General features: G+C 71.8%; 44 protein-coding genes and 2 pseudogenes (1 of these 46 running past the window's edge). 30 read left to right on the forward strand and 16 right to left on the reverse strand.

The window, feature by feature from the left end; genetic code table 11:
• The 5 genes in view from ACF088_RS25635 to ACF088_RS25655 are tightly spaced (at most 50 nt apart) and all read left to right on the forward strand, a layout consistent with a single transcriptional unit that may run on beyond the window.
• A protein-coding gene (locus ACF088_RS25635) for an aminotransferase class I/II-fold pyridoxal phosphate-dependent enzyme (protein ID WP_392378134.1) crosses the window boundary here: on the forward strand, nt 1-559 show its 3' end. 560 nt of this gene lie to the left of the window's left edge; the window shows 559 of its 1,119 coding nt (coding positions 561-1,119); its start codon lies beyond the left edge, outside the window; it ends in the stop codon at nt 557-559.
• 5 nt (nt 560-564) lie between these two features.
• Complete coding sequence (locus ACF088_RS25640) at nt 565-1,260, forward strand: hypothetical protein (protein WP_392378135.1); 696 nt, start codon at nt 565-567, stop codon at nt 1,258-1,260.
• 2 nt (nt 1,261-1,262) lie between these two features.
• Nucleotides 1,263-2,411, forward strand: coding sequence for an acyl-CoA dehydrogenase family protein (locus ACF088_RS25645; protein WP_392378136.1), 1,149 nt, complete (start codon nt 1,263-1,265; stop codon nt 2,409-2,411).
• A gap of 50 nt (nt 2,412-2,461) precedes the next feature.
• Nucleotides 2,462-2,902 (forward strand): type II toxin-antitoxin system RatA family toxin, encoded by a 441-nt coding sequence (locus ACF088_RS25650; protein ID WP_392378137.1) that lies wholly within the window; start codon nt 2,462-2,464, stop codon nt 2,900-2,902.
• The gene (locus tag ACF088_RS25655; RefSeq protein WP_392378138.1) at nt 2,899-3,915 is read left to right on the forward strand and encodes an NAD-dependent epimerase/dehydratase family protein; all 1,017 of its coding nucleotides are present in this window, start codon (nt 2,899-2,901) and stop codon (nt 3,913-3,915) included. Before ACF088_RS25650 ends, ACF088_RS25655 begins: the two co-directional genes overlap by 4 nt.
• Here the strand turns inward: ACF088_RS25655 and ACF088_RS25660 are convergent.
• Nucleotides 3,827-4,219 (reverse strand): annotated as a pseudogene (locus tag ACF088_RS25660) (hypothetical protein); the annotation flags it as partial. The gene ACF088_RS25655 and the pseudogene ACF088_RS25660 overlap by 89 nt on opposite strands.
• Nucleotides 4,220-4,278: 59 nt before the next feature.
• On the opposite strand from ACF088_RS25660, the gene ACF088_RS25665 reads away from it, so the two are divergent.
• Nucleotides 4,279-5,019, forward strand: a complete 741-nt coding sequence (locus ACF088_RS25665) for a VOC family protein (protein WP_392378139.1) — start codon at nt 4,279-4,281, stop codon at nt 5,017-5,019.
• Nucleotides 5,020-5,395: 376 nt separating this feature from the next.
• On the opposite strand, the gene ACF088_RS25670 is transcribed toward ACF088_RS25665, so the two are convergent.
• The 4 genes and pseudogenes from ACF088_RS25670 to ACF088_RS25685 all read right to left on the reverse strand — a co-directional run bounded on the left by ACF088_RS25670 (nt 5,396) and on the right by ACF088_RS25685 (nt 8,181).
• A complete protein-coding gene (locus tag ACF088_RS25670) occupies nt 5,396-5,947 on the reverse strand; it encodes an NUDIX hydrolase (protein ID WP_392378140.1) in 552 nt (183 codons plus the stop codon).
• Nucleotides 5,944-7,048, reverse strand: a pseudogene (locus ACF088_RS25675) (NAD(P)-binding domain-containing protein). Before ACF088_RS25675 ends, ACF088_RS25670 begins: the two are co-directional and overlap by 4 nt.
• 294 nt (nt 7,049-7,342) lie before the next feature.
• Nucleotides 7,343-7,753, reverse strand: coding sequence for an ATP-binding protein (locus tag ACF088_RS25680; protein WP_392378141.1), 411 nt, complete (start codon nt 7,751-7,753; stop codon nt 7,343-7,345).
• 8 nt (nt 7,754-7,761) lie between these two features.
• Nucleotides 7,762-8,181, reverse strand: a complete 420-nt coding sequence (locus ACF088_RS25685) for a hypothetical protein (protein WP_392378142.1) — start codon at nt 8,179-8,181, stop codon at nt 7,762-7,764.
• Nucleotides 8,182-8,341: 160 nt separating this feature from the next.
• On the opposite strand from ACF088_RS25685, the gene ACF088_RS25690 reads away from it, so the two are divergent.
• The 5 genes from ACF088_RS25690 (at nt 8,342) to ACF088_RS25710 (ending at nt 13,904) form a co-directional block, all read left to right on the forward strand.
• The gene (locus tag ACF088_RS25690; protein ID WP_392378143.1) at nt 8,342-9,442 is read left to right on the forward strand and encodes a helix-turn-helix domain-containing protein; all 1,101 of its coding nucleotides are present in this window, start codon (nt 8,342-8,344) and stop codon (nt 9,440-9,442) included.
• 14 nt (nt 9,443-9,456) lie between these two features.
• The gene (locus ACF088_RS25695) at nt 9,457-10,122 is read left to right on the forward strand and encodes a YdcF family protein (protein WP_392378144.1); all 666 of its coding nucleotides are present in this window, start codon (nt 9,457-9,459) and stop codon (nt 10,120-10,122) included.
• A gap of 95 nt (nt 10,123-10,217) precedes the next feature.
• Nucleotides 10,218-10,499 (forward strand): hypothetical protein, encoded by a 282-nt coding sequence (locus ACF088_RS25700; protein WP_392378193.1) that lies wholly within the window; start codon nt 10,218-10,220, stop codon nt 10,497-10,499.
• Nucleotides 10,500-10,903: 404 nt separating this feature from the next.
• Entirely contained in the window at nt 10,904-11,752 is an 849-nt protein-coding gene (locus ACF088_RS25705) for an oxygenase MpaB family protein (RefSeq protein WP_392378194.1), read from the forward strand.
• A gap of 25 nt (nt 11,753-11,777) precedes the next feature.
• Nucleotides 11,778-13,904: a tetratricopeptide repeat protein gene (locus ACF088_RS25710; RefSeq protein WP_392378145.1), complete on the forward strand. Its 2,127-nt coding sequence runs from the start codon at nt 11,778-11,780 to the stop codon at nt 13,902-13,904.
• A 146-nt stretch (nt 13,905-14,050) separates the two neighbouring features.
• On the opposite strand, the gene ACF088_RS25715 is transcribed toward ACF088_RS25710, so the two are convergent.
• Nucleotides 14,051-15,358: a glycoside hydrolase family 27 protein gene (locus ACF088_RS25715; RefSeq protein WP_392378146.1), complete on the reverse strand. Its 1,308-nt coding sequence runs from the start codon at nt 15,356-15,358 to the stop codon at nt 14,051-14,053.
• Between the two features lie 179 nt (nt 15,359-15,537).
• On the opposite strand from ACF088_RS25715, the gene ACF088_RS25720 reads away from it, so the two are divergent.
• On the forward strand, nt 15,538-17,109 hold the full coding sequence (locus ACF088_RS25720; protein ID WP_392378147.1) for a phytoene desaturase family protein: 1,572 nt from the start codon (nt 15,538-15,540) through the stop codon (nt 17,107-17,109).
• A gap of 64 nt (nt 17,110-17,173) precedes the next feature.
• On the opposite strand, the gene ACF088_RS25725 is transcribed toward ACF088_RS25720, so the two are convergent.
• Nucleotides 17,174-17,314 (reverse strand): hypothetical protein, encoded by a 141-nt coding sequence (locus ACF088_RS25725; RefSeq protein ID WP_392378148.1) that lies wholly within the window; start codon nt 17,312-17,314, stop codon nt 17,174-17,176.
• 5 nt (nt 17,315-17,319) lie between these two features.
• Nucleotides 17,320-18,174, reverse strand: coding sequence for an oxidoreductase (locus tag ACF088_RS25730; protein ID WP_392378150.1), 855 nt, complete (start codon nt 18,172-18,174; stop codon nt 17,320-17,322).
• Between the two features lie 123 nt (nt 18,175-18,297).
• Here ACF088_RS25730 and ACF088_RS25735 point away from each other — a divergent pair, with 123 nt between their 5' ends.
• The 6 genes from ACF088_RS25735 to ACF088_RS25760 all read left to right on the forward strand — a co-directional run bounded on the left by ACF088_RS25735 (nt 18,298) and on the right by ACF088_RS25760 (nt 25,860).
• Nucleotides 18,298-19,125, forward strand: coding sequence for a helix-turn-helix domain-containing protein (locus tag ACF088_RS25735; protein WP_392378152.1), 828 nt, complete (start codon nt 18,298-18,300; stop codon nt 19,123-19,125).
• A 277-nt stretch (nt 19,126-19,402) separates the two neighbouring features.
• Nucleotides 19,403-20,506, forward strand: a complete 1,104-nt coding sequence (locus tag ACF088_RS25740; RefSeq protein ID WP_392378153.1) for an NAD(P)H-dependent flavin oxidoreductase — start codon at nt 19,403-19,405, stop codon at nt 20,504-20,506.
• A 19-nt stretch (nt 20,507-20,525) separates the two neighbouring features.
• Nucleotides 20,526-22,085, forward strand: a complete 1,560-nt coding sequence (locus ACF088_RS25745; RefSeq protein ID WP_392378154.1) for an acyl-CoA synthetase — start codon at nt 20,526-20,528, stop codon at nt 22,083-22,085.
• A 126-nt stretch (nt 22,086-22,211) separates the two neighbouring features.
• Nucleotides 22,212-23,864 carry a fatty acyl-CoA synthetase gene (locus ACF088_RS25750; protein ID WP_392378155.1) on the forward strand — a complete coding sequence of 551 codons (1,653 nt, stop codon included), beginning with the start codon at nt 22,212-22,214 and terminating at the stop codon, nt 23,862-23,864.
• A gap of 142 nt (nt 23,865-24,006) precedes the next feature.
• Entirely contained in the window at nt 24,007-24,807 is an 801-nt protein-coding gene (locus ACF088_RS25755; RefSeq protein WP_392378156.1) for a VOC family protein, read from the forward strand.
• A 156-nt stretch (nt 24,808-24,963) separates the two neighbouring features.
• Nucleotides 24,964-25,860: an alpha/beta fold hydrolase gene (locus tag ACF088_RS25760; RefSeq protein WP_392378157.1), complete on the forward strand. Its 897-nt coding sequence runs from the start codon at nt 24,964-24,966 to the stop codon at nt 25,858-25,860.
• Nucleotides 25,861-25,941: 81 nt separating this feature from the next.
• Here ACF088_RS25760 and paaK read toward each other — a convergent pair whose 3' ends face one another.
• Nucleotides 25,942-27,270 carry a phenylacetate--CoA ligase PaaK gene (gene paaK / locus ACF088_RS25765; RefSeq protein ID WP_392378195.1) on the reverse strand — a complete coding sequence of 443 codons (1,329 nt, stop codon included), beginning with the start codon at nt 27,268-27,270 and terminating at the stop codon, nt 25,942-25,944.
• 121 nt (nt 27,271-27,391) lie between these two features.
• Here paaK and ACF088_RS25770 point away from each other — a divergent pair, with 121 nt between their 5' ends.
• Nucleotides 27,392-28,090 (forward strand): alpha/beta fold hydrolase, encoded by a 699-nt coding sequence (locus tag ACF088_RS25770; protein WP_392378158.1) that lies wholly within the window; start codon nt 27,392-27,394, stop codon nt 28,088-28,090.
• Nucleotides 28,091-28,338: 248 nt separating this feature from the next.
• A complete protein-coding gene (locus ACF088_RS25775) occupies nt 28,339-28,959 on the forward strand; it encodes a chorismate mutase (protein WP_392378159.1) in 621 nt (206 codons plus the stop codon).
• A gap of 111 nt (nt 28,960-29,070) precedes the next feature.
• On the opposite strand, the gene ACF088_RS25780 is transcribed toward ACF088_RS25775, so the two are convergent.
• Entirely contained in the window at nt 29,071-30,699 is a 1,629-nt protein-coding gene (locus ACF088_RS25780; RefSeq protein WP_392378160.1) for an acyl-CoA synthetase, read from the reverse strand.
• Nucleotides 30,700-30,864: 165 nt separating this feature from the next.
• Here ACF088_RS25780 and ACF088_RS25785 point away from each other — a divergent pair, with 165 nt between their 5' ends.
• The 5 genes from ACF088_RS25785 to ACF088_RS25805 all read left to right on the forward strand — a co-directional run bounded on the left by ACF088_RS25785 (nt 30,865) and on the right by ACF088_RS25805 (nt 35,267).
• On the forward strand, nt 30,865-31,665 hold the full coding sequence (locus tag ACF088_RS25785) for a crotonase/enoyl-CoA hydratase family protein (protein ID WP_392378162.1): 801 nt from the start codon (nt 30,865-30,867) through the stop codon (nt 31,663-31,665).
• Nucleotides 31,666-31,680: 15 nt separating this feature from the next.
• Entirely contained in the window at nt 31,681-32,664 is a 984-nt protein-coding gene (locus tag ACF088_RS25790; protein ID WP_392378163.1) for a Zn-ribbon domain-containing OB-fold protein, read from the forward strand.
• Nucleotides 32,664-33,716 carry a thiolase domain-containing protein gene (locus ACF088_RS25795; RefSeq protein ID WP_392378164.1) on the forward strand — a complete coding sequence of 351 codons (1,053 nt, stop codon included), beginning with the start codon at nt 32,664-32,666 and terminating at the stop codon, nt 33,714-33,716. Before ACF088_RS25790 ends, ACF088_RS25795 begins: the two co-directional genes overlap by 1 nt.
• Nucleotides 33,713-34,879 (forward strand): thiolase domain-containing protein, encoded by a 1,167-nt coding sequence (locus tag ACF088_RS25800; RefSeq protein WP_392378165.1) that lies wholly within the window; start codon nt 33,713-33,715, stop codon nt 34,877-34,879. The genes ACF088_RS25795 and ACF088_RS25800 overlap by 4 nt, the downstream gene beginning before the upstream one ends.
• 148 nt (nt 34,880-35,027) lie before the next feature.
• Nucleotides 35,028-35,267, forward strand: coding sequence for a DUF397 domain-containing protein (locus ACF088_RS25805; protein ID WP_392378167.1), 240 nt, complete (start codon nt 35,028-35,030; stop codon nt 35,265-35,267).
• 84 nt (nt 35,268-35,351) lie between these two features.
• Here the strand turns inward: ACF088_RS25805 and ACF088_RS25810 are convergent, their stop codons facing one another.
• Genes ACF088_RS25810 through ACF088_RS25820 form a run of 3 tightly spaced genes read right to left on the reverse strand, consistent with a single transcriptional unit; the run spans nt 35,352 to nt 37,548 of the window.
• The gene (locus ACF088_RS25810) at nt 35,352-36,038 is read right to left on the reverse strand and encodes a leucine-rich repeat domain-containing protein (RefSeq protein WP_392378196.1); all 687 of its coding nucleotides are present in this window, start codon (nt 36,036-36,038) and stop codon (nt 35,352-35,354) included.
• Nucleotides 35,966-36,898, reverse strand: a complete 933-nt coding sequence (locus ACF088_RS25815) for a maleylpyruvate isomerase family mycothiol-dependent enzyme (protein ID WP_392378168.1) — start codon at nt 36,896-36,898, stop codon at nt 35,966-35,968. Before ACF088_RS25815 ends, ACF088_RS25810 begins: the two co-directional genes overlap by 73 nt.
• Nucleotides 36,895-37,548 carry a pyridoxal 5'-phosphate synthase gene (locus tag ACF088_RS25820; RefSeq protein ID WP_392378169.1) on the reverse strand — a complete coding sequence of 218 codons (654 nt, stop codon included), beginning with the start codon at nt 37,546-37,548 and terminating at the stop codon, nt 36,895-36,897. Before ACF088_RS25820 ends, ACF088_RS25815 begins: the two co-directional genes overlap by 4 nt.
• Nucleotides 37,549-37,597: 49 nt before the next feature.
• On the opposite strand from ACF088_RS25820, the gene ACF088_RS25825 reads away from it, so the two are divergent.
• The 3 genes from ACF088_RS25825 (at nt 37,598) to ACF088_RS25835 (ending at nt 39,209) form a co-directional block, all read left to right on the forward strand.
• Entirely contained in the window at nt 37,598-38,206 is a 609-nt protein-coding gene (locus tag ACF088_RS25825; protein ID WP_392378170.1) for a CGNR zinc finger domain-containing protein, read from the forward strand.
• A 9-nt stretch (nt 38,207-38,215) separates the two neighbouring features.
• The gene (locus ACF088_RS25830) at nt 38,216-38,611 is read left to right on the forward strand and encodes an ACT domain-containing protein (protein ID WP_392378171.1); all 396 of its coding nucleotides are present in this window, start codon (nt 38,216-38,218) and stop codon (nt 38,609-38,611) included.
• 97 nt (nt 38,612-38,708) lie between these two features.
• The gene (locus tag ACF088_RS25835) at nt 38,709-39,209 is read left to right on the forward strand and encodes a hypothetical protein (RefSeq protein WP_392378172.1); all 501 of its coding nucleotides are present in this window, start codon (nt 38,709-38,711) and stop codon (nt 39,207-39,209) included.
• Between the two features lie 99 nt (nt 39,210-39,308).
• Here ACF088_RS25835 and ACF088_RS25840 read toward each other — a convergent pair whose 3' ends face one another.
• Nucleotides 39,309-41,315 carry an N-acetylmuramoyl-L-alanine amidase gene (locus ACF088_RS25840; protein WP_392378173.1) on the reverse strand — a complete coding sequence of 669 codons (2,007 nt, stop codon included), beginning with the start codon at nt 41,313-41,315 and terminating at the stop codon, nt 39,309-39,311.
• 385 nt (nt 41,316-41,700) lie between these two features.
• Nucleotides 41,701-42,834, reverse strand: a complete 1,134-nt coding sequence (locus ACF088_RS25845) for an aminoglycoside phosphotransferase family protein (RefSeq protein ID WP_392378174.1) — start codon at nt 42,832-42,834, stop codon at nt 41,701-41,703.
• A gap of 285 nt (nt 42,835-43,119) precedes the next feature.
• Here ACF088_RS25845 and ACF088_RS25850 point away from each other — a divergent pair, with 285 nt between their 5' ends.
• Nucleotides 43,120-44,649 (forward strand): hypothetical protein, encoded by a 1,530-nt coding sequence (locus tag ACF088_RS25850; RefSeq protein WP_392378175.1) that lies wholly within the window; start codon nt 43,120-43,122, stop codon nt 44,647-44,649.
• 211 nt (nt 44,650-44,860) lie between these two features.
• Here ACF088_RS25850 and ACF088_RS25855 read toward each other — a convergent pair whose 3' ends face one another.
• Nucleotides 44,861-46,336, reverse strand: coding sequence for a PP2C family protein-serine/threonine phosphatase (locus tag ACF088_RS25855; RefSeq protein ID WP_392378176.1), 1,476 nt, complete (start codon nt 46,334-46,336; stop codon nt 44,861-44,863).
• Between the two features lie 311 nt (nt 46,337-46,647).
• Between ACF088_RS25855 and ACF088_RS25860 the strand changes: the two genes are divergently transcribed.
• Nucleotides 46,648-48,063: a HEAT repeat domain-containing protein gene (locus tag ACF088_RS25860; RefSeq protein WP_392378177.1), complete on the forward strand. Its 1,416-nt coding sequence runs from the start codon at nt 46,648-46,650 to the stop codon at nt 48,061-48,063.
• Nucleotides 48,064-48,192 lie beyond the last annotated feature (129 nt).

Genomic DNA, 48,192 nt, shown 5'->3' on the forward strand with positions numbered 1-48,192 from the left:
CGCCCGGCGGGCCGGGCATCTGCTCGTCGTCGACGAGTGCTACGGCGCCTTCACCGGCATCACCCACGTCCCGCTGGTCGCCTCGTCGCCGCACCTGCTGGTCCTCCGCTCGTACTCCAAGACCTTCGGACTCGCCGGGGCGCGTATCGCCTCGGTCTTCGGATCGCCCGCGCTGGTGTCCTACCTGTCCCGGTTCCGGCCGGACAGCACCGTCTCGTCCACCGCACTGGCGCTGCTGCACACCCTCCTCCAGGACGTGGACCGGTTCGCCGAGGTGTGGCGCGACGTGCGGGCCATCCGCTCCGACTTCGTCCGGGAGGTCCTCGCCGCACACCCCGGGTGGAACGCACTCGACCCGGGCGGCAACTTCGTGACGTTCCGGACCGGTGACCGCGCCCTTCCCCTGCGGATGGCACGCCACCTGGACAGCCACGATGTGCGCATCCGCGCGCTCGACGACGTGCCCGGACTGGAGGGGTGCCTGCGGATCTCCCTTGCTGACGCGCCCACGATGCGGAAGGTGGTCGCGCTGATGAACGACCCGGTGGCCCCGCGATGACCCCCATGGCTGCGTGCAGGATCGTGGTGCTGGGCAGCCCCGGCAGCGGCAAGTCGACCTTCAGCCACGCCCTCGCGGCCGGCACCGGCCTGCCCCTGATACACCTCGACGACCTGTACTGGCGACCGGGCTGGAGCAGGCCCCCGGCGCCGGAGTGGGAGCGGACGGTCGCGCAACTCGCCGCAGGACCGTGCTGGATCATCGACGGCAACTTCGCCGGCACCGTCCGGCAGCGCGTCGAGCGGGCGGACGCCGTGGTCCTCCTCGACCGGCATCCGTGGTGGTGCGCGGCCGCTCTGGTACGCCGCTCCCTGCGACTGCGCAGGGACGCGCTGCGGGGGCGGCAGCCGCGGGACTACCTGCCCGCCGGACTGGCGGCGGACGACCCACCGGTGCGCAGCCTCACCTCCCTCGTCCGCAAGGCCGCCGGATTCCGTGGCCGCGAACTGCGGGCGATGCGCTCCGCGCTGGCGGCCTGCGCCGCACCGGTTCTGCGCTGCCGCAGCCGCCGCTCGGCGGAGCGGCTGCTGCGGCACCTGTCGGCGCGGGTCCGCCCGCTGCCGCCCGCTCGCCCCGGGACCGAACCGGCGCCCGTGTGCACCTGCGCACAGCGGCGCCACCACGGCGGTCCGTACCCCCATCCGTCCCCTTCCTTTTCCTTGTCACGCCATGCCTGCCCGGTCCGGGAGAGGAGCACCTGAGCATGGACAACCGCGCAGAACAGGAGCCGCCGCCCCACAGAGCGCTGCTCGACTCCGGCTGGCACACCGACTGGGCTCCGGGCAGCGGGCCGGACGGCGCCCCGGGCCCGGACCGGATTCGGCAGGTGGCCGCGAGCGGCTTCGCCGCACTGGCGATCCCCCGGGACTTCGGCGGAGCCGGTGCCGGGCTGGTCGAAGTGGCCTCCGCACAGCGAGCCCTGGGCGCCGTCGACCCGTCCGCCGCCATCGCCCTGAACATGCACTCGTTCACCGTGGGGCTGATGGCCGACTACTGGCAGCGCCACCGGGACACCACCTGGATGCTGCTGGAGGGCATCGCCGGGTCGCACGCCCTCGTCGCGTCCGCCTTCGCGGAGCCGGGCGGCAGCCCCAATTTCATGAGCAGCCGGTCGCCGGCGGTCGAGACCGGCAAGGGCTACCGGGTCTCCGGGGTCAAGTACCCCTGCTCACTGGCCTCCACGGCCACGCTGGTGTGCCTGACCGCCCGCGTCGAGGCCACGGACGAGACCATCCTCGCCCTGTGCCCTGCCGCCTCTCCGGGCGTCACGGTGGAGGGCGACTGGCCGTCCATGGGCATGACCGGATCGGACACGGCCAAGCTGGTGTTCCGGGACGTCGATATCGACGACCGTCTTGTCTTCCACCGGGGCCCGGCCGACGTCATCGACGACACAGTGATCTCCGGAATGGTCTGGTTCTCGGTGCTGCTGAGCGCCACCTACCACGGAGTCCTCAGCGCCCTGCTCGACCTGGCCTACCGGCAGGTGACCGGTTCCGGCCGGTACGGGACGCGCGTTTCCCTGCTGGGCCGCGCGACCAGGGAGGTACTGACGCTCGGTGGTGCCTGCCGCCAGCTCGGCCGGGACTTCGAGGACGGCGGGCTCTCCGGTCGCACGGCGCTCGCGGCGGCCCTCGCGCTGCGCGCCACGCTCAGCGACGTACGGGACCGGGTCGTGTCGGCCGTCACACCCGTGGTCGGGAGCCGCCTGTACACCCGCGACCAGCCCGCCGCGAAGCTCCTGGTCGACTCCCTGGCCGCACACCACCATCCGCCGAGCCTGCTCGTCTGCGACCAGGTCGTCGGAGACCACTGCACCGGGCGTGAGATCAGCTTCGATCCGGCCGGTTGAGCCGGCCCGCACACCCCGGAGAACCGTCCCGCGAGGAGAGAGAGCCGGCAATGCCCCATGTCGAAGTGAATCTGCGCATCCAGGCATCGTCCGAGGAGACGTGGCGAGCCGTCACACGGCTGGAGGACTATGCCGCGTACATGGAGAACGTCGAGTCGGTGACCGTACGTGGTGCGTCGCACGGCAAGCGCGTCAGCGAATGGTCCGTGCTCCTCAAAGGGTCGGTGCTGGAGTGGGTCGAGGAGGACCAGCTCGACGAGACGACACGCACCATGACGTTCCACCAGGTATCGGGGGATCTGGACCAGTTCACCGGCTACTGGCGGGTGGATCCGCAGGACGTCGACGCGTCCCTCGTCACGTTCTCCGTGGACTTCGAGATCGGCATCCCGCTGCTGGCCGACATGCTGAACCCGGTCGCCACCAAGGCACTGAGGGAGAACTCCGAGCAGATGCTCCGGGCGATCGAGAGGCGGCTCGTCGTCTCGTGACCGCCCCCGCACGCATTCTCGTCACGGGTGCCACCGGAGCGGTCGGCGGCGCCGTACTGCGCCGGCTGACCGCGGCGGGGCACGACGTGTACGGGGTTAGCAGTCACGGCGGCCGCTCCCCGCGCCAGTTCGCCTGGCGCATCGGCACCGAGGAGCCCCCCGGCGCGCTGCGCGGCCCCTGGCGCGCGGTGGTCCACTGCGCTGCCGACACCCGCTGGAACCTCTCCACCGAGGAGTCGGAGCAGGCGAACGTGGCTCCGTTGCGTGCCCTGCTGAAATGGATGGACGAGGACACCCGCCTCATCCATCTGTCGTCCTCCTACGCGACCGGACTGACCGGCAGCGTGCAGCCCACGTCATCCGGCGCGTACCGGAACACGTACGAATGGTCCAAAGCCGCGGCCGAGCGGTTGATCGCCGCCGAGTGCCCGACGGCGGACATCGTGCGCTTCCCCATCGTGATGGGTGCCCGCGAGGACGGCTTCCTGGACCGCTACAGCGGCTTCTTCTGGCTGCCGTCCTCGCTGTGCACCGGAGCCGTCCCCGCACTGGTCGGTGACGAGGACGCGTACCTCGACATCGTCAGCACCGACGACATCGCCGGGCACATCCGGGAACTGGTCGGGGGAGACCGGCCTGCCGGAGCCAGGGTTTCGGTACTGGGCCGCGGCGACCGCGCACCGCGCGTGGCGGAGGCGTTCGACACCATCCTGACCGCACTCAACAGCTGGCGCACGGAGCACGGTGTGCCGGCGCTGGAGCAACTGCGCTACGTGTCGGCGGACCAGTGGAACCGCTTCTATCTGCCTTTCGCACGGGAGTACTTGGACCGGGCGCAGCTGATGCGCGTCACGGCATTCCAGGCGTACCAGAGCTACCTGTCGATCACCGATCCCTTCGAGGTGACGCACCGGACGGAGCCCATCACGTCCACGCTGTACCGTTCCATGCGCCGCTGGGCCGAGACCCATGCGGCGACCGCTCGCCGCGTCCCGAGGCCCTGGCGTCCGTGAGCCGGCTTGTGGGCGCGGTGCGCTGTGTGGTGGCGAGCGCCTGGCCCGCGGCGGCGGCCGGGGTGGTGTCGTCCCTCTCGGTGCCGGCCCGGGCGACGTGCCCGTCGGGGGGGATCAGGGCGGCCCGCACCTCGGCCCGGACTGCCGGGGACTGGCGGAGGGTGCCGGTATGCACGGCGAGTCCCGGCCGCCGAAGGCCGGAGAGCGCGCCGTCGGCGGACAGGGCGAGCAGGACGTAGGTGTCGGTGCGCAGCAGGGCGAACAGACCGCTCTCGGAGCCGGTGAAAGCCAGGTCCGGGGCGCGGTGGCCGGAACGCCTGCTGAATCACGCCTGCCCTATGGGGCTCACCTAAGGTATGCGGCATGACGCTGCAGCTTGTTCAGGTGAACTTCAAGGCCCGGGACGACTCGGCGCTCGGCCGGTTCTGGGCGGAGGCGCTCGGCTGGGGTGTTTCCAGCGAAGGGCCCGGCGTCACCAACCTGGAGCCCGTGGGCTTCGACTGGCCCGACCCGTCCGCCGTCTGCATCGATCTCGTCCGCGTCCCGGACCCGGAGACGGTGAAGTGCCGCGTGCACATCGAGCTCGCCACCACCTCCGACGCCCATCAGGCGGAGTTGGTCGCACGTCTGGCGGAGCTCGGGGCGACGCCCGCCGATGTGGGCCAGGGCGCCGACGCGCCGTGGACGGTGATGGCCGACCCGGAAGGCAACGTGTTCAGCGTCGTGGAGCCCCGGGAGCTCTACCGGGACACCGGGCCGATAGCCGCCGTGGTCGTCGACTGCGCCGACCCCCGGGCCATGGTCCGGTTCTGGGGCGAGGCGATCGACTGGACCATCCACGAGCTGACCGACGACCGCGCCCTGCTGCGCTCCGTCAAGGGTGTCGGGCCGTACCTGGAGTTCCGCCGCACGCCCGACGACGAGGTCGTATGGACCCGCATCCATCTCGACCTGATGTCCGACCCCGTCGAGGATCAGGCGAGGGAGGTCGCCCGGCTCGAAGGCCTCGGCGCGGTACGGGCCGACGTGGGTCAGGGTGACGTCTCCTGGGTCGTCCTGGCCGACCCGGCGGGCAACGAGTTCTGCGTCCTCGGCCGGGGCTGACACGGAACTCCGCCCGCACCCTCATGGCAGTGCGGCAGTGCGGCAGTGCGGCAGTGCGGCAGTGCGCGGCGCCGAGGGGGCCGCTCTGCCCGGCCGCCAACTCACGACAGCCTGACCCACGCATACGGCAGGAGAGCCCCAATTGCTCCGGGTGGCCCTGAGTCGGCGAGTGGCGGAAGGGTTCGCCGACGTGTACCGATGTGCCAAGAAGGCCCTGTTCCCAGGCCGGCGTCATGGTGAGGCTTGTTGGCAAGACCCCAGGTCAGCCTTGGCTTGAAGTGACATAGATCGACAGTGGTCACAACTGACGATCACAGCAGCTTGCCTTCGCGCGTCGGCCGGGCAAGTGCCCGGCCGACGCGCCGCTTTGGGGGCGTCAGCGAAGAGCCTGGGTGATCCGCTGGCGGAGGCGTTCGTCGCTGATGCTGTTGGCTCCGAGCCAGGCGGCGTCCATGACCTCTTCAGTTTGAAGGGCCCCGACCTCAGCGTCGGTGTGGAAGAGGAACCGGAAGTCGATGTGCCTGTGCTCGGGCTCGCCCCTGGCGTCGTTCGCAGGGATGGGGTGGGTGTCGATATGGAGGGGGCTGTCGCTCGCGGGAGTGACCGTGTCGGCGGAGATGCCGGTTTCCTCGGCCAGCTCGCGCAATGCTGCTTCGAGCAGGGATTGGTCCAGACTCTCCAAATGGCCCCCGGGCAAGAGCCATTTGCCGGTGGCGAGGTGGTGGATGTGCAGGATGCGCCCGTCAGGACGGGCGAGGATCGCACCGGCGGTGGCGTGGCCGCTGAACTCGCTGCGGGAGGCGAGGTCGGCTCCGGTATCCAGGAGGCAGAGCGCGGGGGCGAGGTCGGGCTTTTCCTCGGGGTGTTCGTCGAGGTAGGCGGTCAGGGTGGTGCGGATATGGGCTTCTGTGATGGGCAAGTCGATCACCTGTTGAAGTAGGAGAGCCAGGTCGCCGCGATGGCGGCTCGGTCGTCCGCGTTGGCCTCGTGCATGCCGGGGGAGAGGTCGGTGCGGGTGAGCAACCTGATCCCGGCGAGGATCTCGGCCTGGATCAGGAAGATGAACGGTCCAACGCTGGCACCGTGCAGAAAGTTGACGGCGTTGCCGCCGTTCGCCAGATAGAAGTAATGGCCGGTGGTCTGGTAGCGGGTGACGTGGTCGCCGACCATGGTCCGGGTGTAGACGTCCGGCAGGTTGCTGAGCTCCAGTTCGTCCTCGCTTGACGTGACGGTGGCGACGTAGGCGCCGTTGCGCAGGTGCCCGAAGTCCTCGCCGTGCAGGGAGATCGCGCCCGTCGCGCAGAGCACCAGCCCGGCACCCCGCAGCGCGTCCTCCCGGTCGCGGGCGACGGTGAACCCCTGGGACAGAGCCTGGGTGCGGCGGACCGGATCGATGTCATGGACGGTGACCTGGACTCCCTTGGCGTGCAGGAGGCGGGCGATGGAGCTGCCGAGTTTGCCGAAGCCGATCACCAGGGCGGGGCGGCCGTGGGGGATGTCGCCTCGGCCGCGCATCACGGCTTCTGTGGAGAAGACCACGGACTGGCCGACCAGGAAGTCCTCGGGGTCCTTGAGCGGGGAGCGGGCCACCGAGATGATCGGGCAGGGCAGCTTGTCGAGGTCGTCGTAGCGGCGGTGGCCGTTCTCGGTGTCCTCGATCACTCCGAGGATCTGGCCGGAGAAGCGGCTGTGCAGCTCAGCGAGGGCCGGGGCGAAGTAACCGCCGACATCCAACAGCACGACTGGTTCGCCCGCGGCGCGGGATTCGAAGTAGTCCAGCGCGGCATCGGGATCGGCGAACAGCTCACGGGAGAGCGTGTCGACCGGGATGGTCTGCTCGACCTCGCGCTGGGCGGCGGGAGTGACGGACTTCGGCTTGGGCAGGACGGCCCGCAGTCGGCTCATCCCGGCGACCGCGCTCGGCCAGTAGATGGGTCACCAGGAACGAGGTGACCTGGTCGGTGGGGGCGAACTGGGCAGCGATTTTGGCGAAGTAGGCGTCCAGTCGAGCGCGTTCGAAGGTTTCCATGGCCGTTCCCTCTCGTCGGGAGTCAGAGCAGTGCATGGGGCTGGAGTTCAGGTGGGGCGGACGAGGCCGAACAGGAGGCGTCCTGTTCGGCCAGGCCACCCAGGGCCGCAGAGACCTGCAGCATGCGGCCCTCAATGGCAGCCGCGGTGTCGTGTTCGGTGTGGCCGGCGGGTGGGCGAAGAAGAGATGCGCGAGATCCGTGTCGGCCGGGTCGACGCCGAGCCAGGTCCAAGCGCCCAGGAGGGCCGGCAGGCCGGGCCCGGGTCCCTGCAGCGGCCGACGGGGCGCAGGCGGTCAGCACGGGGCCTCCTGAATGGTTGGGGCGGTTTTGAAGCGCGACCAGACGACCTTGCCCGCTACTCCGCGATCTTCGATGCCCCAGTCATCGGAGAGCATGTTGACGATGTGCAGGCCACGGCCGGAGACGTCATCGTTGGTGGGGCGACGGAGCCGGGGCCGGTGGGGGCCGGCGTCGTGGACCTCGATGCGGACGATGGTGTCCTCGGCCCTCATCGTGACGTGGAATCCCTGGCCGCAGGGTGTGCCGTGCGTGAGGGCGTTGGTAGCCAGCTCGGAGACGCAGAGGCGGATGTCATCGGCCCGTCCCTCCAGGTCCCAGACGGCAAGGGTGCACAGGACGAAATCACGGACCTGACCCACGGATTCGGGGGCAGGGGCAAAGAATCGTTTGATGGCATCGGGCATGGTGAGCCTCAAGTCTCGGCGTCCAGGGCAGGGGCAGAGCCGGGGGTGCGGCGGCGAGCGCGATCGGGTGGCCGGCGGGTCGTCCTGCTGCCGCGGACGAGCATCAGCCGTACTCCGGAGCCGGTGATCTTCCGCCGCCGCTCGGCGGCTATCGGCTTGGGCCCCAGATGGGAGGCGGCAGGCAGGACCACGCCGTAGACATCCGGCAGGTCGAGCACGTCCAGCAGGCCGGTGAATGCCGCGTCGGGGGCACTGGTGATCCTTCCTCGCTCGATGAAGATGGCGCCCAGCACCAGCTCGTGGCTGCGGCAGTACTCCGCCAGGGCGCCGGTCAGTGCCGTCTGCCGGGCGGCAGCTTTCCTGGGGAGCCGGAGGAAGCCGTAGACGATCGGGCCGTTCACCGGGCGATGCTCCGTGAGGGGATCCATTTGCGTGTCCTTCCAGAGGATCAAAAGGGCGGGAGACGTGGCACTCCGAGAGTGGCCTTGCTCCAACCTCCAGGAAATGAACCGCTGTTGTACTTCCGTTGCACTTGCGTGCCCCACCTGTCTGCATCGTGCTTCGATGCTGTGCGGAAGGGGGCGACACGTGGCGACCGTGCACCACTGGAGTGGCCTGGAGGCCCATGCCCTGCGGCTCGCGCTGCGGATGAGTGTCAGGGTCTTCGCCCAGCACCTCGGTGTCGCTCAGCGCACTGTCGCCAAGTGGGACAAGCTCCTTGATTCCACCGAGCCGAGACCCGACACCCAGGCGATCTTGGACACCGCTCTTGCCCGTGCCGATGCCGCGGTGCATCTGCGGTTTGAGACACTGCTGTCCGAGGCGGGCCGCCCCGCGGCCGGGCCGGGACGGCGGGTGACTGCGTCCGGCCCACGAGCCTGGGAATACGAATCATGGACCGACGACCTCGACCGGGTTGTGGTCGCGCTGTCCCGGCAGAGCTTCGCTTTCGCCGACACCCTGTTGGGCCGCTGGCTGGGTCGCTTCGAACCGCCCGAGCTGGATGACAAGGGCCTGTACCTGTTCGCCCGCTCAACAGCCCTGCTCGGCGATCTGCAGCGCGACCAGGGCGCTGTCCTGGGGCCCCTGTCAGCCCATCACTCTTATGTGGGCGCCCGCTCGGCATTCACCCAGCTCGACATCCCCCGCCGCATCGCCCAGCTCGACCTCTCACTCGCCGTGATCGCCGAGATGTCCGGCAAGCTGGAGACCGCCGCCCGCCACTACGAATCCCTGGCAGTGGATGACCGGCTCTCCCGCCGCGACCGGGCCAGGGCCCGATTGTGGGTGGGGACCGCGCTGAGCAAGGACGGCAACCACGACTATGCCGCCCGCGTCATGCTCGCTGCGACCCGTGACTTCGAAGACCTGGCCGAGCCCGACGACTGGTCCGTAGCCCACCAGAAACTCGCCCTCGCCCACCGCGGCGCCGGCGACCTCACCAAAGCCCTGCAGTTCATCGACATCGCCCGCAGCACCGCCACGACCGACTCACCGATGCAGCGTGTGCGTCTGGACACCGCCCACGGTCACATCCTGCTCTCCGACCCGGCCACCCGGGATGATGGACTGCAGGTTCTCGACGAGGCCGCGAAGATGGCCGCCCAATACGGCATGAGCCACCAACTTCGCAGCATCGAGGGCATCCGGACCACGATCCAGGGGACAGGTCGTCCCCGGCCACGGTGAACAGGGAGAAGCGAGTGACGGACAACCAGCGGGCCATCACCGAGGACCAGTGGCGCAACGCGAAGCTGATCTGGGACTACCACCAGATGCATCAGCAGCTGAAGCCGTGCGATGTGGCGATCGGGCTGGGCAGCCACGACCTACGGGTCGCCGCCTTCACCGCCGACCTCTATCTCCGAAGGCTCGTCCCGACCATCGTGTTCACCGGCGGCAACAGCCCCAACACCGCCGCCCGCTTCCCGCGAGGGGAAGCAGTCCACTTCCGTGAGCAGGCCATCGACCTCGGCGTCCCCGCCGAAGCGGTCCTCATCGAGCCGAACGCCGCCAACACCGGGCAGAACATCGCCTTCACCCGCGAGGTTCTGGCAGCGGCCGGCATCAATCCGCAGTCGGTACTGCTAACCGCCATGCCCTATATGGAGCGACGCGCCTATGCCACCTGCCGCAAGGTCTGGCCCGAGGCGGAGGTGATCTGCGCGTCCGAACCTCTGGAGTTCGACGACTACCTCAAGGCGATCGGCGACGAAGCCTTTGTCACCCACATGCTCGTGGGCGACATGCAGCGGGTCATCGAGTACCCCCGGCTCGGCTTCGCCATCGAGCAAGACGTCCCGGAGGATGTGCATGCCGCCTACGAATCACTCATCCACGACGGCTTCACCAGCCGCCTCCTCACCTGAACTGCCGCCGCCGGCGGGCTGTGCGCGATCCACCAGCCTAATCTCTTGCCCGGCTGACCACCCTGGCCAAGTTATCCGTGGCGGACTACTGGATCGTGCTGGACGAAGTCCAGTTCAGTCGTCGCGACTACCAGCACCAAGCCCGCCTGGCGAGCCTGGCCGACCCGCAGCGGCGCCAATGGCGCACCGTCCCCACCACCTGCCCCACGGCCCGTCAAACGACCCTCCGGAATGCTCTGATCGTTGAACCTGCTGGGCTGGACCGGCCGTGCCCTCCGCAGCAGCAACCTTCACGCCAGGCCGGGCCGCTCACAACGCCTCGCCGACCTCACCGGCGCCAGATCGTCTCTGCGGAACCGGCGGCATGCGCCTTCTGAACGCCGACCGCTTCACCGCCTGCGGCCTGAGCGTCATCCCCCTCATCACCCCCACCGCGGTGCGGGCGATGACGCAGCTCGGGCCCCAGTCTTTGGCTTAAACCCTGCGAGCCGTCGCCGCCAGCCGGTCAGAGCCCCAGCCTGCCCCGTGGCCGAACCGTGCCTGTCGTACCGGGCCCGCCCGTCGGGCGCATGATGCAGCTGGGCCGTGGCAGGACCGACAATGGGGACACGTCGACGACAGTGCGTGCCGGAGCGTGCCGGGACCTGAGGAACCCGGCATCGGTGCAGCTCATCGAGGTGTTCCGGTGGCGGCCACGGTCAGGCGTCGCATCCGGCAGCGGGAGGTGTGGTGAGTGGCAGGCGACCCGGGGCTCTTCGGGCCCCGCTCCGTGACCTGGCAGATGCACAGCGATCCGATGATGTGGATCGCGGGCGTCCGTGCGCTGTACCTCCAGGCGCTGCACCCTCGTGCGGTACGCGGTGTCCTCCAGAACTCGGACTTCAGAAGCGACGCCTGGGGCCGGCTGATGCGGACCGCCCGTTTCGTCGGCACCCTCACCTACGACACCACCGACGCCGCCGAAGGGGCCGGTGCCACGGTCCGCCGCATCCACCGGCGGCTGTCCGCCACCGATCCCGCCACCGGTGAGCGCTACGGCGTCGACGAGCCGGAGCTGCTGCTGTGGGTGCACTGCGCGGCGGTGGATTCCTACCTGCACGTACTGCGCCGCTCCGGCTACCCCCTCGGCGACGCCCACGCCGACGCCTACCTCCACGAGCAGCGCGAAAGCGCCCGGCTCGTCGGCCTCGACCCGGCCGGTGTCCCCGGCAGCCGGGCCGCGCTCGCCGCCTACTTCGCCCGCGTACGGCCCGAGCTGGCGCAGACCCCCGAAGCCCGCGAGGTGGACGCGTTTCTGCGCAGGCCACCGACCCCGGCTCCCCTCGTGCCGGCCCGCGCGCTGCTCTGGCAGCGGGTGGCGCAGCTCGCCTACGGCGCGCTCCCGGCGTATGCCCACGAGCTCTACGGGCGCCCCGTACCCCCGTCCGCAACCGTCACCCGGCGGCTCCGCGCCACCGGCCGCCTCCTTCGCGCCATTCCGCCCACCGTCCGCTGGCAGCTCCCGCCTCGGTACATCCTGCGCGCCGTCGCACGACTCGGTCCCGGCACCCGCCCAGCGCCCTACAAGCTCCGCCCTTCCGCCGCCATACTGGACGGGCAGGAGGACACGCAGGGGGAACTGCGCGGCTGACCACGGGGGACGGGGGCGGCGATACATGGGTGCGGACGAGAGACTGATCCAACGGCGGTACCGGCTGCTCGACACCATCGGGCGCGGCGGTATGGGGGAGGTGTGGCGGGCCCGCGACGAGTCGCTGGGCCGGCAGGTCGCGGTCAAATGCCTCAAGCCCACGGGGCCACGGCACGAACCGTCGTTCCTGCAGGTGCTGCGCGAACGTTTCCGCCGAGAGGCCCGGGTCGCTGCGGCCCTCCAGCACCGCGGCATCACCGTCGTCCATGACTTCGGCGAGGACGAGGGCACCCTCTTCATCGTCATGGAGCTGCTCAGCGGCCGTAACCTCAGCCAGCTGCTGGACGACAACCGCCGCCAGCCGCTGCCCGTAGCGGACGTCGTGGAGATCGCCGAGCAGGTCACCGCCGCGCTCGCCTACACCCACGAACAAGCCGTTGTGCACCGTGATCTGAAACCGGCGAACATCGTCCGGACCGCCGACGGCACGGTCAAGATCTGCGACTTCGGCATCGCCCGGCTCGGCCACGACATCGGCTTCACCGCCCGCCTCACCGGCACCGGCATCGCCATGGGCAGTCCGCACTACATGTCGCCCGAACAGATCGGCGCCCACGGCGTCGACCACCGCAGCGATCTCTACTCCCTCGGCTGTGTGCTGTACGAGATCGCCACCGGCGTGCCGCCCTTCGACCTCGGTGATGCCTGGGCGGTGCTCGTCGGACACCGTGACCAGGCGCCGAAGCCGCCCCGTACGCTGCGCCCCGACCTTCCCGAGGCCTACGAGCGCATCATCCTCGAACTGCTCGCCAAGGACCCCGACGACCGGCCCAGGGACGCCGACGCACTGGGCAAACGCCTCGCCGATGCCCGCCATCCGCACCCCGGCCGGGGCACCGCGGCGGGTTCGGACGAGCCGGCCGGGCCGACGGTCCCCGCCCGGCGGCTGCCCTCCTGGACCCGTGGCATGACCCTCGGCTCCTCGGCGGCGCCCGGCCGGTGGGCGCACGGGTACCCGGCGGACCGGGCCGCCACGGTCCTGACCGACACCTGGACCGGCGCGAGGGACCCGCAGTGCGGCGATGTGTCCCCGGCCGCCGGTATCGCCAGCCCGGCACCGCCCGACGACCGCCGCGCCACCCTCGCCGCACTGGCCGGGCGGCACACCGCCGCGCTGAACCTCGGCCGGCTGGGCCGCTGGGAGGAGGCCGGCGAGGCACACCGTGCGCTCGCCGCGGAACGCGAGCGGCTCCTCGGCCCCGACCACCCCGACACGCTCACCAGCTCTCTGGAGGCCGGTCACGCCCTGAGCCGTCTCGGCCGGAGCTTCGAGGCGCACCAGATCTACGCCGAGGTGCTGGCGGGCCGGGAACGCGCGCTGGGCCCCGACCACCCCGACTCGCTGAGCTGCCGCCACCACGTCGCGCTGAACCTCGGCCGGCTGGGGCGGCTGGAGGACTGCCGCGCGATGGCCCGGGAGGTGGCCGGGGCCCGTGCCCGGGTGCTCGGTGCAGACCACGCCGACACCCTCGCCACCTGCTGCGAACTCGCCCATGTCCTGGGCAGGCTGGGCCGGTGGGCGGAGGCGCTGCACACCTACCAGGACGTCGCGGCGGCGCGCACCGCCTCGCTCGGCCCCGACCACCCCGATACCCTCGCCGCCCGCTACGAGGTCGGCATCGGCCTCGGCCGGCTCGGCCGCAGCGGCGAAGCCCTGGCGCTCTACCGGGATCTGGCCGCTGCCCTGACCCGTGCCCAGGGCGCGGACGATCCCGAGACGTTGCGTGCCCGGCACGGCCTGGGCGTCAGCCTCGGACGGCAGAACCGCTGGCAGGAGGCGCTCGTGGAGGGGCGTGAGGTGGCCGCGGCACGTGCGCGGGTGCTCGGCCCCCACCACCCCGACACCCTGGTCAGCCGCCGGGAGACGGCCGTGGCGCTCGGCTGGCTCGGCCGCTGGGACGAGGCGCTGGACCTCTACCGGGAGGTCGCGGACGCCCGCGAACGGGTCCTGGGCGCCGACCATCTCGACGCGCTGGCCAGCTACGGCGACTTGGCCCAGTGCCTGGAGCAACTGGGCCGTACGGACGAGGCGGCCGCCCTCCACCGCCGGGTCGCGGCTCTGCGCCGGGAGCGCGCCGTACGCCGGCGGTAGGGGACGGCCCGCGGGCCACCGGATGATGCGCCGGGGGCCCGCGGTGACCCGGTGGCCCGCGGTGGCCGGGTCGGCCCGCGGTGACCGGGTCAGTCCGCGGTGACCGGGTCAGTCCGCGGTGACCGGGGCAGTCCGGAGTGACCCGGTCAGTCCGGAGTGACGCGGTAGAGCACCGTGCTGTGGGGCGGCACCTCGCGCGCCACGATCGTGTCGTCGCTGTGCGTACGGCGGCCGCTGACCAGATCGTGCAGCCGGTAGGAGCCCGCCTCCGGCAGTCCGGCCGCGTCGGCCGTGACCGACAGCGTGCGCGGCGCGTCGCCCGAGTTGAACAGGGCGACCGCCCGGTCACCGTTCTTCAGCGGCTTGGCCAGCACCGCGGAGCCGTCGTCCTGCTGTACGACGGTCCCCTGGACACCGAGCGCATCCTGGTCGACGGCGATGACCTTCTTGTTCCCGAGCACCTTGCGTGCCGCCGGGGAGAGATTGCCCAGATCCGTGCTGGAGATCAGGGGGGCGGCCATCATCGCCCACAGCGACATCTGGCTCTGCATCTCCTGCTGCGTCACACCCGTGTCACCGGCCAGCAGGAAGTCCGGGTCGTTCCAGCGGCCCGGACGCTGGAGTCCGGCCAGCCGCGCGTTGTAGCGGAAGTTGTAGAGGATGGAGGACCACTTCGCGGCCGGTGTGTTCTTCTGCAGCGCCACGTCCCGCCCGCCCCGCCACAGGTTTCCGAGCGCGGCCGACCAGCCGATGACCCGGTGCCAGACGTTGTCACCGTCGTACTGGAAGTAGGCCGGCGCCGACACCGAGAAGGTCATCGGGCGGCCGGTGGCCCGCAGCGCCCGGCTCATCTGCCCGTAGAGGTCCCGGTAGGTCTCCTCTTTGGTGTGCCCCGGGGCGACGGGCACATTGCAGCCGTCCGCCTTGACGTAGTCCACCTTCCAGCGGGCGAACAACTCCGCATCTTCCTGGAAATGGCCGAGACTGCCCGGATATTTCTCACAGGTGAGGGTGCCGACGTCCTCATAGATCCCGAACTTCAGTCCCAGCTCGTGCAGCTTGCGCCCGAGGTAGGCCATCCCGTGCGGGAACTTCGCCCGGTCCGCGGTCAGTTCCCCCTCGGGGCCGCGCTGTCTGCTCATCCAGCAGTCGTCGACGGTGACGGTGCGGTAGCCGCGCCGGGCCAGCCCCGAACGGACCAGCGCCCGCGCATTGTCGAGGATCACCTTCTCGTTGATGTCGCACATGTAGTACGACCAGTCGTTCCAGCCCATCGGGGGTCTCGGTGCCAGGTTCGGATACCTTTCCGCGAGGTGCCGGGCGCCGGACGCACGCGCCGGACCGGGGACTGCGGAGGCGGGAGCGGGGGCCGCGAGCAGCCCGGCCGAACAGGCGGCGACGGCGGTCAGTCCGGCGAAGGTGCGGCCGAGGCGGGGTACCGGCGAGTGGGACACGGGTCACCTCACGGGGGGACGGGACGGTCTGCGGAGAGCGCGACGGGGGTGGTGCCGGGGCGGAGCACGGCCGGACGCTAGGAGCAGCCCCCTGCCCGGTCAAGAAGCCGCACCGCCCCGGGTGAAGGTTTCAGCCGCCTGCACCTGGCGACCACGATCACCGCGTGCTACCAAGGGGCATGCCGGAACGGACTTCGTATGACGCGGTCATCGTCGGCGGCGGGCACAACGGACTGGTGGCCGCCGCCTATCTCGCACGCGCCGGGCGCAGCGTGCTGGTGCTGGAGCGGCTGGACCACACCGGTGGTGCCGCCGTGTCGACCCGGGCGTTCGCCGGGGTCGACGCCCGGCTGTCCCGTTACTCCTACCTCGTCAGCCTGCTGCCACCGAAGATCGTGCGAGACCTCGGTCTGCGCTTCGCGGTCCGCAAACGCACCATCTCCTCCTACACCCCCGCCGTGCGCGACGGCCGGCCCACCGGTCTCCTGGTCGGCGGCGGCGAGGACCGGACCCGTACCGCCTTCGCCGAACTCACCGGCTCCGACCGGGAGTTCACCGCATGGCAGCGCTTCTACGGAGCCACCGCGCGGCTGGCCGAGCGCGTCTTCCCCACCCTGACCGAACCCCTGCCCACCCGTGCGGCGCTGCGCGCCACGGTCGACGACGACGCCACCTGGCACGCCCTGTTCGAACGCCCCCTGGGCGAGGCGGTCGAGGAGACCTTCACCGACGACCTGGTCCGCGGTGTGGTCCTCACCGACGCCCTCATCGGCACCTTCGCCACCGCCCATGACCCGTCGCTGCGTCAGAACCGCTGCTTCCTCTACCACGTCATCGGCGGCGGCACCGGCGACTGGGACGTCCCGATCGGCGGGATGGGCGCCCTCACCGACGCACTGGCCGACGCCGCCCGGCGGGCCGGCGCGGAGATCGTCACCGACTGCGCGGTGACCGGTATCGCGACGGACGGCCGTACCGCGGAGGTGACCTGCGACCAGGGCGCCATCGGCGCCCGGCGGGTCCTCGTCAACGCCGCCCCGCGCGAGCTGGCCCGCCTGCTGGGCGAGGCCCCGCCGCCACCTGCCGAGGGCGCCCAGCTCAAGGTCAATATGCTGCTCACCCGGCTGCCACGGCTGCGCGACACCGGCGTGGACCCACGGGAGGCATTCTCCGGCACCTTCCATATCGCCGAGGGCTACCGCCAGCTGGAGAGCGCCTACCAACAGGCCGCGTCCGGCGCCCTGCCCGCCTCCCCGCCCTCCGAGATCTACTGCCACTCCCTCACCGACCCCTCCATCCTCGGGGCCGACCTGGTCCGGCAGGGCTACCAGACCCTCACCCTGTTCGGCCTGCACGCCCCCGCGAGCCTGTTCACCGCCGACAACGACACCACCCGCGACCGCCTCCTGGCGGCCACCCTCGCCGAACTGGAGCGCCACCTCGCCGAACCGCTCGCCGACTGCCTGGCCCACGACGCCGACGGCCGTCCCTGCATCGAGGCCCGGTCGCCCCTCGACCTGGACCGTGAACTCGGCCTGCCGGGCGGCAATATCTTCCACCGCGACCTGGCCTTCCCCTACGCGGATCCCTCGGACGAAGCTCTCGGTGACGCCCGGTCCGCCCCGGCCCGCTGGGGCGTGGCGACCACCCACCCCAACGTCCTCCTGTGCGGAGCGGGCGCGGTACGCGGCGGGGGCGTGAGCGGCATCCCGGGACACAACGCGGCGATGGCGGTGCTGGAGGAGGGGTGACGGGCGGCGGGCGGGCGGCCGCCGCCCGGGGAGGCCGCCCCTCTTCCCTGCCAAGTTGGTGTGTTCAGATCTGAAGGAACGGGCCTTCGGGGAGGCTTTCGGCGCTGCGCGCGATCAGCCCGACCGGATGTCCCTCGCGGCCGCACCGGCGGGCCGCCGCGGTACCCGGACCGGGTCCGGCGCCGACCACCACGAACGCGCCCATGCCGCTCACCTTTCCTCCAGGTCCACGCTCACGGTCACTGCCTCGTTGGCATCGGTCTCGGCACGCGTCCGTTCCAGGCGGGCGCGGATTCCGGCGAGCGCGTCGGAGCCCAGGAGCAGCCGCAGCGGAGGTACCTCCGTGTCCATGGTCGCGGCGATGGCCGCCGCAGCCCGGACCGGGTCGCCGGGCTGGCGGCCGGACACGGCCAGTGTGGCCTCACGGCGCTTGCCGGCGGTCTGCTCGTAGTCGTCCAGGCGGATCGGAGACTGTCGCATCGAGGCCCCGGCCCACTCGGTGCGCAGACCGCCGGGCTCCACGATCGTCACCGCGATGCCGAGCGGGGCGAGTTCCGCGGCAAGCGACTCCGACAGCCCCTCCAGGGCGAACTTCGTGGCGTGGTAGTAGCCGGTCGCGGCAAAGGCGGCCAGGCCACCGAAGGAGGAGACGTTGACGATGCGCCCCGTGCGGCGGGCCCGCATGCCGGGCAGCACGGCCTTGAGGACCGTCACCACACCGTGCACATTGGTGTCGTACAAGGCGCGAACAGCGGCCTCTTCGCCCTCTTCGATCGCCGCCAGGTAGCCGTACCCGGCGTTGTTGACGAGTACGTCGATCCGCCCGAACTTCCGCTCGCACTCCTGGACGGCTGCGGTCACCGACGCGGGGTCGGTCACCTCCAGCTCCAGAGCCAGGGCTCGGTCGCCGTACTCGGCGGCGAGGCCGGTCACAGCGGCGCGGGTGCGGGCGGTGACGGCGACCCGGTCGCCTCGCTCCAAGGCGTGCTCGGCCACGGCGCGGCCCAGGCCGCTGGAGCATCCGGTGATCAGCCAAACCGGCGATGCATTCGTTTCGTTCGACATGCCTCCATGGCAACAGCAGGCCGACGGACGTGCCACACCCCCTTGAGGCAGTCTCTGAAAGGGTCAGCTTCGCGTGCGGGACGGAAGCAGTCGCGCAAGTGGGCGGCGGTAAAGTCGAGTTGCATGACACATGACGACGAAGGGCTCGGTCCCTTTCTGCGCAGTCGCCGGGAGAAGATCGACGCTGCCTCCGCCGGTGTCGTCGACAACACGAGACGGCGGGTCAAAGGGCTGCGCCGTGAGGAACTGGCCCTGCTCGCCGGGCTCAGCCCGTCCTACTACGCCCGGATCGAGCAGGGCCGCGACCGGCATCCCTCCCGCGAGATCCTTGAAGCTCTCGCCCGTGTGCTGCGTCTGGACGACACCGAGCGGGCCTACTTGTGGTGCCTGGCGATGCCGCCGCTGGCACCGGCGGACAACGACACCGCACCGGCGGACAACGACACCGCACCGGCCCCTCCTGTGCGGCCCGGGGTACGGCACCTGCTGGAGCGATGGGCCGACCTGCCCGCGTTCGTCGTCGGCCCCGGGCGCGACGTACTGGCCGGGACCGCGCTCGCCGCCCGGGTGAACCCCGCCTGGAGCACGGGCCACAACCTGATCGAGTTCACGTTTCTCGATCCGCGTGCGCGGACGGTCTATCCCGACTGGGAAGCGATCAGCCTGCAGGCCGTCGCAGGTCTGCGCGCCACCGCCGCCACGCGCCGCGCGGAACTCGACGGCTTCGTGGCGCACATGCGCGAGCGCAGCGAGACGTTCCGTGCTCTGTGGGACTCGCACGACATCTACGAGCGCGTGATGGGCGAGAAACGGCTGCATGTCGACGGCGTCGGCACCCTCCGCCTCAGCTTCGAGACCTTCGGGCTCGCCGGCCCCGAGGGCCACGTCCTGTACGTGTACTTCCCCCGGCCTGGTAGCACAGCGGACGAAGTGCTGCGCGGCCTTGCCTGACAGACCGGCCGTACGGCCGATTGCGGCCACGGTCCAACGGCCGGACCTACGCGACCGGGCCTCGCGAGGGTCGGGGATCTCGCCGGCGTCTTGCCGGGCCAGGAGACGTCGTTCGGACTCGGTGCGGTCAGGGAAGGAACCCAGGAGGCTGGAGGCTGCCGTCCGGGAGGCCGCTCGCCGGGGAGACCGCCCGCCAGGGATACCGGCATCGCCAAGTTTCTGACGCTTCATCAGAAACTCTCTTCCCTCGTACGGCCCGCTGCGGCATCCTTCGCCCATGCAGACGGAGCTGAGCAACACGCTGGGAGTCGAGCACGCCGTCTTCGGGTTCACACCCTTCCCCGCGGTCGCCGCGGCGATCACCCGGGCCGGCGGGTTCGGGGTGCTCGGCGCGGTCCGCTACACCGCGCCGGACGACCTGGCCCGCGACCTGGACTGGATGCAGGACCACACCGGAGGCCTGCCGTACGGGCTCGATGTGGTGATGCCCGCCAAGAAGGTGGAAGGCGTCTCCGAGGCCGAGGTCGAGGCGATGATCCCGGAGGAGCACCGCCGCTTCGTCACCGAGCTCCTCGCCAAGCACGAGGTGCCGCAGCTCGCGAAGGGAGAGGCGTCCGGCTGGCGGATCACCGGATGGATGGAACAGGTCGCCCGCACCCAGCTCGATGTGGCCTTCGACTATCCGGTCAAGCTGCTGGCCAGCGCCCTTGGTTCGCCGCCGCCCGACATCATCCGGCGCGCCCACGACCACGGCATCCTCGTCGCCGCGCTGGCCGGCAGCCCGCGGCACGCACGGCACCACAAGGCTGCCGGTATCGACATCGTCGTCGCCCAGGGATACGAGGCGGGCGGACACACCGGCGAGATCGCCACCATGGTGCTCACCCCCGAGGTGGTGGCGGCCGTCGACCCGCTGCCGGTGCTCGCCGCCGGCGGTATCGGGACCGGTGAGCAGATCGCCGCCGGGCTCGCCCTCGGTGCCCAGGGCGTCTGGCTGGGCTCGCTCTGGCTGACCACCGAGGAGGCGGATCTGCACTCCCGGCGGCTGACCGCGAAACTGCTCGCCGCGGGCCCGGGCGACACCGTCCGCTCCCGCGCCCTGACCGGCAAACCCGCCCGTCAGCTGCGCACCGAATGGACCGACGCCTGGGACGAACCGGGTGGCCCCGGCCCCCTCCCGATGCCGCTGCAGGGGCTGCTGGTCGCCGAGGCCAACTCCCGTATCCAGCGGTACGAGGTCGAGCCGCTGCTCGGCACCCCGGTCGGCCAGATCGTCGGCCGGATGAACAGCGAACGCAGCGTGCAGGCCGTCTTCGACGACCTCACCCGCGGCTTCGAGCGGGCCATCGACCGCATCAACCGCATCGCCGGACGCGCCTGATCCCGAGGAGGACAGCGGAATGACCCATGACTCCCCACCGCCCAACGGCTTCTGGGCGCAGGCCACCGCCGACCCGGACCGTACGGTCCTGATCGCCCCGGACGGCGAGGAGTGGACCGCCGGACGGCTGCACGCCGCAAGCAACCAACTCGTCCACGGCCTGCGCGCGGCGGGTCTGCGGCGCGGCGACGCCTTCGCCGTGGTCCTCCCCAACGGCGTCGAGTTCTTCACCGCCTACCTCGCCGCGTCCCAGGCCGGTTTCTATCTCGTCCCCGTCAACCACCACCTGGTCGGCCCGGAGATCGCCTGGATCGTCGCCGACTCCGGGGCGAAGGTGCTGATCGCGCACGAGCGGTTCGCCGAGGCGGCCCGGCACGCGGCGGACGAGGCGAAGCTGCCGGCGTCCCGTTGCCATGCCGTCGGTCGGGTCGACGGTTTCCGGTCGTACGCCCGACTCCTCGACGGACAGCCGGAGTCCGCGCCCGGCGACCGCACGCTGGGCTGGGTGATGAACTACACCTCGGGCACCACCGGACGCCCGCGCGGTATCCGCCGCCCGCTGCCCGGTACCGCGCCCGAGTCCGCCCACCTCGGTGGATTCCTCGCCATCTTCGGCATCACGCCGTTCGACGACCATGTCCATCTGGTCTGCTCGCCGCTCTACCACACCGCCGTACTGCAATTCGCCGGCGCCTCGCTGCACATCGGCCACCGCCTCGTCCTGATGGACAAGTGGACTCCGCAGGACATGCTGGGCCTGATCGAGGCGCACCGCTGCACCCACACCCATATGGTGCCCACCCAGTTCCACCGGCTGCTCGCGCTGCCGGAGGAGACCCGCGCGGCATACGACGTGAGCTCGATGCGGCATGCCCTCCACGGCGCCGCACCCTGCCCCGACCACGTCAAACGCGCGATGATCGACTGGTGGGGGGACTGCGTCGAGGAGTATTACGCGGCGAGTGAGGGCGGTGGCGCCTTCGCGACCGCCGAGGACTGGCTCAAGAAGCCCGGGACGGTCGGCAAGGCCTGGCCGATCAGCGAGCTGGCCGTCTTCGACGACGACGGGAACCGGCTGCCCGCGGGCGAACTCGGCACCGTCTACATGAAGATGAGCACCGGCGGCTTCCAGTACCACAAGGACGAGGGGAAGACGAAGAAGAACCGGATCGGAGACTTCTTCACCGTCGGGGACCTCGGATACCTGGACGCGGACGGATACCTCTTCCTCCGCGACCGCAAGATCGACATGATCATCTCGGGCGGGGTGAACATCTACCCCGCCGAGATCGAATCCGTCCTGCTCGGCCACCCCGCGGTCGCCGACGCGGCCGCCTTCGGCATCCCGCACGACGACTGGGGAGAGGAGGTCAAGGCCGTCATCGAACCCGCCGAGGGCCACGTGCCGGGGCCCGCACTGGCCGCAGACATCATGGCCCACTGCGCACGGCAACTGGCGGGCTACAAACGGCCCAAGTCGGTCGACTTCCTCGCCGCCATGCCACGCGACCCCAACGGCAAGCTCTACAAGCGCCGGCTGCGTGACCCGTACTGGGAGGGGCGGGAACGCTCCGTGTAGCCGGTGCCCTGCCGGCCGTTGTCCCGGAGCCCCACGCCCCGGCGCCGCGACGGGCGGGCGGCTGCCGGCTCCGCACCGCCGGTCGGGTGGCTTGACCGGCGGTGCGGGGCGGTCGAGGATCGCGCCATGACGCAAGCGCGGAGCAATACGGTCGACGGAGTCCTGCGGCGCAGCGCCCGCCGAGTGCCCGGGCGGACTGCGGTGCGGTACGCGGACCGGGCCTGGACCTATCGCGAGCTGGACGACGCGGTGACCGCCGCGGCCCGGGTACTGCGGGCGGCCGGACTGCGGCCCGGCGACCGGGTCGCCTCCTACGGGCACAACTCGGATGCGTACCTGATCGGATTTCTGGCCTGCGCCCGCGCCGGGCTGGTGCATGTGCCGGTCAACCACGGCCTCACCGGCGAGGATCTGCGCTACGTCCTGGAGCAATCGGGCAGCGCGCTGGTGCTCACCGACGCCGCGCTCGCGCACCGGCTGCCGGATTCCGTACGCACCATGCCGCTGTACGGGGCGCCCGACGGTCTGCTGGAGCGGCTCGCGTCCCCAGACGTGCCGGACGTGGACGCCGCCGAGCCGGACGCGGACGCCGTGGAGCCGGACGCGGACGCCGCCGAGCCGGTGGCCGAGGTGTCCGACGAGGATCTGGTCCAGCTTCTCTACACCTCGGGGACCACCGCCCTGCCCAAGGGCGCGATGATGACGCACCGTGCGCTGGTGCACGAGTACACCAGCGCCGTCGTCGCCCTCGACCTGAAGGAGACGGACCGGCCGCTGCACTCGCTCCCGCTTTACCACTCCGCGCAGCTGCACGTCTTCCTGCTGCCCTACCTGGCGGTGGGCGCGGAGAACACCATCCTGGACGGGCCCGATCCGGAACGGATCTTCGACCTGGTGGAGCGGGGCCTGGCCGACAGCCTGTTCGCGCCGCCGACCGTGTGGATCGCGCTGTCCAACCACCCCGACTTCACCGCCCGGGAGCTGAGCGGGCTGCGCAAGGCCTACTACGGTGCCTCGATCATGCCGGTGCCGGTCCTGGAGCGGCTCCGCGCCCGGCTGCCCGGACTCGCCTTCTACAACTGCTTCGGGCAGAGCGAGATCGGGCCACTGGCCACCGTGCTCGGTCCCGGCGAACACGAGGGCCGGATGGATTCCTGCGGGCGCCCGGTGCTGTTCGTCGAGGCGCGGGTGGTGGACGAGGAGGGCCGGGAGGTGCCGGACGGCACCCGGGGCGAGGTCGTCTACCGCTCCCCGCAACTGTGCACCGGCTACTGGGACAAGCCGGAGGAGACCGCCGAGGCGTTCCGGAACGGCTGGTTCCACTCCGGCGACCTCGCCGTTCGTGACGCGGAGGGCTATTTCACGGTGGTCGACCGGGTCAAGGACGTCATCAACTCCGGTGGCGTACTGGTCGCCTCGCGCCAGGTGGAGGATGTGCTCTACGAGCATCCGCAGGTGGCCGAGGTCGCGGTCATCGGACTGCCGGACGAGCGCTGGATCGAGGCGGTGACCGCGGTGGTCGTGCTGCGTACGAACGGCACGGATGGCACGGACGGCACGGACGGCACGGACGACGCGGGCGGTATGGGAGGTACAGGCGGAGCCAAGGGCGAGCCGGTCGGCGCCGGAGTGGGGGAGCAGGAGCTGATCGCGGCGGCCCGCGCCCGCCTTGCGCCGTTCAAGGCACCCAAACGGGTGATGTTCGTGGACGCGCTGCCGCGCAACGCCAGCGGCAAGGTCCTCAAGCGGGAGCTGCGCGCACGGTTCGGCGCGCCCTGATCCCCCGGCCCGGCACGGGGCGCGGAAGGCGTGGAAGGGCGGTTGTCAGTGCCCCCTGCCATCCTGAGAAACGGCGGGAAACAGCCGTGAACGCCACGATCCGTGCGACGGAGATGCGACGAAGACCGACGGAGGACCACCCATGCTGACGACCCACTACGTCCCGGGCACACCCAACTGGCTCGACCTCGGGGCCCCCGACATCGACGACGCCGTCTCCTTCTACGGCGCCGTGTTCGGCTGGACCTTCCAGTCGGCCGGCCCGGACGCCGGCGGGTACGGCTTCTTCCAGCTCGACGGCAAGACGGTCGGTGCCGTCGGCCCGCTGATGGAAGAGGGCGCGCGGTCCGCCTGGACGGTGTATTTCCACACCTCCGACGCGGACGCCACGCTCAAGTCGGTGGAGCAGGCCGGCGGCTCGGTGCGCGTCCCGCCGATGGATGTCTTCACCGCGGGCCGCCTGGCCGCCTTCACCGACCCGGCGGGCGGCGACTTCGCCGTGTGGCAGCCGGGCGACGTCCAGGGCCTGGACACGGTCATGGAGCCGAACTCCCTGTGCTGGACGGAGCTGTACACCACCGATGCGGCTGGCGCGAAGGACTTCTACCGCTCGGTCTTCTCCTGGAGCCACCAGGACATGCCGATGGGCGGTGACATGGTCTACTCCGTCGTCTCCGCGCCGGGCGGCGGCAAGGGCGACGACACCGGGCACGGCGGCATCATGCAGCTGCAGAAGGAGCATCTGCAGGCCGGTTCGACCTCGGAGTGGCACCCGTATTTCGGTGTGACCGACTGCGACGCCACCTTCGCCGCGGCCACCGACCACGGCGCCACGGTCCTGATCCCGCCCACCGATGCCTCGGGCGTCGGTCGGCTGGCCATGGTCAAGGACCCGGCAGGGGCCCCGTTCGCCCTCATCAAGGGGGACCCGACCCTGGACTGAGCCGACCCGCCGCCCGGCCGTTGCCTCGCGGACGCGGAAGCCGAAAATGCCGCGCCCGCAATGGCTGCAGCGCCTATCGTCCCCGGGGCGGCGAAACACACGGCGTATGACGGAGAGCCCATGCCTGCCGCACGAAGGCGAGAGAGAGCGGACACGGTGGAAGCAGAGCGGCAGGAGTGGTGGACGGCTTCGGGAGTCAGGCTGCGCAGGGTCTCCTCCGGCGACGGGCGTGGGAACTGGCTCTTCGTGCCCGGCGGGCCGGGGCTGGGATCCGAGTCCCTGCACGGCCTGGTGGCCGCTGCCCGGGTCCCCGGATCCGCCTGGCTGGTCGATCTGCCCGGCGACGGCTCCAACCGTGGCTTTCCCGCGATCCCCGCCGACCCCTACGCCCACTGGCCGGGAGCCCTGACAGAGGCCGCGCAGGCGCTGGACGACGTGGTGATGGTCGGCCATTCCACCGGAGGCATGTTCCTGCTCTCCGTCCCGGAACTCGCGGCACAGCTCACGGGGCTGGCGCTGATCAGCAGCGCTCCGCACGCCGGCTGGCGCCCCGCCTTCGCCCGCTATGCCGAGCACCACCCGCTCCCCGGCGTCGACGCCGCAGCCGAGCGCTACGCCCGGCAGCCGGACGACCAGAACCTGCGCGTCCTGACGCTGGCCGCCGCGCCGTGGAACTTCCGCCCTTCCGCGTCCGCCGACGGCCAGGCGCTCCTTGCGGACCTGCCGTACTGCCATGACGCGGTGGCCTGGGCCGACGCCCACTTCGACGACACCTACCGGGCCCGCTGGACACCCGGGGCGCTGCCGACCCTGATCGTCAGCGGCGACCGGGACCACCTCGTCGACCAGCGGCTCTGGCAGGACGAGCCGGGCTTCCACGGCCCGCACACCCTGCACCGCCGGATCGGGGAAGCCGGCCATTTCCCCTGGGTCGAGAACCCCGAAGCCGTCCGGGCGGCCTTCGCCGACCTCGCCGACCTCGCCGACCTCGCTGACCTCGCCGACCTCACCGGCCTCACCGGCCTTACCGGCCGACTGGACTCGACGGGCTGAGCAGCCCCATCGGCCGTGCCCTGGGACGCCCCACCTCCCACCTCCCAGGGTGCCTCCGTAGGCCGCCTCCCGGCCCCGGTCCTAAGGGGTCTCCGCGGCCTTGTCCCGCGGCCGGGCGTCCACGATGCGCTTGATCTTGCCGACCGAGCGCTCCAGGGTCTCCGGGTCGACGATCTCGACCGCGACCGAGACCCCGATCCCGTCCTTGACGCCCCGTGCGATCAGCCCGGCGGCGGCCGTGCGCGCCTCGGGGGCTGCGTCCGGCCGGGCCTCGGCGCGCACGGTCAGCTGGTCCATCCGGCCCTCCCGGGTCAGCCTCAGCTGGAAGTGCGGGGCGACCCCGGGCGTCCGCAGCACGATCTCCTCGACCTGCGCGGGGAAGAGATTGACCCCCCGCAGAATGATCAGGTCGTCGCTGCGTCCGGTGATCTTCTCCATCCGGCGGAAGGCGGCGCGCGCGCTGCCGGGCAGCAGCCGGGTCAGATCCCGGGTGCGGTAACGGATGACCGGCATCGCTTCCTTGGTGAGCGAGGTGAACACCAGCTCGCCGTGCGCACCGTCCGGCAGCACCTCGCCGGTGATCGGATCGACCACCTCCGGGTAGAAGTGGTCCTCCCAGATGTGGAGCCCGTCCTTGGTCTCCACACACTCCTGGGCGACACCGGGGCCCATCACCTCCGACAGGCCGTAGATGTCCACGGCGTCGATCGCGAACCGCTCCTCGATCTCGCGGCGCATCTCCTGCGTCCAGGGCTCGGCGCCGAAGACGCCCACCTTGAGCGAGGTCGTACGGGGATCGATGCCCTGCCGCTCGAACTCGTCCAGCAGCGTGAGCATGTAGGACGGCGTGACCATGATGATCTCGGGCCGGAGATCCTGGATGAGCTGCACCTGGCGGCTGGTCATCCCACCGGACGCCGGTACGACCGTGCAGCCGAGCCGCTCCGCGCCGTAGTGGGCGCCCAGACCGCCGGTGAACAGTCCGTACCCGTAGGCGATATGGACGGTGTGCCCGGGCCGCCCGCCGGCCGCATGGAGGGAGCGGGCCACGACATCCGCCCACTGCGTCAGATCGCGCTCGGTGTAGCCGACGATCGTCGGGCGGCCCGTGGTACCGCTGGAGGCGTGAATGCGGCGCACCTTCTCCTTGGGGACGGCGAACATCCCGAAGGGGTACTGGGCGCGCAGATCATCCTTGACGGTGAACGGGAAGCGGGCGAGGTCACCGAGCGAGCGGCAGTCCTGCGGATGCGCTCCGGCCCGGTCGAAGGACTCCCGGTAGAACGGGACGTGGTCATAGGCATGCTGCAACGAGGCACGCAACCGTGTCAGTTGCAGGGCGTGCAACGCGTCTGCCGAAAGCCGCTCCGCCTCGTCGAACGTCTCACTGCCCGTAGCCGCTTCCGGCATGGAGTTCACCGCCTCGTGTCCCTACCGATCATTCGGTAGCCGCATGCGGGTCCAAGTAATCAGCGCGCGGCGAACACGTCAAGGGGCGTGGCGCAGACACCGCGCGGGTAGCGTCCAGCGCATGAGTGACGTCCGGAAAGTGCAGGTCGGTGAGGTCCAGCTGGCGTATCGGGTGTGGGGAGAGGAGGACGCGCCCCCGGCCGTGCTGCTGCACTGCCTCGGGGAGGACGGTGAGGACTGGCGCGGTGTGGTCGGCCGGCTCGCCGGTACCCATCAGGTCTACGCCCTTGATCAGCGGGGCCACGGACACAGTGACTGGCCCGGTGACTACGGCTTCGAACGGTGGCGGGACGACGCGATCGGCTTTCTGCAGGCGCTCGGACTGGAGCGGGTGACCCTCATCGGGCACTCGCTGGGCGCGCTGGCCGCACTGCTGCTGGCCGCGGCCCGGCCCGAGCTGGTGGACCGGCTGGTCCTGGAGGAAGTGCCTCCGCTGTTGCCCGCCGACCCGCCGCAGGAGGTGCCGGAGCAACCGGCCGGCCCGCAGCCGTTCGACTGGCACGCCAAGGCCGCGGTGGTGGCGGAGCGCAATGCGCCCGATCCCGTGTGGTGGGAGGGGCTGGAGAAGATCACTGCGCCGACGTTGGTCATCGCCGGCGGCGAGTCCAGCCATATTCCGCAGGAACAACTCGCCGAGCTGGCCGAGCGGATCCCGGACGCCCGCCTGGTGACGGTGGAGGGTGCCGGTCATCTCGTCCACGAGGAGCGGCCCGGAGAGTTCCTCGCCGCGGTCAACTCGTTCCTTGCGCCGGGCTCCTAGTGCCTTGCGCCGGGCCCCTGGTTCCTTGAGCCGGGCTCTTGGTTCCTTGAGCCGGGCCCCTGGTTCCTCGCGTCGGCGCGGCGCGGCCCGGCGCGGCCCGGCCGCGCGGCCCGGCGGCGCCCCGGTCGCCCGGTCCCGCCAGGGGGCGTCCGCAGCGAACCGCCCGGCTCGCGGCCACGTTCTAGGATCACGGTCGTATGCCGACCCTGAACTCCCCGGGAATTCCCGGAAGGCGAGAAAGGCCGACTGTGCAGCTGACCCCCTCGATACGGAGCGCCCTGACCGCGGGCGCGGCCGTGGCCGTCCTGCTAACCGGAACCGGCGGGGCCGTCGCGGCGCCGACCGCCCCGCCGGCCCCGGCCACCGCCACCGCGCACTCCCCGTACGGCCGGCTCGGCCCGCTCGCCGGGCTGTCCGCGGAGCGGCTGGCCACCGGCGATCTGGTGGCCGCCGCGAAGTGGGGCACCGGCAGCCCGATCGATGACCCGGCCCGCGAGCAGGAGGTGCTGGACTCGGTGGCGGAACAGGCCCGGCAGCTGGGCGCCGATCCGGCGGCCACGGTGCGGATCTTCCGGGATCAGATCGAGGCCAGCAAGATCGTGCAGCGTGGGCTGCACCGCAGGTGGGACGCGGATCCCGCGCAGGCGCCGACCACGCGGCCGGACCTGGAGGAGGTACGCCGGCAGATCAACCGCATCAACGGCGAGTTGGTGCGGGCCATCGCCCGCTCCCCGCACGCCCGCTCGGCACCGTACTGCGCACCGCTGCTGACCGTGGCTGCGGCACACGTCCGTCACGAGCGCCATCTGGACGGGCTGCACACCAGGGCCCTGGCCCGCTCGCTGCGGTCCGTCTGCGCCGGAACCTGACCCACGGTGTACGGCGGCCCGGGCCGTGCTCGGGCCGCCCGCCGGCGTCAGCCCGACCGGCCGGGGCCCGGCACGGCCGGTCAAGCTCGGCCCGCCCGCCAGGCAATCGGCTCAGCCCGTCCGCCCGCCCGCCGCCACCGCCCGTGCCCAGCGGTAGTCCGCCTTGCCGCTGGGTGAACGCTGGATGCGGTCGGTGAAGACGACGGCGCGCGGAATCTTGTACCCCGCCAACCGGGTCCGGCAGTGGCGCTGCAGGCCCTCCAGGTCCAATGGCCCCGCACCGGGGCGCAGTTGGACCACGGCCGCGACGCGGCTGCCCCACCGCTCGTCCGGCACCCCCGCCACCAGTGCGTCATAGACGTCCGGATGCGCCTTCAGCGCCTGCTCGACCTCCTCCGGATAGACCTTCTCGCCACCGGAGTTGATGCACTGCGAGCCCCGGCCGAGGACGGTGACGATGCCCGCGTCGTCCACGGTCGCCATATCGCCCAGCAGTACCCATCGGTCGCCGCGCGCCTCGAAGAAGGTCTCGGCGGTCTTCTTCGGGTCGTTGTAATAGCCCAGCGGGACATGCCCGCGCAGGGCGATACGGCCGACCTCGCCGGCCGGGACCGGCTCGTAGGTCGCCGGGTCCACCACTGCCGTACGGGAGTTGACCTGCAGCCGGAACCCCTTGTCGGGGCCCGAGTCGTCGGTGGCGGTGCCGTTGAACCCGGACTCGGACGAGCCGAAGTTGTTGAGCAGCATGACGTGCGGGAGCAGCGCGGCGAACTGGGCGCGGACGGTCTCGGAGAGGATCGCGCCGGAGCTGCTGACGCTGAACAGCGAGGAGCAGTCGGTGCCCTTGAGCGGCCCGCCGAGCGCATCGACGAGCGGACGCAGCATCGCATCGCCGACCAGCGACACGCTGGAGACCCGCTCCCGCTCGATGGTCCGCAGTACCTCCTCGGGCACGTATTTGCGGTGGACGACGACTTTCTGGCCGAAGTGGAAGGCGATGAACGCGGTGAGGGTGGAGGTGCCGTGCATCAGCGGGGGAGCGGGGAAGAAGACGATGCCGTCGCCGCCGGCCGCGACCCGCTCGGCCAGCTCCTGCGGCCGCGTCACCGGCTCACCGGTCGGTGCCCCGCCGCCCATCCCGGCGAAGAAGAGGTCCTCGTGGCGCCACATCACGCCCTTGGGCATACCGGTGGTGCCGCCGGTATAGATCACGATCTGGTCGTCGGCCGAGCGCGGCCCGAAGCCGCGCGCGGGGGAGGCGGCGGCCTCGGCGTCTGCGAGCGCGACGGGCGCGATCGGTGGCTCGGGGGCGCCGGCGGGCGGGGTGCCGACCCGTACGAGATGCCGCAGCCCGGGCGCCTGCGGGAGGGCGGCGGCCACCCGCGCGGTGAACTCCGCGTCGAAGACCAGCGCCACCAGGTCGGCGTCCCGGTAGAGATAGACCAACTCCTCTTCGACATAGCGGTAGTTGACGTTGACCGGGACGGCACGGATCTTCAGACAGGCGTAGACGGCCTGGAGGTATTCGATGCCGTTGTAGAGGTGCAGCCCGACGTGCTGACCAGGGCCGATGCCGCGGTCGGCGAGGTGGTGGGCCAGGCGGTTGGCGGCGCGGTCCAGCTCGGCGTAGGTCAGCCGCCGTTCGCTGCCGGTGCCCGGATGGTCGATGTACACCAGCGCCTCGCGGTCCGGGACCGTGTCGACGATCGACTCGAAGAGGTCGGCAAGGTTGTACTCCACGTCTCCTCCAGACCGGGCGGGCGTCGGCTCGGCGGTCATTAGAGCGCCGCCCGAAGGAGCAGGGAAGGGCCACGGCGAAGAAATCTGACTACCTGTCAGAAAGGTCTTGAAGTCGGTGTGCGGCTACTGCAACCTGTTCTACGTCGTGAGACGGGAGGACGGAACATGGGTGGTACGGAACATCTCTCGGTGGAGCGCGTCGGCGCGACACTGGTGCTCACCCTCAACCGGCCGGAGGCGAAGAACGCGCTCTCGCTGCCGATGCTGGTGGGCCTGTACGACGGCTGGACGGCCGCCGACGAGGACGACGGGATCCGCTCCATCGTCCTCACCGGCGCCGGCGGCACCTTCTGCGCCGGAATGGACCTCAAGGCCCTCGCGGGCGACGGCATGGCCGGCGAGCAGTACCGCGACCGGCTGCGCGACGACCCCGATCTGCACTGGAAGGCGATGCTGCGGCACCACCGCCCCCGCAAGCCGGTGATCGCCGCCGTCGAGGGCCATTGCGTCGCGGGCGGGACGGAGATCCTCCAGGGCACCGACATCCGTGTCGCCGGGGAGAGCGCCACCTTCGGGCTCTTCGAGGTCCGGCGGGGGCTGTTCCCGATCGGCGGTTCCACCGTCCGCCTCGCCCGCCAGATCCCCCGCACCCACGCCCTGGAGATGCTGCTCACCGGCCGGCCCTACCCCGCACGCGAGGCCGAACGCATCGGCCTGATCGGCCATGTCGTCCCCGAGGGCACCGCGCTGGAGGCGGCCCTGGAGATCGCGGAACTGGTCAACGCCTGCGGACCGCTCGCCGTCGAAGCCGTCAAGGCCTCCGTCTACGAGACCGCCGAGATGACCGAGACCGACGGGCTGGCGGCCGAACTCGCCCGCGGCTGGCCGGTCTTCGACACCGCCGACGCCAAGGAGGGCTCCCGGGCCTTCGCCGAGAAGCGCCCACCCGTCTACCGGCGCGCCTGACCCAAGGAGCCCCGCATGCCAGAGGTCCTCACGGCGCCCCTCGTCGTGGAATTCCCCTTCACCCGCTCCCTCGGCCCCGTCCAGAGCGCCTTCCTCACCGGGCTGCGCGAGCGCACCGTCCTCGGCGTCACGGCGAGCGACGGCCGGGTGGTCGTCCCGCCCACCGAGTACGACCCGGTCACCGCCGAGGAGATCCGCGAACTGGTCGAGGTCGGCACCAGCGGCACCGTCACCACCTGGGCCTGGAACCCGGAACCCCGCCGCGGCCAGCCGCTCACCACCCCCTTCGCCTGGGTCCTGGTCCGGCTCGACGGCGCCGACACCGCCCTGCTGCACGCCCTGGACGCGCCCGGCCCCGACGCCGTACACACCGGAATGCGGGTCCGGGTCCGCTGGGCCCCGGAGCGCACCGGCGCGATCACCGACATCGCCTGTTTCGAGCCGGACGACAGCGCCGCCGATGACGGCCGTCCGGCGCTGGACGACAGCGCCGCAGGGGCCGGCCGGCCGGCACCGCACAGCGGGGAGTTCGCGGACCCCGTCACCGGGATCACCACCCCCGCCCGGCTCGACTACACCTATGCGCCCGGCCGTGCCCAGTCCCGCTATCTCCGGGCGCTCGTGGACCACCGGATCGTGGGCGAGCGCTGCCCCTCCTGCCGCAAGGTCTATGTCCCGCCCCGCGGTGCCTGCCCCACCTGCGGCGTCGCCACCGACACCCAGGTCGAGGTCGGCCCCCGCGGCACCGTGACCACCTTCTGCATCGTCAACATCAAGGCCAGGAACCTCGACATCGAGGTGCCCTACGTCTACGCCCATATCGCCCTGGACGGCGCCGACCTGGCCCTGCACGCCCGGATCGGCGGCATCCCGTACGACCGGGTCCGCATGGGGCTGCGCGTCGAACCCGTCTGGGCCGAGGACAGCCGCTTTCCCGACCACTACCGCCCCACCGGTGAACCCGATGCGGATTACGACCGCTACAAGGAGCTGATCTGATGCGCGACGTCGCCATCGTCGCCTTCGGGCAGAGCGATCACGTCCGCGACAGCGCGGAGACCTCCGAGGTCGAGATGCTGATGCCGGTGCTCCACGACGTGCTGGAGCAAACCGGCCTGGCGGCCCGGGACATCGACTTCACCTGCTCCGGCTCGTCCGACTACCTCGCCGGCCGGGCCTTCTCCTTCACCATGGCCCTGGACGGCGTCGGTGCCTGGCCGCCGATCTCCGAATCCCATGTCGAAATGGACGGCGCCTGGGCGCTGTACGAGGCCTGGGTGAAGATCCTCACCGGCGAGGCGGAGACCGCACTCGTCTACGCCTACGGCAAGTCCTCGCCCGGCGACGTCCGCGAGGTCCTCACCCGCCAGCTCGACCCGTACTACGTCGCCCCGCTGTGGCCCGACTCCGTCGCGCTCGCCGCCCTCCAGGCGCAGGCCCTGATCGACGCGGAGCTGACCGACGAGCGGGAACTGGCCGGCATCGCCGCCCGCAGCCGCGCCGCCGCCGGGGCCAACCCGCACGCCCAGCTGCGCGGCGAGATGCCCGTGGGCGAGCCGCTGGTCGCCCCGCTGCGGACCGGCGACTGCCCGCCCATCGGCGACGGCGCGGCCGCCGTCGTCCTAGCCGCCGGCGACACCGCCCGCCGACTGACCGCCCGCCCCGCCTGGATCCGCGGCCTCGACCACCGCATCGAGGCACACGGCCTGGGCGTCCGCGACCTCACCGACTCACCGTCCACCCGGCTCGCCGCCGAGCGCGCCGGCGCCTTCGAGCGGCCCCTCGACACGGCCGAGCTGCACGCCCCCTTCACCTCCCAGGAGGTCGTGCTGCGCCGCGCCCTGAAACTCGACGCGCCGGACAGCGCGGTGTGCATCAACCCGTCCGGCGGCGCGCTCGCCGCCAACCCCGTCATGGCCGCAGGCCTGATCCGCCTCGGCGAGGCCGCCGCCCGCATCCAGCGGGGCGCCTCCGACCGCGCCCTGGCACACGCCACCTCGGGGCCGTGCCTGCAGCACAACCTGGTCGCCGTCCTGGAAGGTGAGCGATGAGCAAGGAGCCCGTGGCCGTCGTCGGCATCGGTCAGACCACACACGTCGCCGCGCGCCGCGACGTCTCGCTCGCCGGACTCGTCCGTGAGGCGGCCCGGCGCGCCCTGGACGACGCCCAGTTGGCCTGGGCGGACATCGACGCCGTGGTGCTCGGCAAGGCCCCCGACTTCTTCGAGGGAGTGATGATGCCCGAGCTGTACCTCGCCGATGCCCTGGGCGCCGTCGGCAAACCGATGCTGCGGGTGCACACCGCCGGCTCGGTCGGCGGCTCCACCGCCCTGGTCGCCGCGAACCTCGTCGCCGCCCGGGTCCACCGCACCGTCCTCACCGTCGCCTTCGAGAAGCAGTCCGAGTCCAACGCCATGTGGGGCCTGTCCCTGCCCATCCCCTTCCAGCAGCCCCTGCTGGCCGGCGCCGGCGGCTTCTTCGCCCCGCACGTCCGCGCCTATATGAGGCGCACCGGCGCCCCGGACACCGTCGGCTCCCTCGTCGCCTACAAGGACCGCCGCAACGCCCTCAAGAACCCCTACGCCCACCTCCACGAACACGACCTCACCCTGGAGAAGGTCCGGGCCTCGCCGATGCTCTGGGACCCGATCCGCTACTCCGAGACCTGCCCGTCCTCCGACGGCGCCTGCGCGATGGTCCTCACCGACCGCACCGGAGCCGCCCGCGCACCGCACCCGGCGGCCTGGGTGCACGGCGGGGCCATGCGCAGCGAGCCCACCCTCTTCGCCGGCAAGGACTTCGTCTCCCCACAGGCCGGCAAGGACTGCGCCGCCGATGTCTACCGGCAGGCCGGTATCACCGACCCCCGCCGCCAGATCGACGCGGTGGAGATGTACGTCCCCTTCAGCTGGTACGAGCCGATGTGGCTGGAGAACCTGGGCTTCGCCGAGGAGGGGGAGGGCTGGAAGCTCACCGAGTCGGGCGTCACCGAGCTGGACGGCGATCTCCCCGTCAACCCGTCCGGCGGGGTGTTGTCCACCAACCCCATCGGTGCCTCCGGAATGATCCGCTTCGCGGAGGCCGCCCTCCAAGTGCGCGGACAGGCCGGCGCCCACCAAGTCGACGGCGCCCGCACGGCGTTGGGGCATGCGTACGGCGGCGGCTCCCAGTTCTTCTCGATGTGGCTGGTCGGCGCCGAAGCGCCGGCCACGTGACACCCCACGGGGCGGGCGCGCCGAGCCGGCGCGCCCTTCCCCGGCCACCACTCCACTCGCCACTCCACCGCCTCGCCACGTCCCCTGTCCGTCCCCGGACACAGTGGTTAGGCTGACCGCGGACGACGAACCGGGAGGAGCGGGGCACGTGACCGACAGCATCACCGAGCAGCGGCTCGTGGGCGGGCCCAGGCCCGATCTCGACCTGACGCAGGCCGAGTGGCAGTCGAGCACCCAGGGCGTGGGCGGCGTCCAGATCGCCTTCGTCGAGGGCTATATCGCGATGCGTAACCGCCACAGTCCGGAGATCCCGGCGTTGATCTTCACCCCCGCCGAGTGGCGGGCCTTCGTCCTCGATGCCCGCGACGGCGAATTCGATCTCACCTAGGGCCTGTGTTCACCTGCGGCGTTGCGGAGCGGCCCGCCGGCCGAAGGCCCGCGGGCCCGCCGCCCGGCCGTTCGTGAGCGAGCCTCAGGTGAGCACCACGCACCCGCTCCGCCGCAGCGCCAGGACCGGTTCCGCTCCGTCGTCCACGGCGTTCCAGCGCAGATCCAGCTTCTCCAGCGACGGCAGCCCCGTGATCCACGACGGCAGCACCTCGATCCGGTTCCCGCGCAGGTCGATCCGGCGCAGCAGCGGCAGCGCGCGCAGCGCCTCGGGGACGCCGGGCAGGGCGTTGTCCCGGAGCTCCAGCACCCTCAGCTCGTCCAGCTCTGCCACGCTCCCGGGCAGCTGCGTCAGCGCATTGCCGCCCAGCCACAGCTCCCGCAGGCGGCCGAGTCGCCCCAGTGTTTCCGGGAGGGAGGTCAACTCCGCGTGCTGTGCGCGGAGTTCGACCAGGCCGGCCATGCTGCCGAGTGCTGCCGGCAGCCGGCCGAGCGGATTCTCGCCGACGTTGAGGTAGCCGAGCCGGTCCAGGTTGCCGAGCGAGTCCGGCAGGGCGGTGAGCCGGTTGTCGTGCAGATAGAGGTAACGGGTCAGCCCGGCGAGCGCGCCGAGGTCGTCCGGGAGCGCCGTCAGCGCGTTGTGGCCGAGGTCGAGGGTGTGCAGCGCGTGCAGCCGGCCGAGCGCCGCCGGGATCTCGGTCAGGGCGTTGTCGGCAAGGATCCATACCTCCCAGTCCTCGCGCTGCCAGACCTCGGCAGGGACCGAACCCAGGCCCGCCTTCCAGAGGTTGAGGACGGGAGGCGTGGCGGACCCGGGGCGGGGCATGGGGCGTGCTGTCCTTCCGCAAGGCGGCGCCGGGGGCGGGGGCGGGGTGGATGCGGGCAGTCGAGGAGTTCGGGCGGTGGAACGGTCCGCCCCGACCGGCGGCAGTCGAGCGGGTGGTGCGGTGTGCGGCCGGCCAGCCAGGCCGCGAGGTCGGTGAGCGGGCCGCTGACGGTGACCGCCGGGGCGGCGGCGTCACCGTACCGCCGGGTGAGGGTGTCGTCCGTGGCCGTCAGGACGAGCTGCAGATCCTTTGGTGCGCGGGGTGCCAGATGGTCCAGCAGGTGGCGGCACAGCTCCTGCGGCCAGTCCCGTGGACCGTGGCCGATCCGGGCGTCCGCCGTGTGGATCTCCAACTCCCGCCACCAGCAGAGCAATGCGGAGCGCAGCGCGCCGTGGCGATGCGTCACCGGCCGCGGCCAGTCGGCCGGACCGACCGCCGCCCAGGCCGCGGACGCCTCGGCCGGCGCGGCCCGTACGGCGTCCCCCAGCGCCGCCGCCCCACGCCCCGCACCGGCCTCGATCGCGGCCGCACGCGCCGGGCGCCCGCCGTCGTACGGCTCGATCAGCTCACCGCGCAGCGCATAACGGGCCTGCCGGGCCAGGGCCACCGCGACGCCTTCGATGTGCGAGAGGACATGGGCGCGGGTCCAGCCGGGCAGCTCGCCCGGCTCCCGCACCGCGTCGTCGGTCAGGGCGGGCAGCAGGGCACACAGCCGCTCCTGACCCGCCACGATCGCGGCCCGCACCGCCTCCGCCGGCAGCGCGTGCGTCTCCGCCTCCGCCGGTTGTGCGTGCGTCTGCGTCACGGCCACAGCAGCTCCTTCCGCCATCCGCCGTCGGCCCGGTGGTAGGCCAGCCGGGTGTGCTTGCGCTCCTTGTCGCCCTGCCAGAACTCCACCGACTCCGCCCGCACCGTGTGCAGTGTCCATCCGGGCGCGACCAGACCGGGTTCGCGGGCGAGACGGGCCGCCGACTCCGCCACCGCCGCGTCCCGTTCGGCCAGGTCGCCCAGGGGACGGCTCTGCCGCCCGAGCAACGCCTCGGCCCGAGCGCCGGGGCTGCGGGCGAGGAAGTCCGCGGCCGCGCGCTCCGCGCTCTCCTGCACCACCGGCCCGCGGACCCGCACTTGGCGGGCGAGCGGCTGCCAGTAGAAGGTCAGCGCCGCGTACGGGCGGTCCGCCAGCTCGCGCCCCTTGGTGCTGTCACGGTGCGCGGCGAACCGCCAGCCGTCCGCGTCGATGTCCTTGAGGATCAGTGTGCGGGCCGACGGATTGCCGTCGGCGCCGGCGGTGGAGACGGTCATCGCGTGGGGCTCGGGGACCTGGGCCCGTATGGCGCCGAGCAGCCAGGCGGTGAAGAGTTCCACCGGGTCATCGGGTGTCTCCAGCGGATCGAATGCGGGCAGCTCGCCCGTGAACACCGGGAGCTCGCCCAGTAATTGACGTACGTCAGCCATACCGTCCCCTAGGTAATTAACGGTTGTCCGCGACGTTACCATTAGCGCCATGACCGCAACACGGCTCGCACTCGAACTCGCCGTCACCCTCCGCCATGACGGGCACGGCGGCGTCACCGATGACCTGGCCGGTCCGGAAGGGCTCGCGGTCTGGGTACGCGAACGGGCCGCAGTGCTGGACTGCGCGGCCGACCCGGCCACCCCCGACGAGGCGCTGCACACCAGCGTGCGGGAGCTGCGGGCCGCGGTCCGGTCGCTGTTCGCCCGCGCCGTCCGGCCGGGACCGCCCAGCTCCGCCGATGCCCACCGGCTGCTCCCGGAGGAGGAGGCGCTCCGCCGGCTCAACGCCGCCGCGGCCCTGGTCCCCACGGCACCCCGGCTCAGCTGGGAGCCCGGCGCGCCGCCCGCCATCCGGCACCACCCGGCGGGCTCCCCGCCGCCCGCCGACCGGATCGTCGCCGCGCTGGCCCGCGCCGCCCTCGCCTTCCTGGCCGGCCCCGACCGGGTGCTGCTGCGGGCCTGCCCCGCCCCGCGCTGTGTGCGCTACTTCGTCAAGGACCACGCCCGCCAGGAGTGGTGCACCCCCTCCTGCGGCAACCGCGCCCGGGTCGCCCGCCACCACGAGCGGCGCCGGGAAGGACAGGACGGGGCCCCGTAGGGTGGTGGCATGACGGGTGAACGTGATCTCCGGGCCCTGCTGAGCGGGATGCGTCCCGAGCGGAACGAAGGCCGTTTTGTCTTTACGAGCGTGCCCGGCGCGGTCCCCGACGGGCTGACGCCGGTGGTCACGGTCACCGAGCCCGAAGGCCGCACCCTCGTCGTCCACCAGGAAGAGGCCGACCGTGCGGGCCTGGCGTACGACTATGTCGCCGGCTGGATCACCCTGCGGGTGCACTCCGCGCTGGACGCCGTCGGACTGACCGCCGCCGTGGCCACCGCACTCGCCCAGGCCGGCCTCAGCTGCAATGTCGTCGCCGGTTTCCACCACGATCACCTCTTCGTGCCGCATGCCGCGACCGACGAGGCGCTGCGCCGGCTGCGCGCACTGGCCGACCAGGCATAACGACCACCGGCAAGAGGAGGCGGCGGCTCCGTGCCCGGGGCGCCCCGCACGCCGACGTCCGCGCCGCGTGCCCGGCCGGGCCACGTACGATGGCGGCATGTCCTTCCTCCGCCGCCGCAGCGCAGCCACGCCCGCCGGGCCTGACTTCGACGTCCTCGCCATGGACCCCGGGGACTGGCCGGGCAATCTCGGAGCCGGGCTGCTGCCCGCGCCCGACGGGAGCTGCCAGGGCGTCTTCCTCCGCTACGACCTGTTCGGCGGCCGCGGCCCCGCGATGATCATCGGCAATCTGCCGGACGGGTCCCCGGCCCGCGAGCTCGAGGACGACCAGGTGCCCTTCGAAGTGGCACAGCTGCTCGCCGCGCTCGGCAACGACGAGCCGGTGACGGTCGTCGAGAGCGAGGACACCCCCGTGATGCACGAGGACAACCTGCTGATCGTCAAGCGCATCAAGTGCTCCGAGAGCCGGATCTCCTGCGCCCAGTTCGACCGCAGCGACGGGGTGCTGGTCACCATCGCCAGCTGGGACCGGCCGATCACCGACGATCTCTACGCGCTGCTCAAGCCGCTGCCGGCGGAGCTCTTCCAGCAGGGCTGAGCCCCGGCGCGGCACCGGAGCGGACACCCTCGAGCCCGGTGGACGGTACTCCCGTCCACCGGGCGCGTACGCGTTCACCCGATCGGTGTGCGCACGGGCTCAGGAATCCGAGCGCCGCACATCGACGTCGGCCGCCCGCACATAGCCGACCCGGTGCCCGAGCTGGATCTCGTAGTAGACATCCTCGCCGCGCACGATCGCATGCTCGGAGAGCTCGAAGGTGGGCGCGTAGAAGTAGTCGCCCGTCATCCGGTCCCCGACGGCGTACTTCTGGCCGGCGGCGAGCTTGTACGGCAGCGCGGAGACCGCCTGGTAGGGCACCCCGGACGGGTAGGCCCCCTTCTCCGGGTACGCACGGCCGTAGACCGGGATCTCCTCCCGGCCCGCCTTCGGCGTGGCGATCATCCCCTTGGCGTTCACCGCCGTCGGCGCGTGGTGCGGATTGCGGAACCACGCCTTCTGCCCGAGGTACCAGATCGCCGTCCAGTCGCCGGACCGGCCCGCCAGCGCGAACCGCTGGCCGGTCGAGGCCCGGGCACCGGTGTCGTTCACGCCCTCGGTCGAGTCACTGCCGTCCGGGTGCAGACCCACGTCCTTGACCAGCGGTGCGTCCTCGTCCGGCGCGGTGTACAGCCGGACCGCCGTGGAACCGTGTGGCGCGCAGCTGTCGCCGGCCTTCTCGCAGCCGGTGTAAGGGGGCTTGTTGCGGGCGTAGTCCGGCCGGATGGTGACCAGCCCGCCATGCGTGCCCGAGGCGGCCCTGAACGGCTTGCCCAACAGGGAGAAGTAGTGCGCCCAGTCCCAGTACGGGCCGGGGTCGGTGTGCATCCCGGGGATCGTGGACGTGGTCGTGCCGGGCACGTTGTCGTGGCCCAGGATGTGCTGCCGGTCGAGCGGCACGTCGTACTTGCGGCTCAGATACTTCACCAGCCGGGCCGACGTGCGGTACATCGCCTCCGTGTACCAGGCGTCCGGTGCGGCGAGGAAGCCCTCGTGCTCGATGCCGACGGAGTGCGAGTTGATGTACCAGTTGCCCGCATGCCAGGCGACATCCTTGGTCGGCACATGCTGGGCGATCAGGCCGTCCGAGGAGCGGATGGTGTAGTTCCAGGACACATAGGCCGGGTCCTTGATCAGCTTGAGGGTCGTCTCCCAGGACCCCTCGGTGTCGTGGATGACAATGGTGCTGACCCGTAGGTCCTCGGGCCGGTCCGCCTTGTCGTGGTTGCCGTAGTCACCGTCCCCGAACTCCTCGTACGGCGCCGGAACGGACTCGCAGGCGACGCTGTGCGGGCACTCCAGCTTGCGGCCGGCCTGCGTCGGAGATGCCTTTGCGCCCGGTGCGCCGAGACGTTTCTGCTGCACGGCATCGGGGGTCAGCTCCGGCGTGGCGGCCAGCGTGACCCGCTGCCCCGCGTCGGTCGTGCGCGTCTGGCCGTGGCGCATGACCTCGTAGACCTCGTCCGCGAAGGCCCGGCCGCCGCGCGTACTGTCCTGGCCGCCGTAGCGCGCCACCGCCTCGTACCACCGCGCAGGGTCACCGCCCGTCCGGTGTCCCAGCTTGCGCTGCTCCGCGGCGAGCAGCGCCGCCCCGCCGAGCACATTCGCCGCGGGGTCGGTACGCAGCCGCTCGGCGGACAGCCCGGCCAGCGTGGCGGCCGTCGTCAACGTCCGCAACCGGGCGGGGAGTTCGGCGGGCAGCGCGGCCCGCTTCGCGGTACCGGCCGGCACTCGCTTACGGGGCCGCGCGCCGTCGCCGCGGGCGTCCTCGGTACCCCCGCTGAACTCCGGCGTGCGCGTCAGCGCGGTGCGGGCATCGGTCAGATGCATCGGACCGTAGCCCCCGGAGACGCTGGGCGCGCCGCCATGGGTGTCCCAGCGCGACTCCAGGTACGAAACGCCGAGCAGCACACTGCGCGGCACCTGGAAGCGGGCGGCGGCATCGGTGAAGGCCCGCTGCAGATCATCGGTCCGGGGCTGGCCGGCATGCGCGGACGGTGCTCCCGACAGGGGCAGCAGCAGCACCGCCGCCGCAACGGCGGTGGCGGACCTGCGCAGGGCGGGGCGGTGGAATCTCTTCTCGTCTTCCGGGGCGGATCCTCGCAAAGCAACCTCCTCGAGCCGGCCCGAGCCGGGGCGGTGTGACGGTGGGTGCGCAAACGGCCGCACGGGCGGGACCCGAGACTAGAGCCCCCGTCGGCTTAGAGCTATACGTTTGCCGAGGGTCCGTCAATCACCGCGCCCTCTCGGGATTCCGCATGTCAGGGCATCTCCACAGGAGCCTTCCCGGACGGGTGTCCGGGGCTGCGGGGCGTCAGTGGAATGGACCAACGACCGGACTCGACCGGACTTGGGCGAGGGCGGCACGGACGGACGGCCGGGGAGGGGGAGGCCGGACCGGCGCACATGGGTGAGCGGCGCACCCCGTACCCGGGTGCGCCGCTCACGATCCCCCCTTGCGGTGCCGGTGACATCCGGCACCCGTCGGCGGTCAGCGGGTGCCGACCGCCGCCCGTACCGCACGGCGCGCCATCTGGCAGTCGTCGTGCAGCCGGCGGAGGAGCAGCCGCTGCTCCTCGCCCGCCGCGGGCACGCCGGGTAGTCCCGGACCCGGTGTCCCCGTCGGCGTGGGTTCGCGCATGGTCCGTTGGACCGCGGTTTCATAACGTCGGATCTCGCGGGTGAGTACCAGCATCAGATTCACCAGGAAGGCGTCCCGCGAGGCCGGGCCGGCGTTCTGGGCGAGCTGGCTGATGTGCCGGCGGGCGACCGGCGCGTCGCCGAGCACCGACCACAGCGTCGCCAGGTCGTAGCCCGGCAGATACCAGCCCGCGCTGTCCCAGTCCAGCAGGACCGGGCCCGCGGGGGAGAGCAGCACATTGTTCAGCAGTGCGTCGCCGTGGCAGAACTGGCCCTGGGTGTGCGACAGACCGTGCAGCAGCTTCTGCAGATCGCCCAGGTCACGGTCGGTGAGCAGCCCCAGGTCGTGGTAGCGGCCGATCCGGCCCGGGTAGTCCAGCGGGGCGTCGAACAGCCCGGCCGGCGGACGCCAGAGGTTGATCCGGCAGATCGCGCCGAGCGCGGCCCGTACGTCGGCACGGGGCGGCGCCTCGGACGGGTGCCGGGTCAGCGCTGCGACCCGGCCGGGCATCCGCTCCACGATCAGCGTGCAGTTGTCGGGATCGGCGGCCACCAGACGCGGCACCCGTACCGGCGGACGATGCCGGACGAATGCGCGGTATGCACTTATTTCCTGCCGGAACCTGTCCGCCCACGCGGGGGAGTGGTCCAGTAAACACTTGGCGACCGCGGTCATCCGGCCCGTCGTGCCGACGAGGAGCACGGACCTGCCGCTGCGGCGCAGCACCTGTACCGGGTTGAACTCCGGGCAGATGCGGTGCACCGAGGCGACGGCGGCGCGCAACTGGGCTCCCTGCGGGCCGGACAAGTCGATTCTCCCGCTGAGCGGTTGGGAGCCCGTCCCCTGCATCCGCCGGGTACGGCCGCCGGGGAGACCGGTGACCGCTCCCGCGGAAGGAGCGGGGTCGAGATACGGCCCGCTTCCGGTGGGGTGCGGGCGGTACGGCCGGGTGGGGGCGGTCACGGCGGACGATGCTGCATACATGGGTGAAACAGATCCCTTCGTGCGCCGGCGAGTTGCGTGCGCTCCCCGGCCCGGTGGTGGGAACCCGTGAACGGGCCCCGTGCAGGAGGCCGATCCAGGGTCCCCGTGAAGGGCGCGCACCCTGGGGAATGCGGTCCCGCCACCAGGCCGGGGGCGGCATATCTACAGAACACGTGACTGCGGGTGGCAGACCATCTGGCGCACCCTGGCGAACCCTGGCGAATGCCCACAGCCCATGTCAGCGGCCGTTACTGTCAACTCAGTCGAGGAACCTGGGGGCTTGACGTGGACAGGCAGCCGAACACCCGTCTCGCGGACCTTTTCGGCCTGGCCGGCTGGTCCAAAGGAGAGCTGGCGAGACTGGTCAACCGGCAGGCGGCGGCCATGGGGCATCCGCAGCTGGCGACCGACACCTCGCGAGTGCGGCGCTGGATCGACATGGGGGAGACCCCGCGCGATCCGGTGCCCGAGGTCCTGGCTTCCCTGTTCACCGAGCGCCTCGGCCGTGTCGTAACCATCGAGGATCTCGGGTTCGCAAGAACCGGTCGCTCGGGGAAACGGCAGGCCATGGACGGTCTGCCGTGGGCTCCCGAACGGACCGCTGCGGTCCTCACGGAATTCACGGGAATGGACCTCATGCTCAACCGACGCGGCTTGGTGGGTGCGGGCGCCGCACTCGCCGCGGGCTCCGCACTCTCCGGCGCCATGCACGACTGGCTGCACACCGACCCGGCCCCGGCCGGCGCCCCACGCCACGACGCCATGTTCGCCTCCGACTCCTTCGACGAACTCGACCAGATCGGCCTCGACCGCTATGAGGCGGCTCCTGTGGGATCACAGGAGATCGATGCGCTGGAGCACTCGGTCGAGGTGTTCCGCGCCTGGGACGCGGCCCGCGGGGGCGGGCTGCAGCGCAAGGCCGTGGTGGGCCAGCTCAACGAGGTGGGCGGCATGCTCGCCTACCGCCACCCCGATCATCTGCAGCGCAGGCTGTGGGGGGTGGCCGCCAATCTGGCGGTGCTGGCGGGCTGGATGTCCCATGACGTGGGCCTGGAGCCCACCGCCCAGAAGTACTTCATCATCGCCGCCCATGCGGCCCGCGAGGGCGGCGACCGCCCGCGTGCCGGCGAGGCGCTCTCCCGTGCCGCCCGTCAGATGGTGCATCTGGGCCGCCCCGACGATGCGCTGGATCTGATGAAGCTGGCCAAGTCCGGCTCCGGTGCGGAAACCCTGCCGCGCACCCGCGCCATGCTGCACACCATCGAGGCCTGGGCACAGGCGTCCAAGGGCCACGGCCAGGCGATGCGCCGCACCCTGGGCGAGGCGGAGGACCTCTTCGTCTCGGACAAGGGGGACGTGCCGCCACCGAGCTGGATGCAGATGTTCGACGAGGCGGATCTGCACGGCATGCAGGCGCTGGCCTTCCGTACCCTCGCCGATCACGATCCGTCGGCCGCCAGGATCGCCCAGCATCACGCCCAGCGGGCGCTGAGGCTGCGGGAGAACGGCCGCCAGCGCTCGCAGATCTTCGACTACATCTCGATGGCCTCGGCCTGCTTCATCGGAAACGACCCCGAACAGGCCGACCGCTACGCCCGGTTGGCGCTGGTGTCCATCGGCGAGAACTCCTCGCACCGCACCTGGGACCGGCTCCGCGAAATGTTCCGGCTCACGGGGCAGTATGCGAACTACGCCAAGATCCAGGACCTGCGCGAGGAGATCCAGCATGTCCTGCCGAAGGCGAAGCCCAAGACCAAGGGGGCGGGCCTCGGCCCCGGCATCGGATCGGGAGTCGGGAAGCACTTCTCGGCCTGAGGCGCCTGAGGCGGGCGGATGCACGGAGCGTGACGGGGCGTCATCCGTAGGGGCGACGTCCTCCTCGGCTCCGCTGCCTCACCCGTCAGCGCTGCCTCACCCGTGGCCCGGCGGATCGCCGCCGACGTGTTCGTCGACGTGTTCGCCGACGTGTGCGGGGCGACCGGCTCCGGATGCGCCGGTCCGCCGCCCGCACCTGCCGCGGTGTGTCTCAGTCGCCGACCCTGGCGACCAGTACACAGGCGTCGTCCTCGCGATCGGTGCTGCCGAACTCCTCGACGACGATGCGGATGCCGTCCTGCGCACTGCGGGCCGCGGCGAACCGCGGCGCCAGGGCGAGGAGCCGCTCGGTGCCCTCGTGGAGGGCTTCCGCGCCATGCGTACGGCGGGGGACGAGGCCATCGGTGTGCAGGACGAGCAGGTCACCCGGCTCCAGTTGCTCGGTGCGCTGGGTATAGGCCGCACCCGAGGTCGCCCCGAGCAGGACACCCTCGGGCGGGTCCAGCGCGTGCCCCGTGCCGCCGCGGAACAGCAGCGGTGCGGGGTGTCCGGCCTGGGCCCACTCCAAGGTCCGTGTAGCGGCGTCGAAGCGGCCGCACACCGTGCTGCCCAGCGCCGGCTGAGCGGTGGTGTCCAGCATTTGGTTGAGGAAGCACATCAGGGGTCCCGGCCGGTGGCCGGCGACGGCCATACCGCGCAGCGCGCCGAGCACCATCGCCATCCCGGACGTGGCGGTGACGCCGTGCCCGGTGAGGTCGCCGACGCTCAACAGCGTGGTGCCGTCGGGGAGTTGCAGGGCGTCGTACCAGCCCCCGCCGATCAGGGCGCGGGTGCCGGACGGTAGATAGCGCCCCGCGAGGTCGAGGGCGACCGGACCGCCTTGCGGGAACCGCAGGGAGCCGCGCCACGGGGGGAGCACGGCCTCCTGCAGCTCGACCGCAAGCCGGTGCTCGGTCTGCGCGATATGCCGCTCCCGGTGCAGCGAGTCACCGGTCTCGCGTACCGCCTGCTGGCTGCGGCGCAGCTCGCTGACGTCCCGCAGCACGGCCCACATACAGGCGGTACTGCCGTCGGCGTCGAGCACCGGCTCGCCCGCCATGTGCACCGTGCGCAGGCTTGCGTCCGGGCGCACGATGCGGAATTCGCCGTCGATGGGGCGGCCGTCCACCAGACAGTCGGTGACCATCGTGGCCAGCCCCTCCTGGTCGTCGGCGTGGACCAGGGACGGCAGCTCGTCGAGGGTGAGGGGGCCGTCGGACGGTGCCCTGCCGAACATCGCGAACAGCTCGTCGGACCAGCTGACCTCGTCGGTGAGGAGGTTCCACTCGGCGCTGCCCACCCGGCGCAGCAGCGCGCCGTGTTCATGGGGCGCGGGCTCCGGCGGGGCCGACGGCAGCCCGGCCTCCCGGGCGCCCCCCTCCTCGCCGTCCTCGCCCTCGGCGGGCAGGCCCTCTCTCAGCTGATCGAGATGGCCCCCGAGGTCGTCGAGGTGATGCACGGCGAGATCGCACAGCGCCCGCTGCCAGCGCAGCTGCGGGTCGGCGGCGAGGTCGGTGTCCACCCCGGACTCCCTGCGCACCGCATCGAGGTCGCCGCGCAGGCGGCGGGCCTGCGTGATGAGTGACTCGACCGTGTCGCGCTCGGGGGGCCGGTCTGCTGGGTGATCCGCGAAGAGAGGGGACGGCATGACGTACTCCGTGATCAGGCGGCGCCGGGCTGAAGGGCCGGTAACGACTGTTGCACAGGCGGCGACCGTCCGTAAGGGATTTGGCACTACCCGATACGGTGGTGCATCTGGCATATGCCCCCGGCTTTCCGGGGCAATCCCGGGGCGAATCGGCGGAATGGCAGCTTCCAAGCTAGGCTTCGGCCGCCGTACAGCAGGCGCTTCCGCCGATCCATGGTGGGAACGAGGCTTACGGCCCGCGGTCACCGGCAAGAATGCCGGTCAGCGGAAATCCCGTTGCCAGCCTGCCCCCCGCACCGGATGCTGACCTCATGTTCGATCCAGACATAGCGCCCAGTGGCACCCTGCTCGGCCTCCTGCAGCGAGGCCGCGGCGACGGGACCCTGCATGCCCTCGCGGCGCCGCGGGCCGAGGCGCTCGCGGCACTCAACGACAGCGTGCTGCGCGATCCCCGTCGCGACTGGCAAGTCGAGAACCGCTCGCTCTACTACGCGCGCCTCTATATGCAGCTCGACGGCGGACTCGAAGAGATCGAACGCCACCTCTTCCACCCCGACGACCTCGTCGACACCGGCGAGGAGCGCACCGGCCTCGCCCTCGCGGTCCTCGGCCACCTCGCCGCCTATGGCAAGGACGCCGCCCGTCTGCTGCTGCGCAGCTATGCCGCGGCCGGCAGCAACTGGCGCTGGGCCCTGGACGAGCTTGCGCTGCGTGACGACGACGCCGGGCTGATGACCCTCGCCCCCGCCGTCCTCGCCCGCTTCCCGGAGACCGAGGAGGGCGATGCCGAGCTGGCCACCGCCGTTCGCGACGCCTTCGAGCCCCGCCCCTGGCGCCTGTGGGCCGACGACCCCCGCTACGGCACGCGGCTGGCCGCCGCCGGGGAACAGGGCTCCTTCGACCGCTGGCAGCGGCAGATGCGGCCCCGTGGGCCGCGCCCCGGCTGGAGCGTGACCGAGGTGCTTCGGTGGGCCGAGGAGGGGCTGGAACAGCCGAGCGGGGAACACCGGCACATCGCCGGCGCCCGCTGCCTCGCCGCCGTCGCCGGCCCCGAGGACCGCCCCGAGCTGCTGCGCGCCGCGCGCAGCGCACCGGACGCGGCCCGCGCCGCCGTCCTGCACCACCTCGCCGAACGCGGCGATCCGGACGCCCTCGATCTGATCGAGGACGCGGTCGTCGACCCCTTCTCCTCCGAGCGGCTGGCCTCCGCGGCGCTCGCCGCCTTCGCGCGGATGCGCAGCGTGGCCGCGGTCGCACGGGCCAGGGTCTGGGCGCCGCGCGCCGACCTGCTGGGTGCGGCCGCCGCCGCCATGCTCGCCCGCCGCGGCGGGCGGCGCGACGCCGGACCGGTGCTGGCCGCCCTGCGCCGGACCGTCCGCGAGGAGGGCCCGGACGCGGACGGCCTGTGGGAGCTGGTCGACGGCACCGGACGCCTCGGGGTCGGCTGCGCCGCCCCCGTCCTGCGGCACATCTACCGCGAGACGTCCTCCTCGCACCTGCGCGGACGGGCCGCCGGGGCGCTCGCCGCCACCGACCCCGGTTTCGCGGCCGGCTTCGCCGTCGAGTGCCTGTGGGACTGCGAGGAGACCACCCGGGAACTGGCCGCCCGGCACGCCGCCACCGGTGACGACCGGGTCGTCGAACAGCTGCGCCGTCTCGCCGCCGACCCGGCCGAAGAGGCCGAGGTACAGACGGCCGTGCGCAGCAGATTCGGACTTGAGTCCTAGACCCGTCCGCTGCGCTTTGCTTGGCCCCGTTTTTGGCTTTCCCGCCGTGGGTGGTTTCTCGCCGTTGCGCCTGGCGGCGGGCCGGGTCCGCTGCGCGGGGCTGTGGGTGCGGTGACGGGCCTCCGGGGC

It is taken from the genome of Streptomyces sp. NPDC015125 (assembly GCF_043080045.1).
Lineage (GTDB): Bacteria > Actinomycetota > Actinomycetes > Streptomycetales > Streptomycetaceae > Streptomyces.

Excerpts from the sequence above, each read along its gene's own strand:
- ACF088_RS25640 (WP_392378135.1), top strand. The coding sequence starts at position 565 with ATGGCTGCGTGCAGGATCGTGGTGCTGGGCAGCCCCGGCAGCGGCAAG.
- ACF088_RS25645 (WP_392378136.1), top strand. The coding sequence starts at position 1,263 with ATGGACAACCGCGCAGAACAGGAGCCGCCGCCCCACAGAGCGCTGCTC.
- ACF088_RS25650 (WP_392378137.1), top strand. The coding sequence starts at position 2,462 with ATGCCCCATGTCGAAGTGAATCTGCGCATCCAGGCATCGTCCGAGGAG.
- ACF088_RS25665 (WP_392378139.1), top strand. The coding sequence starts at position 4,279 with ATGACGCTGCAGCTTGTTCAGGTGAACTTCAAGGCCCGGGACGACTCG.
- ACF088_RS25680 (WP_392378141.1), bottom strand. The coding sequence starts at position 7,753 with ATGCCCGATGCCATCAAACGATTCTTTGCCCCTGCCCCCGAATCCGTG.
- ACF088_RS25685 (WP_392378142.1), bottom strand. The coding sequence starts at position 8,181 with ATGGATCCCCTCACGGAGCATCGCCCGGTGAACGGCCCGATCGTCTAC.
- ACF088_RS25705 (WP_392378194.1), top strand. The coding sequence starts at position 10,904 with ATGCACAGCGATCCGATGATGTGGATCGCGGGCGTCCGTGCGCTGTAC.
- ACF088_RS25710 (WP_392378145.1), top strand. The coding sequence starts at position 11,778 with ATGGGTGCGGACGAGAGACTGATCCAACGGCGGTACCGGCTGCTCGAC.
- ACF088_RS25720 (WP_392378147.1), top strand. The coding sequence starts at position 15,538 with ATGCCGGAACGGACTTCGTATGACGCGGTCATCGTCGGCGGCGGGCAC.
- ACF088_RS25725 (WP_392378148.1), bottom strand. The coding sequence starts at position 17,314 with ATGGGCGCGTTCGTGGTGGTCGGCGCCGGACCCGGTCCGGGTACCGCG.
- ACF088_RS25730 (WP_392378150.1), bottom strand. The coding sequence starts at position 18,174 with ATGTCGAACGAAACGAATGCATCGCCGGTTTGGCTGATCACCGGATGC.
- ACF088_RS25735 (WP_392378152.1), top strand. The coding sequence starts at position 18,298 with ATGACACATGACGACGAAGGGCTCGGTCCCTTTCTGCGCAGTCGCCGG.
- ACF088_RS25740 (WP_392378153.1), top strand. The coding sequence starts at position 19,403 with ATGCAGACGGAGCTGAGCAACACGCTGGGAGTCGAGCACGCCGTCTTC.
- ACF088_RS25745 (WP_392378154.1), top strand. The coding sequence starts at position 20,526 with ATGACCCATGACTCCCCACCGCCCAACGGCTTCTGGGCGCAGGCCACC.
- ACF088_RS25750 (WP_392378155.1), top strand. The coding sequence starts at position 22,212 with ATGACGCAAGCGCGGAGCAATACGGTCGACGGAGTCCTGCGGCGCAGC.
- ACF088_RS25755 (WP_392378156.1), top strand. The coding sequence starts at position 24,007 with ATGCTGACGACCCACTACGTCCCGGGCACACCCAACTGGCTCGACCTC.
- paaK (WP_392378195.1), bottom strand. The coding sequence starts at position 27,270 with ATGCCGGAAGCGGCTACGGGCAGTGAGACGTTCGACGAGGCGGAGCGG.
- ACF088_RS25770 (WP_392378158.1), top strand. The coding sequence starts at position 27,392 with ATGAGTGACGTCCGGAAAGTGCAGGTCGGTGAGGTCCAGCTGGCGTAT.
- ACF088_RS25785 (WP_392378162.1), top strand. The coding sequence starts at position 30,865 with ATGGGTGGTACGGAACATCTCTCGGTGGAGCGCGTCGGCGCGACACTG.
- ACF088_RS25790 (WP_392378163.1), top strand. The coding sequence starts at position 31,681 with ATGCCAGAGGTCCTCACGGCGCCCCTCGTCGTGGAATTCCCCTTCACC.
- ACF088_RS25795 (WP_392378164.1), top strand. The coding sequence starts at position 32,664 with ATGCGCGACGTCGCCATCGTCGCCTTCGGGCAGAGCGATCACGTCCGC.
- ACF088_RS25800 (WP_392378165.1), top strand. The coding sequence starts at position 33,713 with ATGAGCAAGGAGCCCGTGGCCGTCGTCGGCATCGGTCAGACCACACAC.
- ACF088_RS25820 (WP_392378169.1), bottom strand. The coding sequence starts at position 37,548 with ATGGCTGACGTACGTCAATTACTGGGCGAGCTCCCGGTGTTCACGGGC.
- ACF088_RS25825 (WP_392378170.1), top strand. The coding sequence starts at position 37,598 with ATGACCGCAACACGGCTCGCACTCGAACTCGCCGTCACCCTCCGCCAT.
- ACF088_RS25830 (WP_392378171.1), top strand. The coding sequence starts at position 38,216 with ATGACGGGTGAACGTGATCTCCGGGCCCTGCTGAGCGGGATGCGTCCC.
- ACF088_RS25835 (WP_392378172.1), top strand. The coding sequence starts at position 38,709 with ATGTCCTTCCTCCGCCGCCGCAGCGCAGCCACGCCCGCCGGGCCTGAC.
- ACF088_RS25845 (WP_392378174.1), bottom strand. The coding sequence starts at position 42,834 with ATGTATGCAGCATCGTCCGCCGTGACCGCCCCCACCCGGCCGTACCGC.
- ACF088_RS25855 (WP_392378176.1), bottom strand. The coding sequence starts at position 46,336 with ATGCCGTCCCCTCTCTTCGCGGATCACCCAGCAGACCGGCCCCCCGAG.
- ACF088_RS25860 (WP_392378177.1), top strand. The coding sequence starts at position 46,648 with ATGTTCGATCCAGACATAGCGCCCAGTGGCACCCTGCTCGGCCTCCTG.